The 57671-nt window shown below is 70.5% G+C and carries 47 protein-coding genes and 1 pseudogene; 17 read left to right on the top strand and 31 right to left on the bottom strand.

Annotated elements, in window-relative coordinates; translation table 11 throughout:
- From AB0O48_RS05395 to AB0O48_RS05405, 3 genes are all read left to right on the top strand, one after another.
- Positions 1–881: hypothetical protein (locus tag AB0O48_RS05395; protein WP_365063119.1), on the top strand; the 881-nt coding region annotated here is incomplete at its 5' end.
- A gap of 576 nt (positions 882–1457) precedes the next feature.
- The gene (locus AB0O48_RS05400; RefSeq protein WP_365063122.1) at positions 1458–2489 is read left to right on the top strand and encodes a hypothetical protein; all 1032 of its coding nucleotides are present in this window, start codon (positions 1458–1460) and stop codon (positions 2487–2489) included.
- A gap of 55 nt (positions 2490–2544) precedes the next feature.
- Entirely contained in the window at positions 2545–3585 is a 1041-nt protein-coding gene (locus AB0O48_RS05405; protein ID WP_365063125.1) for a hypothetical protein, read from the top strand.
- A gap of 1154 nt (positions 3586–4739) precedes the next feature.
- Here the strand turns inward: AB0O48_RS05405 and AB0O48_RS05410 are convergent.
- From AB0O48_RS05410 to AB0O48_RS05420, 3 genes and pseudogenes are all read right to left on the bottom strand, one after another.
- Positions 4740–5246 carry a DUF6082 family protein gene (locus AB0O48_RS05410; RefSeq protein WP_365063128.1) on the bottom strand — a complete coding sequence of 169 codons (507 nt, stop codon included), beginning with the start codon at positions 5244–5246 and terminating at the stop codon, positions 4740–4742.
- 343 nt (positions 5247–5589) lie between these two features.
- Positions 5590–5739 (bottom strand): hypothetical protein, encoded by a 150-nt coding sequence (locus tag AB0O48_RS05415; protein WP_365063131.1) that lies wholly within the window; start codon positions 5737–5739, stop codon positions 5590–5592.
- A 27-nt stretch (positions 5740–5766) separates the two neighbouring features.
- Positions 5767–5877 (bottom strand): annotated as a pseudogene (locus tag AB0O48_RS05420) (IS110 family transposase); the annotation flags it as partial.
- A 595-nt stretch (positions 5878–6472) separates the two neighbouring features.
- Here AB0O48_RS05420 and AB0O48_RS05425 point away from each other — a divergent pair.
- The 3 genes from AB0O48_RS05425 to AB0O48_RS05435 all read left to right on the top strand — a co-directional run bounded on the left by AB0O48_RS05425 (position 6473) and on the right by AB0O48_RS05435 (position 8956).
- On the top strand, positions 6473–7261 hold the full coding sequence (locus AB0O48_RS05425; RefSeq protein WP_365063134.1) for a tyrosine-type recombinase/integrase: 789 nt from the start codon (positions 6473–6475) through the stop codon (positions 7259–7261).
- A gap of 170 nt (positions 7262–7431) precedes the next feature.
- A complete protein-coding gene (locus AB0O48_RS05430) occupies positions 7432–8235 on the top strand; it encodes an HAD-IB family hydrolase (RefSeq protein WP_357251584.1) in 804 nt (267 codons plus the stop codon).
- A gap of 88 nt (positions 8236–8323) precedes the next feature.
- Positions 8324–8956, top strand: coding sequence for a TetR/AcrR family transcriptional regulator (locus tag AB0O48_RS05435; protein ID WP_357251581.1), 633 nt, complete (start codon positions 8324–8326; stop codon positions 8954–8956).
- A 7-nt stretch (positions 8957–8963) separates the two neighbouring features.
- Here AB0O48_RS05435 and AB0O48_RS05440 read toward each other — a convergent pair whose 3' ends face one another.
- Complete coding sequence (locus AB0O48_RS05440) at positions 8964–9710, bottom strand: oxidoreductase (protein ID WP_365063138.1); 747 nt, start codon at positions 9708–9710, stop codon at positions 8964–8966.
- Positions 9711–10043: 333 nt separating this feature from the next.
- Between AB0O48_RS05440 and acs the strand changes: the two genes are divergently transcribed.
- The 4 genes from acs (at position 10044) to AB0O48_RS05460 (ending at position 18952) form a co-directional block, all read left to right on the top strand.
- Positions 10044–12008, top strand: a complete 1965-nt coding sequence (gene acs / locus AB0O48_RS05445) for an acetate--CoA ligase (protein ID WP_365063140.1) — start codon at positions 10044–10046, stop codon at positions 12006–12008.
- A gap of 268 nt (positions 12009–12276) precedes the next feature.
- Positions 12277–15072 (top strand): immune inhibitor A domain-containing protein, encoded by a 2796-nt coding sequence (locus AB0O48_RS05450; RefSeq protein WP_357251574.1) that lies wholly within the window; start codon positions 12277–12279, stop codon positions 15070–15072.
- Between the two features lie 343 nt (positions 15073–15415).
- Complete coding sequence (locus AB0O48_RS05455; protein ID WP_357572102.1) at positions 15416–17869, top strand: immune inhibitor A domain-containing protein; 2454 nt, start codon at positions 15416–15418, stop codon at positions 17867–17869.
- Positions 17870–18019: 150 nt separating this feature from the next.
- Complete coding sequence (locus AB0O48_RS05460; RefSeq protein WP_357571921.1) at positions 18020–18952, top strand: alpha/beta hydrolase; 933 nt, start codon at positions 18020–18022, stop codon at positions 18950–18952.
- 4 nt (positions 18953–18956) lie between these two features.
- Here AB0O48_RS05460 and AB0O48_RS05465 read toward each other — a convergent pair whose 3' ends face one another.
- Positions 18957–19322 (bottom strand): hypothetical protein, encoded by a 366-nt coding sequence (locus tag AB0O48_RS05465; RefSeq protein WP_365063145.1) that lies wholly within the window; start codon positions 19320–19322, stop codon positions 18957–18959.
- The gene (locus AB0O48_RS05470) at positions 19319–22222 is read right to left on the bottom strand and encodes an SseB family protein (RefSeq protein WP_365063148.1); all 2904 of its coding nucleotides are present in this window, start codon (positions 22220–22222) and stop codon (positions 19319–19321) included. Before AB0O48_RS05470 ends, AB0O48_RS05465 begins: the two co-directional genes overlap by 4 nt.
- A gap of 152 nt (positions 22223–22374) precedes the next feature.
- On the opposite strand from AB0O48_RS05470, the gene mycP reads away from it, so the two are divergent.
- Positions 22375–23598, top strand: a complete 1224-nt coding sequence (gene mycP, locus AB0O48_RS05475) for a type VII secretion-associated serine protease mycosin (RefSeq protein WP_357251562.1) — start codon at positions 22375–22377, stop codon at positions 23596–23598.
- A gap of 85 nt (positions 23599–23683) precedes the next feature.
- Here the strand turns inward: mycP and AB0O48_RS05480 are convergent, their stop codons facing one another.
- Both AB0O48_RS05480 and AB0O48_RS05485 read right to left on the bottom strand, forming a co-directional pair.
- The gene (locus tag AB0O48_RS05480; protein ID WP_357251558.1) at positions 23684–23977 is read right to left on the bottom strand and encodes a WXG100 family type VII secretion target; all 294 of its coding nucleotides are present in this window, start codon (positions 23975–23977) and stop codon (positions 23684–23686) included.
- A gap of 22 nt (positions 23978–23999) precedes the next feature.
- The gene (locus AB0O48_RS05485; RefSeq protein WP_357251555.1) at positions 24000–24320 is read right to left on the bottom strand and encodes a WXG100 family type VII secretion target; all 321 of its coding nucleotides are present in this window, start codon (positions 24318–24320) and stop codon (positions 24000–24002) included.
- A gap of 444 nt (positions 24321–24764) precedes the next feature.
- Between AB0O48_RS05485 and eccE the strand changes: the two genes are divergently transcribed.
- The 4 genes from eccE to rarD all read left to right on the top strand — a co-directional run bounded on the left by eccE (position 24765) and on the right by rarD (position 28509).
- Entirely contained in the window at positions 24765–26531 is a 1767-nt protein-coding gene (eccE, locus tag AB0O48_RS05490; protein WP_365063294.1) for a type VII secretion protein EccE, read from the top strand.
- 61 nt (positions 26532–26592) lie between these two features.
- Entirely contained in the window at positions 26593–26979 is a 387-nt protein-coding gene (locus tag AB0O48_RS05495) for a phage holin family protein (protein WP_365063153.1), read from the top strand.
- 115 nt (positions 26980–27094) lie between these two features.
- Positions 27095–27592, top strand: coding sequence for a GNAT family N-acetyltransferase (locus AB0O48_RS05500; protein WP_365063156.1), 498 nt, complete (start codon positions 27095–27097; stop codon positions 27590–27592).
- A complete protein-coding gene (gene rarD / locus AB0O48_RS05505; protein ID WP_357571916.1) occupies positions 27589–28509 on the top strand; it encodes an EamA family transporter RarD in 921 nt (306 codons plus the stop codon). The genes AB0O48_RS05500 and rarD overlap by 4 nt, the downstream gene beginning before the upstream one ends.
- Positions 28510–28533: 24 nt before the next feature.
- Here rarD and AB0O48_RS05510 read toward each other — a convergent pair whose 3' ends face one another.
- Both AB0O48_RS05510 and AB0O48_RS05515 read right to left on the bottom strand, forming a co-directional pair.
- On the bottom strand, positions 28534–29253 hold the full coding sequence (locus AB0O48_RS05510) for a zf-HC2 domain-containing protein (RefSeq protein WP_357251541.1): 720 nt from the start codon (positions 29251–29253) through the stop codon (positions 28534–28536).
- A complete protein-coding gene (locus AB0O48_RS05515) occupies positions 29250–29744 on the bottom strand; it encodes a sigma-70 family RNA polymerase sigma factor (RefSeq protein ID WP_357252026.1) in 495 nt (164 codons plus the stop codon). Before AB0O48_RS05515 ends, AB0O48_RS05510 begins: the two co-directional genes overlap by 4 nt.
- Before the next feature lie 248 nt (positions 29745–29992).
- On the opposite strand from AB0O48_RS05515, the gene AB0O48_RS05520 reads away from it, so the two are divergent.
- Positions 29993–32107, top strand: a complete 2115-nt coding sequence (locus AB0O48_RS05520) for a PhoX family phosphatase (RefSeq protein WP_365063161.1) — start codon at positions 29993–29995, stop codon at positions 32105–32107.
- A gap of 111 nt (positions 32108–32218) precedes the next feature.
- On the opposite strand, the gene AB0O48_RS05525 is transcribed toward AB0O48_RS05520, so the two are convergent.
- Positions 32219–33001, bottom strand: a complete 783-nt coding sequence (locus tag AB0O48_RS05525; RefSeq protein ID WP_357571914.1) for an IclR family transcriptional regulator C-terminal domain-containing protein — start codon at positions 32999–33001, stop codon at positions 32219–32221.
- Between the two features lie 154 nt (positions 33002–33155).
- Here AB0O48_RS05525 and AB0O48_RS05530 point away from each other — a divergent pair, with 154 nt between their 5' ends.
- Positions 33156–34346 carry an MFS transporter gene (locus AB0O48_RS05530; protein WP_357251531.1) on the top strand — a complete coding sequence of 397 codons (1191 nt, stop codon included), beginning with the start codon at positions 33156–33158 and terminating at the stop codon, positions 34344–34346.
- 97 nt (positions 34347–34443) lie between these two features.
- On the opposite strand, the gene AB0O48_RS05535 is transcribed toward AB0O48_RS05530, so the two are convergent.
- The 20 genes from AB0O48_RS05535 to mqnC all read right to left on the bottom strand — a co-directional run bounded on the left by AB0O48_RS05535 (position 34444) and on the right by mqnC (position 57657).
- Entirely contained in the window at positions 34444–35529 is a 1086-nt protein-coding gene (locus AB0O48_RS05535) for a polyprenyl synthetase family protein (protein WP_357251529.1), read from the bottom strand.
- 90 nt (positions 35530–35619) lie between these two features.
- The gene (gene nuoN, locus AB0O48_RS05540) at positions 35620–37173 is read right to left on the bottom strand and encodes an NADH-quinone oxidoreductase subunit NuoN (RefSeq protein WP_357251526.1); all 1554 of its coding nucleotides are present in this window, start codon (positions 37171–37173) and stop codon (positions 35620–35622) included.
- On the bottom strand, positions 37170–38702 hold the full coding sequence (locus AB0O48_RS05545) for an NADH-quinone oxidoreductase subunit M (protein ID WP_357251524.1): 1533 nt from the start codon (positions 38700–38702) through the stop codon (positions 37170–37172). Before AB0O48_RS05545 ends, nuoN begins: the two co-directional genes overlap by 4 nt.
- Before the next feature lie 64 nt (positions 38703–38766).
- Positions 38767–40692: an NADH-quinone oxidoreductase subunit L gene (gene nuoL / locus AB0O48_RS05550; RefSeq protein ID WP_365063168.1), complete on the bottom strand. Its 1926-nt coding sequence runs from the start codon at positions 40690–40692 to the stop codon at positions 38767–38769.
- A gap of 12 nt (positions 40693–40704) precedes the next feature.
- Positions 40705–41022, bottom strand: coding sequence for an NADH-quinone oxidoreductase subunit NuoK (gene nuoK / locus AB0O48_RS05555; RefSeq protein ID WP_357251518.1), 318 nt, complete (start codon positions 41020–41022; stop codon positions 40705–40707).
- Positions 41022–41792: an NADH-quinone oxidoreductase subunit J gene (locus AB0O48_RS05560; protein ID WP_357251515.1), complete on the bottom strand. Its 771-nt coding sequence runs from the start codon at positions 41790–41792 to the stop codon at positions 41022–41024. Before AB0O48_RS05560 ends, nuoK begins: the two co-directional genes overlap by 1 nt.
- Positions 41789–42430 (bottom strand): NADH-quinone oxidoreductase subunit NuoI, encoded by a 642-nt coding sequence (gene nuoI, locus AB0O48_RS05565; protein WP_112585694.1) that lies wholly within the window; start codon positions 42428–42430, stop codon positions 41789–41791. Before nuoI ends, AB0O48_RS05560 begins: the two co-directional genes overlap by 4 nt.
- A 1-nt stretch (position 42431) precedes the next feature.
- Complete coding sequence (gene nuoH, locus AB0O48_RS05570) at positions 42432–43784, bottom strand: NADH-quinone oxidoreductase subunit NuoH (RefSeq protein ID WP_357251511.1); 1353 nt, start codon at positions 43782–43784, stop codon at positions 42432–42434.
- On the bottom strand, positions 43781–46282 hold the full coding sequence (locus tag AB0O48_RS05575; protein WP_357571911.1) for an NADH-quinone oxidoreductase subunit G: 2502 nt from the start codon (positions 46280–46282) through the stop codon (positions 43781–43783). The genes nuoH and AB0O48_RS05575 overlap by 4 nt, the downstream gene beginning before the upstream one ends.
- Positions 46282–47598: an NADH-quinone oxidoreductase subunit NuoF gene (gene nuoF, locus AB0O48_RS05580; RefSeq protein WP_357251506.1), complete on the bottom strand. Its 1317-nt coding sequence runs from the start codon at positions 47596–47598 to the stop codon at positions 46282–46284. The genes AB0O48_RS05575 and nuoF overlap by 1 nt, the downstream gene beginning before the upstream one ends.
- A complete protein-coding gene (gene nuoE / locus AB0O48_RS05585) occupies positions 47595–48749 on the bottom strand; it encodes an NADH-quinone oxidoreductase subunit NuoE (protein ID WP_357251503.1) in 1155 nt (384 codons plus the stop codon). The genes nuoF and nuoE overlap by 4 nt, the downstream gene beginning before the upstream one ends.
- 53 nt (positions 48750–48802) lie before the next feature.
- Positions 48803–50128: an NADH-quinone oxidoreductase subunit D gene (locus tag AB0O48_RS05590; protein WP_357251500.1), complete on the bottom strand. Its 1326-nt coding sequence runs from the start codon at positions 50126–50128 to the stop codon at positions 48803–48805.
- The gene (locus AB0O48_RS05595; protein ID WP_357571910.1) at positions 50125–50862 is read right to left on the bottom strand and encodes an NADH-quinone oxidoreductase subunit C; all 738 of its coding nucleotides are present in this window, start codon (positions 50860–50862) and stop codon (positions 50125–50127) included. The genes AB0O48_RS05590 and AB0O48_RS05595 overlap by 4 nt, the downstream gene beginning before the upstream one ends.
- Complete coding sequence (locus AB0O48_RS05600) at positions 50859–51536, bottom strand: NADH-quinone oxidoreductase subunit B (RefSeq protein ID WP_124821345.1); 678 nt, start codon at positions 51534–51536, stop codon at positions 50859–50861. Before AB0O48_RS05600 ends, AB0O48_RS05595 begins: the two co-directional genes overlap by 4 nt.
- Positions 51537–51550: 14 nt before the next feature.
- Positions 51551–51916 carry an NADH-quinone oxidoreductase subunit A gene (locus tag AB0O48_RS05605; protein WP_121655464.1) on the bottom strand — a complete coding sequence of 122 codons (366 nt, stop codon included), beginning with the start codon at positions 51914–51916 and terminating at the stop codon, positions 51551–51553.
- 135 nt (positions 51917–52051) lie between these two features.
- On the bottom strand, positions 52052–53329 hold the full coding sequence (locus AB0O48_RS05610) for a geranylgeranyl reductase family protein (protein ID WP_357251493.1): 1278 nt from the start codon (positions 53327–53329) through the stop codon (positions 52052–52054).
- A gap of 139 nt (positions 53330–53468) precedes the next feature.
- Complete coding sequence (locus AB0O48_RS05615; RefSeq protein ID WP_355027404.1) at positions 53469–53693, bottom strand: hypothetical protein; 225 nt, start codon at positions 53691–53693, stop codon at positions 53469–53471.
- Between the two features lie 127 nt (positions 53694–53820).
- Positions 53821–54531: a demethylmenaquinone methyltransferase gene (locus AB0O48_RS05620; protein WP_357251490.1), complete on the bottom strand. Its 711-nt coding sequence runs from the start codon at positions 54529–54531 to the stop codon at positions 53821–53823.
- Positions 54532–54667: 136 nt separating this feature from the next.
- On the bottom strand, positions 54668–56044 hold the full coding sequence (locus AB0O48_RS05625; RefSeq protein ID WP_365063183.1) for an LPXTG cell wall anchor domain-containing protein: 1377 nt from the start codon (positions 56042–56044) through the stop codon (positions 54668–54670).
- 422 nt (positions 56045–56466) lie between these two features.
- Entirely contained in the window at positions 56467–57657 is a 1191-nt protein-coding gene (gene mqnC / locus AB0O48_RS05630) for a cyclic dehypoxanthinyl futalosine synthase (protein WP_357251484.1), read from the bottom strand.
- Positions 57658–57671: the final 14 nt, after the last annotated feature.

The following is a 57671-nucleotide window of genomic DNA, read 5'->3' on the forward strand; positions in this document are numbered from 1 at the left end:
CCAGCGTCACCCTGCGCGCCCTGAGCACCCGCCGCGCCCTGAACCCCGGCCTCGCCTTGAGCGCCTACGTCGCCTTGAAAACCTTGAGCACCCTGAACACCGACATCGCCCTGAGAACCAGTCGCGCCTTGTGCGCCTTGAGCACCAGCGTCACCCCGCGCGCCCTGGAAACCCTGAGCGCCCTGCACGCCGGCCTCACCCTGAACGCCCGACGCGCCCTGCGCACCTTGGGCGCCCTGAACCCCCGCCTCGCCTTGAGCGCCTGTGTCACCCTGCGAACCCTGGAAACCCTGCGCGCCCTGTACGCCGGCTGCGCCCTGAGCACCCAAAACACCCTGCGCACCCTGAGCGCCCTGAACTCCCGCCTCGCCCTGAGCACCCTGAGCGCCCTGGACCCCGGCCCCACCTTGCGCCCCTTGAGCGCCCGAGTCGCCCTGCGCACCTTGGAAACCTTGAGTTCCCTGCGTACCCGCACTGCCCCGCGCACCTGCGTCGCCCTGCGCTCCTTGAGCACCTGCGTTTCCCTGCGCTCCTTGAGCGCCCTGAACGCCCGCGTCGCCCTCCGCGCCTTGAGTACCTTGCGCACCCTGAACGCCGGCGTCACCTTGAGCGCCGGTATCGCCCCGAGAACCCTGGAAGCCTTGTGCGCCCGCGTCGCCCTGCGCACCCCGAACGCCCGCATCACCCTGCGCACCCTGAGCGCCCGCGTCACCCTGGGGGCCTTGAGCGCCGGTGTCGCCCTGGGGGCCTTGAGCGCCCTTGGCGCCGTGCGAGCCGTGCGGGTAGTCCGACTTGGGCTGCTTGCCCCTGTCGTTTCCACCCCACGGACCCTGCCAGCCCTGCGGGCCACAGTCAGTTGGCGCGTCCGGGTACTGGTCTGACGAATCAGGTCCGTCGCCGTCCTGGCGAACGCTCGACCAGGCCAACGGCCAGCTGCCGTACTGGCCGAGCGGACCGGGCGTACCGATCTGCATGCTCCGAGCAGAGGATGTCGCCTCCTCGGGTTGCGCTGCGGCTGCGGGTCCACCCGTCATCCCGACTACCAGCAGGGCAGAACTCAGCCCTGACGCGGCGCGGCCATGCTTCAGGACGCGCTGCAGCCGTCGGTCGTTGTTCATGACCCCTCCAGAGAGCCACTCCGGACACACCAGAGCTGCTTGGCAGTGACTTGCCGCCACGCCGCAGGCAAAGGCGACGCATCAGACCGATTCAGACCTTACGTACGATTTAGCCGCACATGACGGTTTTGTCGAAGGTGGATGTTCGTCATGATTCGGCGAACAGGCCGCGGGGGAACGTGATGCGCGTGGGCGATCGTCCGTCACCACTCCCGGCCGCCGACGACTGCTGACTCACCCTGGGCCGGGACGTCGACAGTCGACGCTCCCCCGGTGGAGGGACGGTGTTGGCCCCTGCTGGGGAGGAGTGGCGCCCCCGCCGGCGCGGACGATCGACCTATGACTGTCGATGAGGTGTCGCGTGGTCCCGGCGTGGAAGGGCTGGTACTCGACCGCTCGCGGCGTACGCGGATAACCCGAATGGTGATCGGCTATGGGGTGGTCGCCGCTGTGCTGCCGTACCTGCTGCTGAAGATCTTGTGGATCGGCGGGGTGATGGTCGGCGTGCCGGAGGGTTCGCCGGCGCGTGGCGCGGACTTCGTCGCACCGAACATCGTCACCACGGCGATGGATGTCGTGGCGATCCTCGTCGCGGTCGCGTTCACGCACCGCTGGGGACTGCGGCTGCCGGAGTGGCTGGTGCTGGCACCGGTCTGGGTCGGCACCGGGCTGCTGACCCCGGCCGTAATCGAGGTGGTCAACGGAGCGGCGGCCGGCGCGGTGACAGGTGGCCGGGAGGTGAGTCTTTCCGGAGGGCTCGTCGCCCCGTGGACCTATGTGGTCGTCTACACGTCGTTCGCGTTGCAGGGCGTGCTGCTGTCTGCCGCCTTCCTCGGGTACGCGCGGTCGCGCTGGTCGTACCTGTTCGACCGTCCGTCGGCAGCCGAAGTCGGCGCGACCCGCGGCCTGCAGGTGGTGCTCGCCCGCGCGGGTGGCGCGGCCGCTGCGGCGATCGCGGTCGCGCACCTGGTGATGGCGTTCGGCGCGGAGGGCGCATTCCTGGGTGCCTACCAGGAGGGGTGGGAGTACACGGCTCGCTCGGGCGAGGTGGTGAACGCACTGATGGCGGCGTCCGCCGCGGTTGGCGTTCTGCTCATGCTGCGCCAGCCGTACGGCGGCGGCCGCACGGCGGCGCGGGTGGGGCTGGCGCTCACCTGGGTCGGCACGGGCGCGATGTTCGGGTACGCGCTGCTCACCCTCCTGGCGGTGGCCCTCGGCGCGCCGGAGTCGGACAACGTCACCGCCCTGAACGGGCTCACCCAGTTGGGTGCGCTGCTCGCCGGGGCTGCCCTGGCGATCACCGCCGCCCTGCATCTGCTAGAACGTCGACCCGGCCACCAGCACCCCGCGCTCGCCGAGGGCACGCGATGACGGCGGCGAACCGGCCCGACCGGGTCCGGACCCGGACCGGTACGGCTACGCCGCCGTGATCGTCACCGGTGGACTCGCCGTGCTGACGCTCATCTGCGCGGCGACCGGGAAGGGCTACCCGTTCGGACCGAACGATCCGGTTGATGACATGTCGCTGATCCGGGCCGTTCCACCGGGAGTCGGTGCGGCACTACTGGCAGGCGTCCTGCTGGGCGCGATGCTGATCATGCTCGGGACGGCGGGGCGACGTACCGCGCGTCCAGCTGGTGCCGCTCGTGCCGCCGTGCTCGTGGCGGGGTACGCGGCGGTCGTCGTCATGCTGTTCGTGGTGCCCGACATTCGGCTCCTGGCCCTGGTCGCCTACGTGCCGATGCTCGTACTGGGGGCGCCGTTCGGTTGGCCGGACGTGGACTACCGCTCGATCGTGACCGCGGTGATCGCCTGGCAGGTCGTCAGTGTGTCCGTAGGACTGCTGGTGGCCATCCACCTGGTGCGCTGGCAGCGCGCCACTCGGGGCGCCTGCGTCGCGTGCGGTCGGGCGCACACCCGTACCGGATCGTCTTTCCATGCGGCCACCGTGGGTCGATGGGCGACCGGCGTCGCGGTCGCCGTGCCGTTGCTGTTCGCGGTTACCCGGTACGCGTGGATGGCCGGCGTTCCCCTCGGTATCAGTGACACGGCCATGCGGCAACTGCTGGAGACCGACGGACGCTGGCGTGGCGGTGCCCTGGCCACCTTCGCCGTGGTGGGGGCGGGGTTGACGCTGGGACTTGTGCAGCACTGGGGAGAGGTGTTCCCTCGTTGGGTCGTGCGGCTCGGCGGGAGGCGGGTGCCGGTGCGCCTGGCGGTGGTCCCGGCCATGGTGGTTGCCGCGCTGGTCATGTCGGCCGGGCTGGGTCTGGTCAGCAACACCGACATCTTCTTCGGCGAACTCGGGGCGCAACCGTGGTTGGTCGGCATCCACGTGCTGTGGCCGGTGTGGGCCGCGGCGCTCGGTGTCGCGGCCTACGCCTACCACCTTCGCCGCCGCGAACGATGTGTCACCTGCGGCGCCGGCGACCACGAGCGGCAGCCAGAGGATCGGGATCGCGCGTAACAGCGGTCATCGTTGTTCGGGACCGGGTCGGCCGTCCCCATCGACCTCGCGGGTTTGGGTATGTTCCGCAGGTGAACTCCGTGGGAATCCGCGACAGACCTGGGGTGACGTGACGTCGGCACCACGTTGGCCGGTGGTCGCACCCACGGTCGCGGTCGGTCTCTTGGCGCTCAACGGCGCGACGACGATCTACGACCCTGACGTTCGCGACCGTGCTGGCCGTGGCCGCCAGCATGGGCACCGATCGGGCCGCGCGCAGTCGAGTCCTCACGCTGGTGGGAGTGGGCGCGGCCGGGATCGTCGCGATCCACCTGGGCCTGCCACGGCCATTCGGCGTGTGGGACGGGCCAGTGGTGTCGGAACCCGTCCAGGTGACGCTGCGCGTGTTGGAACCCGAGGCACGTCTTCGGCGCTGGCCTGCTGTTGGTGCGGTCCAGCCCTCGCCTGGGCGGGACCGCGTTCGTCCGACCGTGACCCCAGAACGCCTGCGGCCGCTAGCCAACGCGCCGCGCCTCGTGGCCGGTTGTGACTCTCTACCTGGCCGGGAGCGCTCCCCACAAAGGAGACGACCCACGTCGGGGGGAATTGACCTGACGTAGTAGCGAGTGTGATCAAGTGCCGTACCGCGCAGCCAGAAGCACCGGTCAGGTCGCCTGAGCATGATCGAGAGTCGCCACGCGGTACGGCACTTGCTGACGATCTGCTGACTCTCGAATGACGCGCTGCGGGGGCCGAGGACGGCCGGAGGCCGCCGGCAGGGCAGTCCGCATGCGCACACCCACTCCCGACCCTGCTTTGCGAAGATCAATGACTGCTGTCGGCTGACGTCGGTCACTGCCGCTGACGTGCTCGCTGTACCGCCAGCCCTCGATCTCGGCCGCTTCGTCACTGGGGCTTGGCTGTACAGCCACCCTCTGATCCGTAGATACCCATAACCAGGTCCAGGCTATCCGACACCGTCCGCCTACTCCTGGGTCTCAAGCCCTCCGCAACGGATCAGCCCCGTCTCGTCCGTCCAGCCCGGTCCGGTGGCTCCCACGGGTAGCTCCCAGCTCGCCACCTACCGCCCGTAGAGTGCGCCGAGCAATCACCTTGGCGGACTATTCAGCGAAAGTGCAACCCGAGTCTTGCGCGGGGACAGCATGAATAAGGTTCTACTTCTCTTCCTCGGGCAATGGGAGTTGAGGGTCGGACATCTTCGAGCGTTCTTCATCGACAATTCTGAAGAACCCCCGTTGACTCCGGTCGACGGTGGAATCGCGCCACGCTACGTGAGCGTCGAGGTAATGGCGGCCGAGTTCACTGCTGGCCAAGTATGCGACACTCCTCCTAACCTGCTCCTCCGGCATCAACCCTGAGCTGTAGTTATAATTCCACCACCAAAACCACAGGTTTATGTAATACAGCTTCTTTTTTTCATGCCTGGTATCGAAATTCGAGGGCACGCAGTCAGCCAGGCTCGGGTCCTGTATGGCCATCGTCAGCAATTGCATGTGGTAGGTGCGATGATTCTCGCGCCGTTGCGCTCTCGCCTCAACCACTTGCATCCTCAGGGATAGTGCAATCGCAATCAGAGCCAATGCCGATATAATTGTCGCACTGAATCCATACGCTTGTCCGACATTGGCCAGTTGCACCCAGTCAAGTTTTGAGTCACTCACGTACCATGACACTATGGGCGGCGCAAAGAACAACACAAGGGTGAACACCAGGACAAATGCAAAGATATTTATAAGTATCGCTCGATGCTGGTTGCCTTGCACGGTCGTCCTCCAACTTTCACAGGCGGCGAGAGGGGCGTCGAAATCGCCGTACGACTACAGGTTGGCAGAAGGATGCAAATGCCCCCTAGCGCAGAAGGAAGCACGCCGTCGGCGGCCTGGCTTGCCCTCAAGTGGGACCGTCTCGTGGCCCGCGGATGGCCCGCGTAGCAACCGCTGAAGAGGGGTGTCCCGCAGCCGGTCAACCGCCCCCGTCCTGCCATTCCAATGCCCCTATTGGAGGTCAAGGGGCGAGGGCGGCGAAGTCGGCGCGTAGGGCGCTATAGACGTCGCGGACGATGTAGCGCTTGAGGCAGCGAAGGATTTCCTGCTTCCTGAGGCCTTCGGTGATGCGTGGGTGGAGGTAGGCGCGTGTGCGCTGGTCGTAGCGCATGCGGCAGAGCGCGATCGTGTGCAGGGCGTGGTTGGCCCTGCGGCCGCCTCCTCCGTGGAGGCGGTGGCGGTGCACCCGGAGCTGGCGGGGATTGGGTGCGACGCCGCAGAGGTGGGCGAGGGCTGCAACGGAATGCAGCCGGTCGGGTTGTCGCCGGCGGTGGCGAGCAACTGGGCGGCGACGTCAGGGCCGACACTGAATAAGGCCGAGGTGCGGGGCGCCGTTTTCCGGACGATGGATGCCACCTGCCGGTCGAGGGCGGTGATCTCCTCCGTGAGGGCCATCACCCGGCGGGCGACCCGCAGGGCGCGGATTGCCTCGACCGGCCCACCCCGTGCGTGCCTTCGCCGTGCCCGATGCGGTGCCAGCAAGGGCCGCCCGAGCGGCGGCGATCGCGTCAATCGCTGTTCGTCCTGGCGCTGGCGACCGGGCTGCGGCGGGCTGAGCTGCTGGGCCTGCGGTGGTCGGATGTCGAACTGTCGGGGAAGGCGCTGACGGCAATCCGGGCGCGGCTTCTCGCGGTCAACGCAACCCCTGCGATGGTCCGCGTGCCCCACAACCGGGCGGGTGAGGCTCGCGCGGGCACGATCAGCCGAGAGGCGTCCTCGGCCGGCTGCTCCCCGCCATTCCGGCCGAACATCGGGGCATCGTCTGCGCCGCCGCCGGGGAGGGGCTGCGGTGGGGTGAGTGCGCGGGCCTGCCGTGGGAGGCGGTCGACCTTGACAAAGGGCTGTTGCACGTCGCCCAGGTGGCCGTGGAGACCCACGGCGGGGTCGTGCGGCGGGCGTACCCGAAGAGTCGGGCTGGCGTGCGGGCGGTGCCCATGCCGCCGTTCCTTGTCGACGAGCTGCGCCAGCGGCGTGGCGCCGCCTCCCCGGACGGCCAGGCGCTGGTCTTCGCGGACCGGGCCGGAGGGGCGCAGCGGCGGTCGAACTTCCGTCGGCGGGTGTGGCTGCCGCCGTTGGTGCGGGCCGGGTTGCTTGGCCGGGTCACCGAGATGGCGCCGGGCCGATGGCAGGCGGCCTGGCCGGACGGGGACGGCCGGGAGCAGCGGGCGGAGTTTCCGACGGAAGCGGCGGCGGTGACGCACGCGGCAGCCTCGGCGGTCGGCGGGCTGCGCTTCCACGACCTTCGGCACTCGTACATCACCTGGCTGGTGACGGACGGCGTGCCGGTCAACGTCGTGCAGCGGGTGGTCGGCCACGAGAAGGCGTCGACGACGCTGGATCGGTACACGCACACGCCCGACGACCATGCCGACCGGGTCCGGCTGACCTTCGCTGACGATTCGCTGACTTTCCGCCCGTCGCCTCGACCGGCCGACCCGGGAGACACACCTTCACCTGGCCGGGAGCGCTCCCCACAAAGGGACGACCCCCGTCGGGGGGAGACGGGGGTCGTCGAAGGTTCGGCTCCGGGGGGGTCGAGCCGAACCACTCAGCGGCCACGGGGGGTGCAACCGCTGAGGGTCTTTGTCTGTTTCGGGGATGTGAAAGCTCGTCGTACGGACAAGTCTGCCTGAGCGGACCCGTCACGTCGAGTGGTGCCGACCCCACTCAGTGCGAAAATCTCCTTGCGGAGTGTGAGCGTGATCACGCAGAGCGGGATTTGTGGTGTCAGCCCGCAGGTCTGAGGGGTGGCTTGACCCCGGGCACCCGCCGACGATAGACCATCCGGCTAGACTTTCGCGCCGTGGGCCGAAGTGCCGCTTTCTTCGATCTGGACAAGACCGTCATCGCCAAGTCGAGCGCCCTGGCGTTCGGTCGGCCGTTCTACCGGGACGGGCTGATCACCCGGCGTGACGTGGTCAAGTCGGCGTACGCGCAGCTGATGTTCCGGCTGGGCGGCACCGACGAGCAGACCATGGCCCGAACACGGGACTACCTGGCTGCGCTCTGCAAGGGCTGGCAGGTGGAGCAGGTCCGCCAGATCGTCGCGGAGACGCTGCATGAGCTGATCAACCCCTACGTGTACGCCGAAGCCGCTGTCCTGATCGCGGAGCACCAGGCCGCCGGGCGGGACGTGGTGCTGGTGTCGGCGTCGGGCGAGGAGATGGTCCGGCCGATCGGCGAGCTGCTCGGGGTCACCGACGTGATCGCCACCCGGATGACGGTTCGGGACGGCCGGTACAGCGGCGAGGTCGAGTTCTACGCGGCCGGTCCGAGCAAGGTCGAGGCGGTCGGCGAGTTGGCCGCCGCCCGGGGTTACGACCTGGCCGACTCGTACGCCTACTCCGACTCGTACAGCGATCGTCCGCTGTTGGAGTGTGTCGGTCATCCGAGTGTGGTCAACCCGGACCGGCAGCTGCGCAGGCTGGCCGCGGAGAACGCGTGGCCGGTGCTGGAGTTCCGGCACCCGATCCCGCTGGGTCGCCGCCTGCGGGAACGGCCCGCCGTGCCGGTGGCTGCTGCGGCCCTGGGTGTCGGGGTGGGTGTGGCCATCGGTATCGCCTGGTACGGCCGGCATCGCCGGACCCGCGCCGCCGCGACCGCCTGACCGGTCCGGGCTTCGCCACCTGGCTCGGCCGACTGGTCAGCGATGCGATGATCGCACCGCCGCACCCGGCCCGGCCCCGAGGAGAGCCATGTCCGACACCAAACAGCGCCTCCTCGACGGCACCATCGCCGCCATCCGGGAGCACGGCATCGCCGGCGTCTCCGCCCGTACCATCGCCGCCGCCGCCGGGGTGAACCAGGCGCTCGTCTTCTACCACTTCGGCACGGTCGACGTCCTGCTCGCGGCGGCCTGCCGGACCAGCACGGCCGCGCGGGTCCAGCACTGGTCGGCACGGTTGGCCTCGGCCGGTTCGCTGCGCGAGCTGCTCGCCGTCGGGCGGGCGCTGCACGACGAGGAACGCCAGCTCGGCAACGTCACCTTCCTGGCCCAGATGCTGGCCGGGGCACAGGCGGACCAGCGGATGGCCGCGCCGACGGCTGCGGCGCTCCAGCTCTGGGTGGACGAGATCGAGGCGGTCCTGCGCAGGCTGCTCGCCGGGTCACCGTTCGTCGAGGTGGCCGACGTGCCCGGCCTGGCCCGCGCGGTGTCGGCCGCGTTCATCGGGCTGGAGCTCTACGAGGGGGTGGACCGGGCGGGCGCCGACCAGGCGTTGGCCGCGCTCGACCAGCTCGCGCTGCTGCTGGAGATCGTCGACGACCTCGGGCCGATCGCCCGCCGAGCGCTGCAAACCAAGGTCAACCGCGCGGTACGGCGGGAGTGACCGCCACTCAGGCGGCGGCGAGGATCTCGTCGCCGATGACGGTGAGCTGGTCGGCGCCGACCTCGACCGCCGCCAGGTAGTGGCGCAGCCACGAGCGCAGCCCGTCCGGGGTGCCGGTGGCGAAGGCGCCGGCCGAACCGACGTACTCGGGCTCCCGCTCGCGGTGACCGACGTCGACGGCGAGCAGCCCACGTGGGTCGAGGCCGCTGGCGAGCAGCACCAGTCGGGCGGCGCCCCGGGCCACCACGCCGGACGGCCCGGCGAACGGGCGCAGGTTCAGCAACTCGCCGTGGACCACGGCGGCGAGCACCAGCGGTGAGACGGTGCTGCCGCCGGCGACCAGCCCGGCCAGCCCGTCCAGCCGGGCGGCGACCACGGGGTCGGCCACCGGCCGGCCCAGCTCGGCCTCCGGCACGATGTCCCGGGCGGCGAGCACGTGCAGTTTCGCGAGAGCCTGCCGCGGGGCCTTCGGCCAGAGCTCACTCAGGCCGGGCAGTGCCCCGGCGACCCGCAGCGCCCCCTGGAGCACGGGATCGGTGACGGTGCCGGCGCGGACCGCCTCGCGTTCGTGCCCGGCCCCCTCCAGGGCGGCGCTGGCCACCGCCGAACGGAGGCTCACCTCGGCGGCGACCTGCCCGCCGTGCCGGCGCAGCGCGCGATGCCCGAGCGCCTGGTCGAACCGCTCGCGGGCACGCTCGACGGCGGCGGCGATGTCGGCGAGCGCGAGCAGGGGTGCGAGCGGGTCGGTGGTCACCCCGCCACGCTAGCGACCCGGGCCGGCCCGGCGGGGCGCACCCGGCCGTAGCGCGACCCGGACCACCCGCCGCCCCGGTGCCCCGGTCAGGACGACACCCGCCGCGGGCAAGGTCAACACGGGTTCGTTGAAGTCGGGGTGTCCGCCTGGCCTGGACACCGCGACGTCAAGAAACCGGTGTCGATCAAGTGCCTCGTGTGGCGACGGGCCGTCGGGCGCGCGGCGGGAGCCGCTCGGCGCGACCGGGGCGGGCAGCGGTCGCCGGCCGGAGGACCCGGGACTACCCTCGTGCCCAGCGAGACGCAGGTCACCCGAGGACGAAGGAGTCACGGCATGAGCGAGGCATTGGCAAATCTGCTGAACGAGACGCGCCAGTTCCCCCCGCCGGCCGAACTCGCCGCGCACGCCAACGTCACCATCGACGCGTACGCGGAGGCCGACACCGACCGCCTCGCCTTCTGGGCGAAGCAGGCCGACCGACTGGCCTGGTCGAAGAAGTGGGACGAGGTGCTCGACTGGTCGAACCCGCCGTTCGCGAAGTGGTTCGTCGGTGGGCAGCTCAACGTGGCGTACAACTGCCTGGACCGGCACGTCGAGGCGGGTCGGGGCGACAAGGTCGCCATCCACTGGGAGGGCGAGCCGGGCGACACCCGGACCCTCACGTACGCCGACCTGCACGAGCTGACCTGCCGGGCGGCGAACACGCTCACCGAGCTGGGTGTGACGGCCGGCGACCGGGTGGCGATCTACCTGCCGATGATCCCGGAGGCGGCGGTCGCGATGCTGGCCTGCGCCCGGATCGGCGCGGCACACAGTGTGGTCTTCGGCGGCTTCTCCGCCGACTCGCTGAGCAACCGGATCCAGGACGCCAGCGCCAAGGTGGTGATCACCGCGGACGGCGGCTACCGGCGGGGGAAGCCGTCGGCGCTGAAGCCGACCGTGGACGAGGCGGTGGCGAGCTGCCCGTCGGTGGAGCACGTGCTGGTGGTCCGCCGTACCGGCGAGGACGTGGCCTGGTCGGAGCGGGACCACTGGTGGCACGAGACGGTGGAGACCGCGTCGGCCGAGCACACCGCGCAGCCGTTCGACGCCGAGCACCCGCTGTTCATCCTCTACACCAGCGGCACCACGGCCCGCCCGAAGGGCATCCTGCACACCACCGGCGGCTACCTGACCCAGGCGTCGTACACGACGCACGCCGTCTTCGACCTCAAGCCGGAGACGGACGTCTACTGGTGCACCGCCGACATCGGTTGGGTCACCGGCCACTCATACATCGTGTACGGCCCGCTCTCGAACGGCGCCACGCAGGTGATGTACGAGGGCACCCCGGACACCCCGCACAAGGGCCGGTTCTGGGACATCGTGGAGAAGTACAAGGTCAGCATCCTCTACACCGCTCCGACGCTGATCCGCACGATGATGAAGTGGGGCGAGGACATCCCGGCCGGGCACGACCTGTCGTCGCTGCGGCTGCTCGGCAGCGTCGGCGAGCCGATCAACCCTGAGGCCTGGATGTGGTACAGGGAGTTCATCGGCGGCGGAGCGCTGCCCATCGTCGACACCTGGTGGCAGACCGAGACGGGCGCCATCATGATCTCCCCGTTGCCGGGGGTGACCGCGACCAAGCCGGGATCGGCGATGGCCCCGCTGCCGGGCATCGTGGCCGACGTGGTCGACGACCAGGGCCAGTCGGTGCCGAACGGTGGCGGCGGTTACCTGGTGCTGCGCGAGCCGTGGCCGTCGATGCTGCGCACCATCTGGGGTGACGACAACCGGTTCATCGAGACCTACTGGAGCCGGTTCGAGGGCATGTACTTCGCCGGTGACGGTGCCAAGAAGGATGACGACGGGCACATCTGGCTGCTCGGCCGGGTCGACGACGTGATGCTGGTGTCCGGGCACAACATCTCGACCACCGAGGTGGAGTCGGCACTGGTGTCGCACCCGTCGGTGGCCGAGGCGGCGGTGGTGGGCGCGACCGACCCGACCACCGGGCAGGCCATCGTCGCGTTCGCCATTCCGCGCGGCAGCACCGACATCGCCGGCGACGCCGGTGAGCAGCTCATCGCCGAGCTGCGCAACCACGTGTCGAAGACGCTCGGGCCGATCGCCAAGCCGCGGCAGATCATGCTGGTGGCGGAGCTGCCGAAGACCCGCTCCGGCAAGATCATGCGGCGGTTGCTGCGCGACGTCGCGGAGAACCGGTCGCTCGGTGACGTGACCACGTTGCAGGACTCCTCGGTCATGGAGTTGATCTCCTCGGGGATGAGCGGGGCCAAGTCCGACGAGGACTGACGACAGGCGTACACACCGGAGGGTGGCGGTCCGTGCGGACCGCCACCCTCCGTCGTTTCTTACGGGTACGACTCACACCGGCGCGCGACTGTCACATCGGTCGGTCGGCTGACCCGATAGCGGCTAAACGGCCACAGACGGTGGGCCACCTCTGTCCTTTCGGCCAGTTGTGACTTAGGTTCACGCAGGTTGGCAGAGTTCGACACTCGTCACATCGACGGTCGAGCAACCCCACGTCCTCCTCCCCATGCCCGAGAAACGGAGCGGCATGAACCACAAAACCCAGTCCGGGTCGCGGCGACGACTACTCGTCGCACTGCCCGCCATCGCCCTCGCGGCCACGTCACTGACCGTGACCGGCAGCGCGGCAGCCCAGTCGGCGTCCCCGACGCCCCGGGCGGTGATCGGCGCGGATGAGCACTACATCAACTACGCCGAGCCCGAGGTGCAGCCGGACACCACCGGCCGCGAGGTGAAGGGCAAGGGTGGCGTCTACACCCCTGCCATGCAGTCCGCGCGCGAGTTCGACCAGAAGCACGCTCGGGGCAACCCGGTGACCGCGCGGCAGCTGGCCAAGGACGAGGCCAAGTCGCTGAAGACCGGCCAGAACCCCCGCAAGTTCAAGAAGGCGCCGACCACGCAGACGGCGAAGCTGTTGACGCTGCTTGTCGAGTTCAACGACAAGGCCAACGACGACTTCACCGACGTGATGGTGCCGAAGACGGTGTTCGAGGACCGCACCTGCGTGCCCGGCACCGTGCAGAACGGCCCGAAGCACAACAAGATCCCGGACCCGTCGCGGCTGCCGCACGAGGACAACAACTCGATGTGGGTGCCGGACTTCTCGCCGTCGCACTACAACAAGATGCTCTACAGCAAGAAGGGCATCACCGAGCGGGTCCGCACGGACCTGCGGGGCCCGGACGGCAAGAAGGGCATCGACCTGTCCGGCCGCACCATGCACAACATGTACCTGGAGATGTCCAAGAACGCGTACACGGTGGACGGGCAGTCCAGCCCGTGGATCACCGTGCCGCACTCGGAGGGCTGGTACGCGGCCAACCGCTGCTTCCAGGACGAGACCGGCGCGTGGGTTCCCGGCCGTGAGCAGTCGATGAACGGCCACCCGGACAACCCGGCCGGCGCGGGCCGCCTGGCGACCGACGCGATCGACGCGCTCGTCGCGAAGGACCCGACCTTCCCGTGGGCCGACTACGACATCGAGGACCAGGCCGACCGCGACGGTGACGGCAACGTCTACGAGCCGGACGGCGTGATCGACCACCTCGTGCTGGTGCACGCCGGGCAGGGCAAGTCCCGCGGTGGCGGCGACCAGGGCGTGTACGCCGTGTGGGCGCACTCCTCCACGGTCGCCGGTGGTTACACCATCCCGGGCACCAACCTGAAGGCGTCGAACTACATCGTGCAGCCGGAGGACGCCGGCGTCGGCGTCTTCGCCCACGAGTTCGGCCACGACCTGGGCCTGCCGGACCTCTACGACACGTCCGGCAACGCCGACTCCGACGTGGACTTCTGGGACCTGATGGCCTCGGGCTCGCACTCGGGTGAGATCTTCCAGGCGCTGCCCACGCACATGGGCATCTGGGACAAGTGGGTGCTCGGCTGGGCCGACCCGCTGACCATCCGCCCCGGGTCGAACCCGCGTGAGGTGAAGCTCGGCCAGACCTCGCGTACGCCGATCGACTCCGAGGACGGCATCAAGGTCGACCTGCCGGACAAGGTGACGACGCTGGCCACCCCGCACAGCGGCACCAAGATGTGGCACAGCAACAACGACCAGGAGTGGGCCGACGTCAAGCTGAGCCGCTCGGTCGACGTGCCGGCGGCAGCCGACTCGAAGTTCTGGATGTGGAACAACTACATCATCGAGGAGGACTGGGACTACGGCTTCGTCGAGCTCTCCACCGACGGCGGTACGACCTGGACCGAGCAGAAGGTGTACGACGAGGCCGGCACGGCGGTCACCACGCCGGACGGCTACGCCGACCCGAACGGCCGGATGACCGACTTCGGCGGCAAGAAGTACGGCCTGACCGGCAGCACCGACGGCTGGCGGCACGACTACGTCGACCTGTCGGCGTACGCCGGGACGACCGTGCAGCTGCGACTGCGTCAGGCCACCGACGAGGCGTTCCAGGAGCGCAACTGGTTCGTCGACGACTTCTCGGTCACCGGCGGCGGCGCCACCACCTGGAGTGACGACGTCGAGGGCGGCGCCAACGGCTGGACGGCCACCGTCGGCACCTTCGTCGACACCACCGGCGGGGGCTGGAAGGTCTCCAGCGGCACCGAGGTCCACGCGCAGTTCTACCTCGCCGAGTGGCGCAACTTCGACGGCTTCGACAAGGGCCTGAAGTACGCGTACGACACGATCTACTCGCACGAGGCGTGGAAGGTCGACCGGATCTCGTACAACGCGCCGGGCATGCTCGTGTGGTACCGGGACAGCGCGCTCGGCGACGTCAACCACGTCACCGGGCAGATGACCGCGCTGCCCAGCTACGGCGCGAAGGGCGGGTTGCTCATCGTCGACTCGCACTTCGACCCGTACCGCCGTACCGGCGTGGCGGCCGAGAAGGACCCGTCGGTGACGGACAACCTGCCCAGCCGCCCGCAGTCGGCCAACGCGGCCTTCACGCTCCAGAAGACGTACCCCTTCACGGAGTGCCTGGAGGCGGCGGACGAGCCGTACAGCGAGTACTGCACCAAGTTCAAGGCGCAGGCGCCGGTGAAGTCCTTCACCGATGCCAAGACCTGGTACCCGGGCATCGAGATGCGTGACGGGGCCGCGTACGCCCGGGACAACGACGCGTCGGTTGTCGTTCCGTCGCGCAACAACGCGCCGTACACCACCCGGGTCACCCACCCGGACGGCAGCCCGGCGCCGGAGTTCTACGGCGTCACCCTGGGCGGCGGCGCGATCGTGCTGGGCACCGGCAACCCCGGTGACGCGGGCGTGAACTACGGCGTGTCGCTCACCATCAAGAAGGCCGCGAAGGACAACTCGTCCGCGACGATCTTCGTCACGCCGGCGAAGAAGTGACGATCTGCTGAGCGGTAACCGATAACAGCGGTGTGGTGGGGCCGGTGGCGGAGACGCCTCCGGCCCCACTGTCGTACATCGATCACATAGATCGAGATATGTTGTTGCGTGTCGGCACGATCAGCCCGCCGCAGGTCAATGTGGCTGGTGAAACGCTGGGGGTGTGACGGCGGAACGCATTCCCCACAAAATCTTGCAACAAATCGACGCGTTCGTCTTCCCAGGTGTCCCAGCAGTAACTATGTTCACCCTTGGTCCCACTCGTGGGATCGATCTCCCACCGGCCCGTACCCCCGTGGGGCCGGTTCCCTCACACCGGAGGTACCACGTGCGCAAAGTCGCAGTGGGTCTGCTCGGGCTCTCACTGACGGCGACAGGCCTGGCTTTCGGCCCGTCCGCCTCGGCGGCGCCTCAGCCCAAACTGCCGGTAGCAGCACCCGCCGCTGCCGAACCGCAGGCACTGAAGGATGAGCTCCCCGACACGCTCGAGGACAAGCGCCGTGCCCTGCGCGAGCAGGGTCTCAGCGACGTGCTGAGCGGTCGTAGCAAGCCGATCGAGCGCAACGGCAGCACGGTCGTCAAGGTCGGCGAGGTCGGCAAGGCGGCCACCACCACGGCCAACGCCCGCTCCGCCGCCACCGATCCGCCCACCCAGGATCAGTACGTCGAGCTTGAGCGTGAGCAGACCGACAAGATCTTCGTGATCCTTGCCGAGTTCGGTGACGAGCGGCACCCGTCCTACCCCGACAAGGACATCGAACCGGAGATCGCCGGACCGACGACGTTCGAGGGGCCGCTGCACAACAAGATTCCCGAGCCCAACCGGGCCGTGGACAACTCCACCATCTGGCAGCCGGACTTCAGCCCGGAGCACTTCCGCCAGATCTACTTCGGCACCAACCCGGGCGACGAGTCGCTCAAGCAGTACTACGAGGCGCAGTCCTCGGGTCGCTACAGCGTCGAGGGTGAGGTGACCGACTGGGTAAAGGTCCGGTACAACGAGGCCCGTTACGGTCGCTCCGACGACCCGATCCCGGACCCGCTGCCCGGCCAGCCGATCGACCCGCGGGACGACCGGGCCGTCTGCGCCGACAACGTCTGCTCGAACACCTGGAACCTGATCGCCGACGCCGCCAACCAGTGGGTCGTCGACCAGAAGGCCAAGGGCCGGACCGACGCGCAGATCGCCACCGAGATGAAGTCCTTCGACCAGTGGGACCGGTTCGACTTCGACCACGACGGCAACTTCAACGAGTCCGACGGCTACATCGACCACTTCCAGATCGTCCACTCCGGCGGCGACCAGGCCGACGGTGACCCGCAGCAGGGTGAGGACGCCATCTGGAGCCACCGCTGGTCGGCCTTCAACAGCTCGCCCGTCGGCCCGGCGAACAACCGGGCTGGTGGCACCCAGATCGGCAACACCGGCATCTGGATCCGCGACTACACGATCCAGCCGGAGAACGGCGGCCGCAGCGTCTTCTACCACGAGTACGGCCACGATCTGGGCCTGCCGGACGACTACGGACCCGCGGACAACAACAACGAGCACTGGACCCTGATGGCGCAGAGCCGGCTAGGTGCCAAGAACGACGCCGGCATCGGCGACCGGGGCGGCGACCTCGGTGCGTGGAACAAGTTCCAGCTCGGCTGGCTCGACTACGAGGTGGTCGTCGCAGGCCAGGACAAGAAGGTGGAGCTCGGTCCACAGGAGTACAACTCGAAGGAAGCACAGGCTGTCGTGGTGGTGCTGCCCAAGCGGGAGTACACCTTCAACTACGGCGCACCCGTCGAGGGCTCCAAGCAGTACTTCTCCGGTAATGACGACAACCTCGACAGCAGTATGACGAGGACGTTCGACCTCACCGGCAAGTCCTCCGCGGCACTGTCACTCAAGGGCAAGTACAGCATCGAATCCAACTACGACTACCTCTACTTCGAGGCGTCGACCGATGGCGGCCAGACCTGGATCGACCTGAACGGCACCGCCAACGGCCAGCCGATCGGCGTCGACGGCGCCGGCCGCCCGGCCCTCTCCGGCAGCAGCAACGGCACCTGGGTCGACATCAACATCCCGCTGACGGCGGTCGCCGGCAAGGCGGCGCAGGTTCGCCTGCACTACGTCACCGACGGTGGTGTCTCCGAGGGTGGTTTCTTCGGTGACGCGATCACCGTGACCGCCGACGGTCAGACCGTGTTCAGTGACGGCGCCGAGACCGACGCCGGCTGGGCCCTGGAGGACTTCCAGGTGGTCGGCGCGACCTACACCCGGCTGTTCGACAACTTCTACATCGCCGGCAACCGGTCGTACGTCTCGTACGACAAGTACCTGAAGACCGGCCCGTACTTCTTCGGCTACGCGAACACCCGCCCGGACTGGGTGGACCACTACGCGTACCAGGAGGGCCTGCTCATCTCGTACTGGAACACCCGCTGGTCGGACAACAACACCGCGCCGGCGTCCGAGTCCAACCCGGGTGGTCACCCCGGTGAGGGTCGCAACCTGTACATCGACGCGCACCCGGAGCCGATCTACAACCTGACCGGTGCTCCGTGGCGGGCCCGGATCCAGGTCTACGACGCGCCGTTCAGCCTCAAGAAGGCCGACTCGTTCACCCTGCGCCTCAACAGCCAGCCGCAGTACATCCGTGGTAAGGCTGCGCAGCCCCTGTTCGACGACACCAAGAAGTACTTCTACGAGGAGCTGCCGAACCACGGCGTCAAGCTCCCCGCGACCGGTGTCAAGATCAAGGTTCTGGAGCAGGACGGCACCTCGATGAAGATCCGGATCTTCTGACCGACGATCCCGCACCACCCAGCGGCGCCCGGGCAGCTCGTCTGCCCGGGCGCCGCCCTTTGTCCTCCCGGTAGGGGACAACCCGGGCTTCTCCCTGTTCAACGCGACCGCCGGGGCCGCCTGCGACAACCGGGTCCTAGGCTGTCTGCCATGACCGACCAGCGCGGCGGAGTCGTCGACGAGTCCTGTGTCCTCACCGAGGGGCCGTGGACGCACCGATTCGTCGGCGCCAACGGCACCCGGTTCCATGTGGTCGAGGCCGGCACCGGGCCGATGGTGCTCTTCCTGCACGGCTTCCCGGAGCACTGGTGGGCGTGGCACCAGATGCTGCCGGCGGTCGCCGACGCCGGCTTCCGGGCGGTCGCCGTCGACCTGCGCGGCTACGGCGCCAGCGACAAACCACCCCGGGGGTACGACGGTTACACCCTCGCGGCCGACATCGCCGGGTTGATCCGTGCGCTCGGTGAACGGTCGGCGACGATCGTCGGCAGCGGCGTCGGCGGCATGGTGGGCTGGACGGTGGCCTCCTTCCATCCGCCCCTGGTCCGCCGCCTCGTGGTGTTGGGGGCACCACATCCGCTGCGACTGCGCGCCGGCATCTTCGCCGACCCGCGCGGGCAGTTCGCCGCCTCCACACCCGCGCTGAAGTTTCAGCTACCCCGCTACGAGCACGTACTGACCCGGGACGGCGCGGCGGCCATCGCGGAGATCCTGCGTCGCTGGGGTGGGTCACGTTGGGTCGCCGGGCCGGACTTCGAGGCGTACGCCGAGCGGTGCCGGGAGGCGATGTGCATCCCGCAGGCCGCGTTCTGCGCGCTCGAGGGTTACCGCTGGGCGTTCCGCTCGCTGCTGCGGCTGCACGGCTACCGGTTCGTCCGCCTCATGCAGAAGCCGCTGGCCACCCCGACCCTGCAACTGCACGGCGCACTGGACACCGCCTCCCTGCCGCGTACCGCCCTGGGCTCCGGCCGCTACGTCGTCGCCCCCTACGAGTGGCGGCTGCTGGACGGGGTGGGGCACTTTCCGCACCTGGAGGCACCGGAGTTGGTGCTCGGCGAAATCCTGCGCTGGGCCAAGAGCTGACCGCTCAGACCCGCTGCTCCCGGAGGTCGGTGACCTCGGAGGCCGGCGCCCAACCCTGGTAGACGCCGAAGTCGAAGACCTCCAGCCGCATCGCCTCGGCCACCGGCCAGCGGCCACCCGTGTATTCGACCCGCAACCAGGCGTCGTGCTCGCCAAGCACGATGAATGGCTGCCCCTGCCAGGTGCAGGTGGTCCGGACGTACGCCAGGTCCTCGACCTCGCTTGCCGGCAGCACCCGGACGTACCGGCCGGCGCGGACCTCCTCGAAGCCCTCGCCCGGCTCTCGTTGGTAGAGGCGGATGCTGTCGCCATCGGGGCTGGCCTGGTATTCCCGGCCCTGCCACCGGGCCACGTAACCGTCGCGCATCACGCCTCACCGACCCGTCGCCAGACCACCGTGTCGGTGTCCAGTTCGGCGATCACCCGCTCGGTGCTGTCCGCGCCGATCCGCCAGAGCTGTGCGCCGTGCGGAAGGCGCGCGCTGTCCACCTTGAACTCGGCCACCACGTCGCTGCTCTCCCCCGGGGCGAAGCCGTTGCCCCGGAAGGGGGGACGCTCGATGACCCACCCCTCCATGGCCCGCATCGCCGGCTCGTTCTGACCGCCGTAGGGGATCCGGTAGAGGCTCGGCCGGTGCGCCGGCCAGCGCAGCACGTAGATCTCCTCGGCGTCCCGGGCGAACGGCGAACCGGGGTAGCTGAGGCCGAGCGCGTCGTGCACCTGCGCGGGCGTGGTCAGGTGGGCCAGCTCACCGGCCCGGTGCACGAAGCCGGAGACCCGGTCGTACCCGCGATCCAGGTAGTAGGCGAGTTGGCTGGGCGCGACCGCCTTCTGCATGACCGTCGGTCGGGTCGGGTCGACCGCCGTGGGGGCGTACCGGGGGCGGGCGGTGGGCTCCGCCACGGCCGGCGCTTCCTCCGGGTCCACCTCCAGGTCGTCGCCGAGCCCCACCTCGGCGGCCCAGTTGGCCAACGCGACGATCTGCTCACCGGGCAGCTTGGCACCGACCGGCGTGCCCGGGTTCACCGCGAACGACCAGTCCTCGTCGGGCCACCGCCGGATCAGTTGGGCGAACTTCACGCGGACGGTGACCACGTCGCCCTCGACGTGGTCGGCGAGGCGTTCCGGTGACGTGTAGACCACCACGTACGTCTCACCGTCGAGCTGCGCCGTCCGCCAGACGAAGCCCGAATCACCGGGACGGCTGCCCGGCAGCGAATCCGGGGCGGCCGGTAGCAGCACCCGGGCCAGCAGCAGGGTGGACAGGAACGTGTCGGTGCTGCCGGCACCTGCGGCACCGAGGAGGTCCTCCTCGACGGTGTTGGCCGGCTCGAACTCGACCGGGGCCGGCTCGTCGACGGGCGGCGGCTGTCCGGCGGCGTCCACGGTCGCGTGCTCGCCGCCGACCCGATCCGCGCCGGTCACGCCGACCGACGAGCCGTCGACGTCGGTGCGATCGCCACCGACCGCGACGCCGCCGCGGTCGTCGGTGTGCCCACTGCCGACGCCGCCGAGGTCGTCCGGGGTGTGGCCCCCGTCCGACGGGCCGCTGGAGGGCGGCGCCGATGGACTCGGACCGGGGTCGAACGACGCGGGACCGGACGGGCTGGGGCTGAAGGACGACGGCCGGAACAGGTCCGGACCGGAGGGCGCCGGCACGTACGGCGGCGGGGCGGCCTGGGCCGGGCGGGACGGCCGGGCCGCGTCGAACAGACCGCTGGTCTCGACCGGCTCGGTGAGGTCGCGGGACTCGATGATGGTGCCCTCGATGACGATGGGCGTGAAGCCGCGGCGCGGCGCGGGCGGGCTGGAGACCGGTTCCGCGACGGACGCCGACAACTCCTCCACCGGCCCGAATCGGCTCGGCCGGTCGTGCGGGATCGCCTGGGTCTCGTCCGCCGACGGGCTGGGCCGCTCCGACACCCGGCTCAGCGGCTGCTCACCTGTCATCCGGAAGGCGCGGGTCGGCTCCTCGGCCATCGGGGCTGGTCGGCGCGGTGGCAGGGGCTGGGTGATCTCCTCGCCGGGCGCGGGTGCGCGTACCCCTCGGAACGCGCCGAGGTCGCCGGCCGGCGGTCGCAGCGGCCTGGTGGCGTCCGGGTCCGCCATCGGGAAGGCCCGGGTAGCGGCCTCCTCGGCCGGCGCATCGGCCGGACGGCGACGGGGGAAGGGTTGGCTGCCGCGCCCGAAGCGGGTCGGCGGGGCCGCCCGGTCAGCGGAGCGCCCCCCGCCCAGCGGCGGGTCGGACGCCCGCTCCCGGGCGGTGGTGGGTTCGAAGAAGGAGCGCCGCGCGGGCTGGGGGCCGCCGTTGCCGTTGGCCGCTGCCGGGCCGTCGGCGTCGCTGGGCCGGTTCGCTGCCGGCCAGCCCACGCCCGGCCCGGGGGCGTCGGCCGGACCGGACCCGGAACGATCGGCGGGCTTCAACGGCGTGAACCGGGATGGCCGACCGCTGCGGGGCAGCGCGCCGATGCCCGGCGCTCCGGGTTGGGGCGGATCGCTCGGGTGTCGCTGACCGGCGGCGGGCAGATCCTCCTCGTAGGGTCGGCGCGACGGCGCGACGGGGCCGGGCGTCCGCGACGTCGGGCCGGGCACCGGCGGGGCGCCGGCGGCCCGGGACGCCGGACCCCACGCGGCCCTCCGAGGCGGAACCGGAGCCGGCGGCACCGGGGCAGGGGGGACCGGGGCAGGGGGGACCGGAGCAGCGGGAACCGGGGCAGGCGGGACCAGAGCAGGCGGGACCGGAGTGGGGCCGGACGGTGTCGCAGCCGTCGTGGGAGGCGATCCAGCAGCCGGCGCGGTGTCCCGACCGGGCGTGCCGGTGCGGGTACGGGCCAGGGTCTCCGCCCGCTCCAACCGGGCGCGGGCACCCATGGCACGGCCGGGTAGGCGCACGTCGCCCCGGGAGAGCTGCGACACGAACCACGCCGGCAGGTAGCCCTCGACCGGCAGACCCGGGTTGACCGCGAGCCACCACTCCTGGTTGGGCCAGCCGACCGCGAGGTCGGCGAAGGGAACGCGTCGGTTGGTGCCGGGGTGCTCACCGAGGCAGACCCGCAGGGCGGCGGCGGATGTGAAGGCCAGCACGTGCGTCCGGCCACCGGTGGTCCAGGTGCCCCACCCGGGCGGGGCCTGGCCGGGCTGCGCCGGCGCGGAGACCGGCAGCAACAGGTCGGTGCGGGACAGGAGTCGGAAGTAGAGCTCCTGATCGTTGGCGCTCAGCGCGTCGCGCATCGCCACCTCGGCCTCCGTGGCCGGCTCCCATGCGGTCACGGCCACCTCCCCTTCCGAGAACAGGCCACAGGTATCGCGTACAACCTACAAGGTGGTACCAAGATCACAATGGCTGGCCGTCGGCGGCCCGCCGGGGCGCGGGCGAGCCGATAACATCCCGTTCCGGAGCCGACACGATACGGAGGCTGTCGATGTCCCGATCGATCACGCGCCCGGTCCTCGCAGGTCTGGCCGTCAGCGTGCTGACCGTACCGGTCCTCCCGACCGTCGCCGCCACCGCCAGGCTCCGGACGGCACCGGCGTGCGCGACCCCACTCGCCCCCGTCCAGCCGGTCACGGCCACACCGTGGCCACAGCAGCGGTACGACCCGACCCGGCTCGCGCCGCTGGCCACCGGCGCCGGGGTGACCGTCGCGGTGGTCGACTCGGGGGTGGACCGGGTGCACCCCCAACTGGCGGGGCGCGTGCTGGCCGGCACCGATCTGCTCGACCCCGGCGGTGACGGCAGTCGGGACTGCGCCGGGCACGGCACCGGTGTGGCGAGCATCATCGCGGCCGCGCCCCAGCCCGGAGTCGCCTTCCGCGGCCTGGCGCCGGATGCCCGGATCATGCCGGTGCGGGTGAGTGAGCAGCAGGTGGTGCAGGGGCGCGAGTCGGGGCGCACGGTCAGCGCCGACGAGTTCGCCCAGGCCATCCGGTGGGCCGTCGACCACGACGCCGACGTGGTGAACCTGTCGGTCGTGTTGTACGCGGACGACCCGGAAGTAAGTTCGGCCGTGCGGTACGCCGTCGACCGGGACGTGGTGCTGGTGGCCGCCGCCGGCAACCTGCACGACGGCGGGGATCCCCGACCGTTTCCTGCCGGCTACGACGGGGTGCTCGGCGTGGGGGCGATCGGCGCGGACGGTGGACGGGCGGCCTTTTCGCAGACCGGTTCGTACGTCGACCTGGTCGCGCCGGGCAGCGACGTGCTGACCGCCGCGCCCGGGTCGGGCCATCATCAGGTCGAGGGCACCAGCTACGCCGCGCCGTTCGTGGCCGCCACCGCCGCGTTGCTGCGCGAGTACCGGCCCGAGTTGACCGCAGCCCAGATCGCGGAACGGATCGTCGCCACCGCCGATCCGGCTCCCGACGCGGGCCACGGCGGCGGGTACGGTGCCGGCGTGCTGAACCCGTACCGGGCGGTCACCGAGACCAGCGGTGGCCGCGCGGCCGATCCTCGACCGGTGGCCGTGCTCGCCGACGACCGGGCCGACCCGGCACTGCTGGCCCGCCAGGCCCGCCGGGCGACCGCGCAGAGGCGCGCCCTGCTGGTCGCCGCGGTAGTCGGCACGGTGGCGGCCAGCGTGGCGCTGCTCGCTCTGGTGGTGCCCCACGGAGCCCGGCGACGCTGGCGCCCGGCCGACCCGGCCTGACCCCGACAGCCGACCGCCCGGACCGACGACCTCCGGCGGGCGGGTGGCTGACCGGGACACGGTCAGCGCTCCCGACCCACCGCGTTCACTGGAACAGCCCGGTGTTCTTCTTTTCGGTGTCCAGGTAGTCGGTGGCCGAGTCGTGCACCGCCACCTTGATGTCCCGCAACATCGCCTGGAGATCCTGCGAGGCGGACCGCCACCGTGCCTGCCGCTGCTCGTAGGCCTGACGGGCCTCACCCGTCCAACTCGCCACCAGCGGGGCGGCGTCTCGTTCGAGTTGACCGAGCTGCGAGTCGAGCGTGTTCAGCGCCTTTTGAATGTCCGCGCCGGCCTGCTGAAGCGCGGCGAAGTTGACGACCAGCACACCATGGTCCATCGGATTTCCCTCCCGAGCGGGATCAGAGCGGCAGCTGGATGCCGCCGCGATTGGTGCCGGCAACCCGGCTGGCCACCTCGTCGTCGGAGACGTCGTACTGCCGGCCGGCGGTGCGGATCGCCCCGGCGGTCTCCCGCAGCGCCCGGTGCAGCGCCACCTGGTCCTGGGACCACTGCTGTTTGACCTGCTCGAACGACCGGCCGCCAGCACCACGCCAGGCCTGCTGCAACACCTGCAGCTCGGCCAGCAGGCCGGTCAACATGGACTGCAACGACTGGTCGATCTGCTCGAACTTCGCGGCGGTCTGCTGCATCACCGCGGCTTCTGCCTGGGTCTGGGACACCCGGACGTCACCTCGTCTCCCTGATCGCGCCTTGGCCGTCGACGCGCCCGCCCTGTGAACGCGTCGTTCGCTTGGCCCGGTCGTCGAGCACTGAGACGCGGGTCAGCGATGACTTCGTGGCTGACGGTAGCGGCCTCGTTGCGGTTCTGCTACCCCTGACGTCTCCCCTGTGGACAACCACATGAGCCATCGGTCGCTTACGATGTGCCGCAGCCACGTCGCGGCGAGTGACGGGCCGTCGGAGGGCGGGCCGGTCGCCGGGACCCCGGTCCCACTGGTCGAGGAGGCACGGTGCCGGCGATCACCACCGGAGGGCCGCACCCGGCGACCCCGGTCGGGTCCGGGCCGAGTGCCAGCCCGCGAGCGATCGGGCCGGATGAGCCGGCCGGCACCGAGGTCAGCCTGCACCCCACCGGTCCGCACACCGCCCGCCGCCGGTCACCCCTGGACCGCCGGGCCTGGTCCGAGCGGCGGGCCGGCACCGGGGTACGGGCCGGTCAACTGGTCACCGCGCAGGTTGCGGCAGCGCTCGTCCTTACCGCCGTGGGCCGGCCCGCGCCGATCGTCGTCACTGCCGCACTGGTGGCCGCGCTGCTGCTGGCGGTCGCCGGGGTCCGGTTCCGGGGTCGGTGGCTCTTCGAGTGGCTGGGCACCGCGGTCGGGCACCTGACCCGCCGCCGGGCGCTCGCCGGCCCGACGGGGGCGGCCGAACTGCTCGACCTGGTCGCTCCCGGCACCGTCGTCCGCTCGACGGAGCTGACCGGCGGTCCGGCCGCCGTCCTGGTGGACACCGCGGGCCTGGTGGCGCTACTGGAGCTCGGCGACCCCGGTGACCTGCTCGGTGACGTGTCCCGGGTGATCCCCGCACCGGCCGCGTTGCTGCCCCCGGCCGGTCCGGACGTGCCCCCGCTGCGGGTCCAACTGCTGCTCGCCGGGTCGCCCGCGCCGGTGCCGGCCGTGGGTGGCACGGCCGGCACGTCGTACCGGCAGCTCACCGACGGGCGGCTCGCCGGGCGGGAGCGGGCGGTGGTGGCGATCCGGGTGCCGCGGGTGGACGGGTGGTCCGAGGACGACCTGCGCCGGGTGCTCGCCGGCACGGTACGTCGCGTCGTCCGCCGGCTCGGACCGCTGACCGCGCGGCCACTCGGCGTACCCGCGGCCCTGCGCGTCCTGGCCGAGCTGGCTCACCACGACGGCCATCCGGTACGGGAGTCCTGGCCGGCCCTGCGCACCGGCGCCCTGGTGCAGGCCACCTTCCGGCTGGTCCGGTGGCCGGAGTCGGGCGCTCCGGGTGGGCCGCGGCTGGTGCCCCGGATGCTCGCGCTGCCGGCGACCGCGACGACCGTGTCGATCACCGCGGGCCCGTCGCCGAGCACCGGTGCCGGCCCGGCGCCGACCGAGCTGACCGTACGGCTGACCGCCACGACGGCGACCGAGCTGACCGCCGCCACCGACGCGCTGCAACGGCTGGTGACCGACCTGGGCGGGGAACTGCGACGTCTCGACGGTGCACACCTGCCCGGGTTGGCCGCCACGCTGCCGCTGGCGCTGACCACACCCGGGGCGTGGCCACGCATCGCGATGGACGACTGGGAGCTGACCCTGGGCGACGCGGGCATGATGGTCGGCACGAATCGGCATGGCCGGGCCGTCACCGTGCGACTCTTCCGGCCGGAGAGCACCCGGGTGCTGCTGGTCGGCGGGGTGCGCGCGGCGCAGTTGGTGGCCCTGCGCGCACTGGCACTCGGGGCGCTGGTGGTGGTGCAGACCGCGCGGCCACGCACCTGGGAGCCGTTCGTCCGGGGGGTGGGCGCACCGGGCGGGACGATCCCGCTGCTCCCGCCCGGTCGACGGGTCGCCGACGGAGTGGGCACCGCCCTGCGTCCGTTGCTGCTGGTCGTCGACGCCGGGCCGGTGCCGGCGGAGGCCGAGCCGGATCCGCCGTGGCGGGCCACGCTTGTCGTACGGGACGAGTTGACCCCCGCCGACGTCGACGCGTTGAGCCGGGCCGACCTCGCGTTGCTGCAACCGCTTGACGACGGCGAGGCCGCGCTGGCCGGCGCCGCCCTGGGGCTGGGCGGCTCGGCCGAGTGGCTGACCCGGATCCGGGACGACATGGTCGCCGTGGTCAACCGGCGGGCGCTGCGCTGGGCGCTGCTCTCCCCCACGCCGATCGAGGCACAACTGATCGGTCGGCCGGGCCGCGGCTGACCCACCGGCATGGTCAACTGGCGGGTTACGCCGGTGCGAGGTCCGTGGCACGATCCCCGCCATGGGTTTTCTGAAAGGTCTGCTGATTCGGCTGGCCAGCACAGCGCTGGCATTCTGGCTGGCCACACTCCTCATTCCGGGCATCTCGTTGGAGTCGGACTCCGCCGTCGAGACGGTCATCGCGCTGCTCCTGGTAGCGGTGATCTTCGGCGTGGTCAACGCGGTCCTCCAGCCGGTCATCAAGACCGTCGGCTGTGGCTTCTACCTGTTGACCCTGGGTCTCATCGCGCTTGTGGTGAACGGGCTGCTGTTCCTGCTCACCAGTTGGATCGCCGACCAGGCGGGGCTGCCGTTCACGGTGGACGGTTTCTGGCCGGCCGCGGTGCTCGGTGCCCTGTTCGTGAGCATCGTGACCTGGATCCTCGGCGCCGTCCTCGACCGGGACTGACCGTCCACGGGCCGGCGTCGATCCGGCCCACCGAGGCTGTGACCACGACCGGCCAATGACCAGGATCTGGGAATTGGCCGGTCTGGCCGCCCATCGGGGCGGCTAGCGTCGATGCGTGTTCTCGTTGACTCGCACCGACGGTTACCTGCTCAGCACCGACCCCGACCGACTCGATCTGGCCCGCGTGCATCTCTGGTTGTCCACCGACGCGTACTGGGCGCTCGGTCGGGACCGGGAGACCACGGCACGGGCGTTCGCCGGCTCGCTGCCGTTCGGCGTCTACCGACCCGAGGACGGCCAGCAGGTGGCGGTGGCCCGGGTGGTCACCGACGGCGCCACCTTCGCGTGGCTCTGCGACGTGTACGTCGACCGCGCCGCCCGCGGCCGCGGGCTGGGCGGCTGGCTGGCCGGCGCGATCCGCGACCACCTGGACGATCTCGGCGTGCGCCGGATCCTGCTGATCACGAACGACGCGCACGGGGTGTACGCGCGGGCGGGTTTCACGCCGTTGGACGTGCCGGAGCGGTGGATGCAGCTCGACCGGCGTACGCCGGTGACCCCGGTCACCAGAAAGGAGCAAACTGACAGTACGCCCCTTACGGTGGAGGGGTGACGCCACTCCGCCTGGGATACCTCTACGGCTTCGGCGCGTACCTGCTCTGGGGCTTCTTTCCGTTGTATCTCAGGCTGTTGCGGCCGGCCGGGCCGCTGGAGGTGCTGGCCCACCGGATCGTCTGGTCGGTGGTCTTCGTGGCCCTGCTGCTGGCGGCGCTGCGCAACATCGGCTTCCTGCGGGCGCTGGTCCGACGTCCCTGGGCGATGGCCGGGATCGTCGCCGCCGCCATGCTGATCGCCATCAACTGGGGCACCTACATCTACGGGGTCAATTCCAACCGGGTGGTCGAGACGGCGCTCGGCTACTTCATCAATCCGCTGGTCGTGGTGCTGCTCGGCGTGACCGTGCTGCGGGAGCGGCTACGTCCGGCGCAGTGGCTGGCGCTGGGAATCGGCGCGTCGGCGGTCGTGGTGCTCACCGTGGACTACGGCCGGGTGCCCTGGTTGGCGTTGACGCTGGCGTTCAGTTTCGCCGGCTACGGCCTGGTCAAGAAGCGGCTCGGGCTGCCGCCGGCGGAGGGTCTCTTCGTCGAGTCGGCGGTGCTGGCACTGCCGGCGTTGGGCTACCTGGCCTGGCTCACCAGCCGCGGGCAGTCCACTTTCGGCCACGTCTCGGCCGGGCACACCGCGCTGCTGGTGCTTGCCGGCGCGGCCACGGCGATCCCGCTGCTCCTGTTCGCCGGGGCGACCAACCGGCTACCCCTGAGCGGCCTCGGCATGATCCAGTATCTGGCGCCGATCCTCCAGCTCGGCTGCGGCGTGCTGATCTTCCATGAGCCGATGCCGCCAGCCCGCCTCGCCGGGTTCGCGCTGGTGTGGCTGGCCCTGATCGTCTTCACCGCCGACGCCGTCCGAAGCTCCCGCCGGTCCCACCGCACCCGTGCCGCGGCCGAGACACCCGTCCCAGCCCTCTGACCCACCCCTCAGGGCCTGGGCAGGTCAGGGGACCGCGTACGTCAGCAGGGGCGTGCCGTCGGATCGTTGGAGTTCCACGCTGACCAGCTCGGCGTCGGTGAAGCGGGTGAGGCCGGAGAAGCTGAGGTCGTCGCCGGGGGCCGCGAGCCAGGAGCCGATCTGCTCGCTGCTGCCGTTCGGACCGTGCGCCACCAGCCGGAACGGGTACGCCTTGCCGTAGCTCGTCCGCGCGTCGTACCCGCAGTGCATGGTCACCCGGGTGCCCCACTTGGTGCCGATCAGCCCGATGTCGGCGTGCACCGGCCCGGTGCTGGCCACCGGACGCATGGCGACCATCGACACCTGCGGTGCCGGTGTGCTGCCCTGGGCGACCGGCGGGCCGGGCGTGCTGGCGGGCCGGGGCAGCACCACGGCGGTGCCCACACCGACGAGCACGGCCAGCCCGGCGGCGGCCAGGGTGGTCAGCGCGAACCGTCGCCGGTCCGTGGCGCGTTCCCGACGCCGACGACGCCGGGCCTCCTCCAACAGCGCGGGCACCCGGGGCGGGGCCGGCGGCGGCAGGATCTGCTCCAACCCCACCGGGTCGAGCCGTCCGAGCAACCCGGGCAGGACGGCGATCTCGGCGACCGCCTCCCGGCAGGACGCGCAGCCGCCAAGGTGCCGCTCGTAGGCCGCCCGCTCGGCGGGGGCCAGGGCACCCAGCACGTACGCGCCGTCGTCGTGCGCGAACTCGCACCGGGTCATCCCGTCACTCCCATCTCAGCCAGGACCAACCGTAGGGACCGCAGCGCGTAGTGGGTGCGGGACTTCACGGTCCCCGGTGGCACGCCCAGGCGGGATGCCGCCTCGGCCACCGACCGTCCCTGGTAGAAGCACTCGACGAGCACTTCCCGGTGGGTCGGGCTGAGCCGGTTGAGCGCCTCGGCGACGGTCCACGCCTCCACCGCCCGCTCGGCCTCGTCGATCACCTCGGGCGGTTCGGGAAGGTCGTCGGTGAAGACCTCACCGACCCGGGTGGAACGCCGCCGCCAGGCGTCGATGGCCAGGTTCCGGGCGGTGGTGAAGAGCCAGGACCGCACCGAGCCGCGTTGCGGGTCGAGCGACTCCGGATGTCGCCAGGCCCGCAGCAGCGTCTCCTGCACCAGGTCCTCGGCTCGCTGCCGGTCGCCGTTGACCAGCCGCAGGGCGTGCGCGTACAGCGCCTCCGCGTGCTCGTCGTGCAGCGCGCGCAGCAGTTGGGCGTCGTGGTCGCTGATGGCGGTCTCCCTCGCTTCCGGCGCGCGTCCGGCGTTGCGTTCGCTCGGGAATACGTGCGGTCACGCCGATCGGTTCAGCCCGAGGTCAGACCGGTTACGTGCGGTAGCCGCCCGCACAGGTGTTCACGGCCGGTTCACATCCTGGCCGACGGGTGCTCACCACGTCCTCCTAGCGTCCGCCTGGTACGCCGCCTGCCGTGCCACCGACTTCTCTGGAGGCTTCCCCCATGAGCGACCGCCCCCGGCTGCTCCCCCTGTTGACCGGCACCCGCCATGGCACCCGTGACGCCATGACCTGTCTGTACCGCTGCGGAAACGCCTGTGACCACCCGGTACCGAACACCTCCGACAACGCGTACTTCGGAGACGTGGTGAACGCGGAGGTCTCGCGGCGCGGCGTGGTCCGGGCCGGCGCGGTCGGCGCGCTGGTCCTGGGCTTCGGCGGCGCGGCTGCCGGTGCGGCCCCGGCCCTGGCTGCCCCCGCCACCCCGGACGTCCCGGAGTCCTTCGGTTTCGGCCGGCCCAGCACCGGGGTCGGCAACGGCGCGCTGACCTTCAAGCCGATTCCACCGAACAAGTTGGACACCCTGGTCGTCCCGAACGGCTACGACCACGCCGTGGTGATCAAGTGGGGTGACCCGGTGCTGCCGGGTGCGCCCGAGTTCGACCTGCACCACCAGACCGCCGCGGCGCAGTCCAAGCAGTTCGGTTACAACAACGACTTCGTGGGCGTGCTGCCGCTGGACAAGCAGGGCAAGCGGGCGCTGCTCGTGGTCAACCACGAGTACACCAACGAGGACCTGATGTTCCCGGGCTTCCCCGGCCTGGACGGGCTCTCCGTCGAGCAGCTCCGCACCGCCATGGCCGCGCACGGCATGTCGGTGGTGGAGTTGGAGCGGGTCGCGGGCACCGGGCAGTGGAAGCCTGTCGACTCCGGTCGGAGGCCGTACAACCGGCGGGTCACCGCGCTCAGCACCAGGTTCGACCTGACCGGCCCGGCCGCCGGTTCGGCCTGGCTGCGGACCGCCGCCGACCCCAAGGGTCGTACGGTCGTCGGCACGCTCAACAACTGCGCCGGTGGCGTGACCCCGTGGGGCACGGTGCTCTCCGGTGAGGAGAACTTCAACCAGTACTTCGTGGGCGCCGACGCCGCGCCGGCCGAGCTGAAGCCGAAGCTGGACCGCTACGGCATCGGCACCGCGAGCCGCTATCCCAGCGGCAGCCGCAAGTGGGAGCGCGCCGACGAGCGCTTCGACCTGGCCAAGCACCCCAACGAGGCGCACCGGTTCGGCTGGGTCGTGGAGATCGACCCGTTCGACCCGGAGAGCCGCCCCCGCAAGCACACCGCGATGGGCCGGTTCAAGCACGAGGGCGCGAACGTGATCGTCGCGAAGGACGGCCACGTGGTCGCGTACATGGGCGACGACGAGCGTTTCGACTACCTCTACAAGTTCGTCTCGGACCAGAAGTTCCTCAAGGGCAACTCCTGGGCCGCCCGCAAGCACAACCTGACCCTGCTGGAGTCCGGCACGCTCTACGTGGCGAAGCTCGACCAGACCAGCGCCGCCGAGATCGACGGCTCGGGCCAACTCCCCACCGACGGCGCGTTCAACGGCCGGGGGCGCTGGATCAAGCTGGTCAGCGGCAACCGGTCGTTCGTCGACGGAATGACCGCCGCGGACGTGCTCACCTTCACCCGGCTGGCCGGCGACAAGGTCGGCGCGACCAAGATGGACCGCCCCGAGGACGTGGAGCCGAGTCAGCTCACCGGCAAGGTGTACGTGGCGCTCACCAACAACACCGACCGCGGTAAGGCCGGCAAGGCCGCGGCGGACGAGGCCAACCCGCGCAACGCCAACAAGCACGGGCAGATCCTGGAGCTGGTCGAGGACCGCAACGACAACACCGCGGAGACCTTCGCCTGGTCGCTGCCGATCGTCTGCGGCGACCCGACCGACCCGTCGACCTTCTTCGCCGGGTACGACAAGACCAGGGTCTCCCCGATCTCCTGCCCGGACAACGTCGCCTTCGACGCCACCGGCAACCTGTGGATCTCCACCGACGGTAACGCGCTGGGCAGCAACGACGGCCTCTTCGCCACCGCCGTCGAGGGCCCGGAGCGGGGTCACCTCAAGCAGTTCCTGACCGTGCCGCTCGGCGCGGAGACCTGCGGCCCGTTCATCACCGGCGACAACCGCTCGGTCTTCGTCGCCGTGCAGCACCCGGGCGAGATCACCGGCGCCTCGGTGGAGAACCCGGCCTCGAACTGGCCCGACGGCGACTACGCCAAGCCGGGCGTGGTGGTCACCTGGCGTCTCGACGGCGGCCCGGTGGGCAGCTGACGGTGCCGCCACGGTCGGTGGATCGCTGAACGTCACTCACGGCGGGTCCGGCGCTGGACCGCCACGAGAGGCCCTCTCCCAGCCCGGGAGAGGGCCTCTCGCCGTCGGGGGTCAGGTGTCGCCGGCGATGCCGTCGGCGACGCTGCGGGCGACGGTGAGCAGTTTGGCGCGGACCACCCGGGCGGAGGTCATCATCTCGCTGGCCGGCAACGCGCAGGCCAGCACGACCCGGCGTTCCATGTCCTTGTCCGGCGCGACGAGCACCGCCGCACACGCCACCCCCTGGCGGAACTGCCCCATCTCCAGTTGCATGCCACGCCGGTCGCCGGCGGCCAGGTCGGCCTCGAACGCCTCGCTGGTGGTCAGCGTGGCGCTGGTGAACGGGCGCATGCCGTACTCCCGCAGATAGCGGTAGCGCTGATCGACGGTCAGGGTGGCGAGCAGTGACTTGCCGAGAGCCGTCGCGTGCGCCCCCTCGTCGAAGCCGGGGACCAGATCCTCCAGATAGGGCGAGCGGTGCCCCTCGGCGACCGCCGTGAGGGCCACCTGTCCGCCGACGAAGCGACCCAGGAAGTGGCTGTAGCCGGTGTCCAGAGCGGCCCGCCGCAGCGTCTCACCGACCACCGGCGGGCCGCGGAACGCCGTGACCAACTCCCGGTACCGGTCGGCCACCTCCAACCCCACGATGTACGTGCCGTCCTCGCGACGAATCACGTAACCCTCGTAGGCGAGCGTGCGGACCAGGTGGTAGGTGGTGGCCACCGTCAGCTCACACCGCCGGGCGATCTGCTTGACGGTCAGGCCTTTCGGGGCACGACCTACCGACTCCAACACCCGCAGCGCTCGGGACACGCTGCGGATCAGATCCGAAGGTTCTGCCAAGGGGTCGCGCACAACCACCTCCGCCGCCGGGGACTTACACCATATGAAAAACAGGCCCAGTGCGAAATGCCTGTTCGGGTGGAGGATGCCAGATCATCACCAACAGCGTGTACCCCGGTGGTCACCATGAGTTGCTTGAGTAGGGTTCACGTAGCTTTGCCGGACGATGACCAACACCGTCTCCACCTCCGACCCGACCATCGCCCGACCCCGCCCGGTCCGGGCCAGCGCCGGCGCAGTCGTCACCACCGTGGCCTGCGTACTGCCCGTGTTCCTGCTCGGTGGTCTCGCCGTGCAGATGGGCGCGGACCTCGGCTTCTCCCCCGCCGGCCTCGGCCTGGCCGTGGCCGTCTACTTCGGGGTCAGCGCGCTGACCTCGGTACCCTCCGGCCGGCTGGTCGAGCGGTACGGGCCGGCCCTGGTGGCCCGCTGCGGCATCCTGCTGGCCGCCGGGTCGATGCTGGCCGTGGCCGCCCTCGCCCGGTCGTACCCGACGCTCGTCGGCCTGCTGGCGCTCAGCGCCGCCGCGAACGCGCTCGGCCAGTTGGCCAGCAACGCGGCGTTGGCCCAGCACGTGCCGGCCCGACGTCAAGGGCTGTCGTTCGGCGTCAAACAGGCCGCCATCCCCGCCTCCACCCTGCTGGCCGGAGCGGCGGTGCCGGCCTTCGCGCTCACCGTGGGCTGGCGCTGGGCGTTCGTGGCGGCCGCCGTGGCCGCGCTGACGACGCTGCCCGCCGTACCCCGGCAGTTGCCCGGACCGGCGCGGCGGGCCGACGCGGCACGCGCGGGTCGGGCGACGGTGGCGCTCGTGGTGATCGGCGCGGCGGCGACGTTGGCCGCGGCCGCCGCCAACACGCTGGGCACCTTCCTGGTGGACTCCGCTGCGGCTCGGGGCCTCTCGCCCGGCATCGCCGGCCTCACCCTGACCCTGGGCGGCACGGTCTGCATGGTGGCCCGGGTGGGTGCCGGCTGGTTTGCCGATCGGCGCGACACCGGTCACGTCGCCCTCATCGCCGCGATGCTGGTCGTCGGCGCGGCCGGGTTGGCCCTGCTCGCGGCGACCGGCTCGGTGCCGCTGGTGGCCGGCGTGGTGCTCGGCTTCGGCCTGGGTTGGGCCTGGCCCGGCCTGATGAACTTCGCGGTGGTCCGGCTCCACCCGCAGTCACCGGCCACCGCCACCTCGATCACCCAGACCGGGGTGTACGCGGGCGGCTGTCTCGGCCCGCTGAGCCTCGGCCCACTCGCCGCCCACCTCGGCTACTCCGCGATGTGGACAACGGCGTCCGTGGCGATGCTGCTCGCCGCCGCTCTCATGCTCGTCGGCGGTCGCCTGTTGGCCCGCCCCACCCCGCCGTGATCATGACGTTGTCGTCGGATCACACGGGGGCGTGTTGCGGCGGTAACCTCATGATCACCGCCGAGCGGCGGAGGTGCTGGGGTGCGGACCGCAGGGGTCAGCTGGTGCGGTCGGCGATGTAGTCGCAGAGCGATTCGAGGGCCTGCCGGGACGGACCCTGCGGAAGCGGGTCCAGACGCGCGCGGGCGTCCTCGGCGTAGCTGCGAACGGTCTCCCGGGCGCGCTTGAGCGCCGGGCTCTCCCGCAGGAGCCCCAACGCCTCCGCGTGCAGCGCGTCGTCGGTCAGCGGGCCGGTCGCCAGGATCTCCCGCAGCCGCACCGAGGACGCGTCGGCGTCGTCCGCTGCGCGCGCGTAGAGCACCGGCAACGTCGGGACGCCCTCGCGCAGGTCCGTGCCGGGCGTCTTGCCCGACTGACCCGACTCGGAGGCGATGTCCAGCAGGTCGTCGGAGAGCTGGAAGGCGACGCCGATCGTCTCGCCGTACCCGGCGAGCGCCTCCACGTGCTCCGCGGGGGCGCCACCGAACATCCCGCCGAACCGGGCCGACGTGGCGATGAGCGAGCCGGTCTTCTCGGCGATCACGTGCAGGTAGTGGGTCACCGGATCGTCGTCGACGCGCGGACCGACGGTCTCCGCGATCTGACCGTGCACGAGCCGGGCGAAGGTGCGCGCCTGCAACCGGACCGCCTCCGGGCCCAGATCGGCGGCGATGTCCGCCGCCCGGGCGAAGAGGTAGTCGCCGACCAGGATGGCGACGGAGTTGGTCCAGCGGGAGTTCGCACTCGGCGCGCCCCGACGGACGGCAGCCTCGTCCATCACGTCGTCGTGGTAGAGGGTGGCGAGGTGCGTGAGCTCCATCACCACGGCGGCCGGGACGACCTGCGCGCCGCTGGGGTCGCCGAACTGGGCGCCGAGGGCCACCAGCAGCGGCCGGAAGCGCTTCCCGCCGGCTTCCAGCAGGTGCCGGGCAGCCTCGGTGACGAACGGGTCGGTGCTCGCCACACTGGCCCGCAACTCGACCTCGACCATGTCCAGCACACCGAGCACGGACGCCTCGACGTGGGGATCGGCGAGATGGAGGCCGAGCGCGCCGAACTGACTCGTGCTCGCCCGACCCCGCCGACCGCCGGAGCCGGAGGAACCTGAACGCTCGCCCGCCGGATTCACCACGCTATCAACCATGCCACACCCGTTCTACCTGCTCCGGGCCGGGGATACGCACCGGGGGCCGGCCCGTGAACACGCGCCAACCCCCGGTGATCGTTCCCTCGGTCATCGAACGAATTCGGCAGCTCCGGTGGCCAGTTCGAGCAGCGGCGCCGGGGCGACGCCCAACACCAGGGTCGCCAGTACCCCGATCATCAACGCGGCGGAGGTGAGCCCACCGGGCACGGTGACGGTCGGGGTGGACTCGCCCGGTTCGGACAGCCACATCATCACCACGACCCGCAGGTACGGGAACGCCAGCACCATGCTGGTCAGCACACCGGCGATCACCAGCCAGGTCTGACCACCCTCCAGCGCCGGCCCGAAGACCGCGAACTTGCTCATGAAGCCGCTGGTCAGCGGGATACCGGCGAAGGCCAGCAGGATGAAGGTGAACAGGGCGGCGAAGAACGGCGAGCGGCGGCCCAACCCGGCCCACCGGGACAGGTGGGTGGCCTCCCCGTCGGCGTCGCGCACCAGGGTCACCACCGCGAACGCGGCCAGCACCGAGAAACCGTACGCGACCAGGTAGAACATCGTGCCGGCCAGCCCGTCGCGGCTCGGCGCCAGCACACCGACCAGCAGGTAGCCGGCGTTGGCGATCGAGGAGTACGCGAGCAGCCGCTTGATGTCGGTCTGGGTGACCGCGAGGACCGCGCCGATCAGCATGGTCAGCACCGCCACCACACCGAGGACCGGGGTGAAGTCCCAGTTGGCGTCGGCGAACGCGACGTGGAAGACACGCAGCAGGGCACCGAACGCGGCGACCTTGGTGCAGGCCGCCATGAAACCGGTGACCGGCGTCGGGGCGCCCTGGTAGACGTCCGGGGTCCAGACGTGGAACGGTGCCGCCGCGGCCTTGAAGAGCAGGCCGATGGCGAGCAGCGCCATGCCGGCGAAGAGCAGCACCTGGCTGGACGGCGACTCGCTCACCGCCGCGTTGATGGTGGCGAAGTCGACGCCGGCCACCCGGCCCGGCGTACCGGCGGTGAAGCCGTAGATCAGGGCCACCCCGAACAGGAAGAAGGCGGAGGCGTACGCGCCGAGCAGGAAGTACTTCATCGCGGCCTCCTGACTCAGCAGGCGGCGACGACGGGCCAGCGCGCAGAGCAGGTAGAGCGGCAGCGAGAACACTTCCAGCGCGATGAACATGGTCAGCAGGTCGTTCGCCGCCACGAAGATCAGCATGCCGCCGATCGCGAACGTGGTCAGCGGGTAGACCTCGGTCAGACCGTTGCGCCCCTCGGCCTGCCGCCGGTCGTCGGCCGACTCGGCGGTCACCGCGGCCTGGGCGACGAACGCCCCACCCAACTCGACCGAGCGGTCACCGATCAGCAGCAGCGCCATCGCGGCCAGCACCAGGATCGCGCCCTGGAGGAACAGCGTCGGACCGTCGATCGCGAGGGCCTGGCCGGCGGTGATCATCCGCTCGTCGGCGTTGAGTACCACCATGGTCAGCGCCGCGAGCACCGCCACCAGCGCCACCGTCAACTGCACGACGTGCCGCCAGCGTCGGGGCACGAAGGCCTCGACGAGCACGCCGAGCAGGGCCGTGCCCAGCATGATCAGGATCGGGGAGAGCGCCGCGTAGTCGATCGACGGCAGTTTGAAATCGGTCACTTTGCCGCCTCCTGGACGGTGCCGACCGACGGGGCCGGGTCGGTTCTGCCGATGTCGTCCATGGTCGCCTGGACGGCCGGGTTGATCACGTCAGTGACCGGCTTGGGGAAGAAGCCGAGCAGCACGATCAGGGCGATCAGTGGAGCGACCACGACCTTCTCGCGCAGGTTGAGGTCCCGGCGCATGCCGTCGACCTCGGTGAGCGTCGGGTTGAGAGTGCCCTGGGTGGTGCGCTGCACCATCCACAGCACGTACGCGGCGGCCAGGATGATGCCGAGCGTCGCGATGATCGCGACCGGCTTGTTCACCGTGAAGGTGCCGATCAGCACCAGGAACTCGGAGATGAACGGCGCCGTACCGGGCAGCGCGAGCGAGGCGAGACCGGCGAAGAAGAGCACCCCGGCGAGCACCGGGACCAGCTTGCCGGCACCACCGAAGTCACTGATCAGCGCGGAACCCCGCCGGGAGATCAACATGCCCACCACCAGGAACAGCAGGCCGGTGGCCAGGCCGTGGTTGAGCATGTAGAGCACGGCGCCGGTGCCGGCCTGGGTGGTGAAGGCGAAGATACCCACCCCGATGAACCCGAAGTGCGCGATCGAGGTGTACGACACCAGCCGCTTGAGGTCGTTCTGACCGACCGCCAGCAACGCGGCGTAGACGATGCCGATCACGCCCAACGCCAGCGCCCACGGCGCGAACCACTTCGACGCCTCCGGGAACAGCGGCAGGCAGTAGCGCAGGATGCCGAACGTGCCGACCTTGTCCAGCACGCCGACGAGCAGGGCCGCGGCACCAGCCGGGGCCGCCCCACCGGCGTCGGGCAACCAGGTGTGGAACGGGAAGAACGGCGCCTTGATGGCGAACGCGAGGAAGAAGCCGAGGAACAGCCACCGCCCGGTGCCGGTGCTGATGTCGACCTCCGACAGCTTCTGCCAGTCGAAGGTCTTGCCACCGGCCACCCACAAGCCGATCACGGCGGCCAGCATGAACAGACCGCCGACGAGCGAGTAGAGGAAGAACTTCACCGCCGCGTACTGCCGCTGGTGGCCGCCGTAGCTGCCGATCAGGAAGTACATCGGCACCAGCATGACCTCGAAGAACACGTAGAACAGGAAGACGTCGGCGGCCGCGAAGACACCGATCATCGTGCACTCGAGGACCAGCAGCAGCGCGAAGTAGACAGGCACCGACCGCTTCGACGACTCCGCGTCGTGCCAGGAGGCCAGGATCACCAGCGGCACCAGCACCGCGATCAGCATCAGCATCACCAACGCGATGCCGTCGGCGGCGAACGTGAAGCTGACGCCCCAGTCCGGGATCCACGAGTACGACTCGCGGAACTGGAACCGCTGACCGTCGGCCTTGAAGCTGACCCACATCACCACGGAGAGCACCAGCACCAGCAGTGACCAGACGAACGCCACCTGCTTGGCCAGCTCCGGCCGATGGCGCGGCAGGAAGGCCACCACCAGGGCGCCCACCAGTGGCGCCACGGTGAGCACCGAGAGGAACGGGAAGTTGGACATTATGCGGCCTTACCTCCGTCGTCACTGCGTGGTCCGCCGGCGGGGGCGGCCGGGAACAGGTCGATCACGCCAGCCACCCCGCCTGGACCGCCAGGAACGCCGCCATCACCAGCAGCGCACCGGCCAGGATCGAGGTGGCGTACGAGCGGACGAAGCCGGTCTGCATCCGCCGGAGCCGACCCGAGCCACCGCCGACCGCGGCGGCGAGCCCGTTGACCAGCCCGTCGATACCCCGGTTGTCGAGGTAGACGAGCGCCCGGGTGAGGAAGATGCCCGGCTTCTCGAAGACCGCCTCGTTCACCGCGTCCGCGTACAGGTTGCGCCGGGCGGCGGTGACCAGCACCCCGGCCGGCTGCGGTGCGGTGGCCGTACCGGCCCGGAACAGGAACCAGGCCAGCCCCGCGCCGAGCACGGTCACCAGCAGCGACAGCGTGGTGATCACGGCGTGCGAGAGGACCGCCTCGTGCTCCGCGTGCTCGCCGCCCAGGCCGGCGGTCGCCGTCAGCCAGTCCGGCACCGACGTGGACAGCAGGAAACCAGCGCCGACCGAACCGGCTGCCAGCAGGATCAGCGGAATGGTCATCAGCCTCGGCGACTCGTGCGGGTGCTCGATGTCGTCGGTCCAGCGCTTCGGGCCGTGGAACGTGAGCACGAACAGCCGGGTCATGTAGAACGCGGTGAGCCCCGCGCCGAGCAGCGCCGCACCGCCGAAGAGCCAGGCGGTCCAGTCCTCCCGCTCGAAGGCGGCCACGATGATCGGCTCCTTGGAGAAGAAGCCGGAGAACGGGAACATGCCGATGATGGCCAGCCAGCCCATCATGAACGTCAACCAGGTGACCTTCATGTACGTCGACAACCCGCCGAAGCGGCGGATGTCGACCTGGTCCTTCATCCCGTGCATGACCGAGCCGGCGCCCAGGAACATGTTGGCCTTGAAGAACCCGTGCGCCAGCAGGTGCACGATGGCCAGCGCGTACGCGCCGCCACCCAGGCCGACGCCGAGGAACATGTAGCCGATCTGGCTCACCGTCGACCAGGCGAGCACCCGCTTGATGTCGTCCTTGGCCGCGCCGATGATGCAGCCCATCAGCAGGGTGAGCGCGCCGACGCTGACCACCACGAGCTGGAGCGTCGAGTTGGCGGAGAAGATCGGGTTGGACCGGGCGATCAGGTAGACGCCCGCGGTGACCATGGTGGCGGCGTGGATGAGCGCCGACACCGGGGTGGGGCCCTCCATCGCGTCCGGCAACCACGCCTGGAGCGGGAACTGACCGGACTTGCCGGCCGCACCGAGCAGCAGCAGCAGACCGAGGACCAGCACGGTCGCACCGGTCAGCGCGCCGACACCGTTGAACACCTCGTCGTACTGGGTGGTGCCCAGCGTGGCGAACATGATGAAGATGCCGATGGCCAGGCCGGCGTCGCCGACCCGGTTCATCAGGAACGCCTTCTTGCCGGCGGTGGCCGCGCTCGGCCGCTCGGTCCAGAAGGAGATCAGCAGGTACGACGCCAGACCGACGCCCTCCCAGCCGAAGTACAACATCACGTAGTTGTTGCCGAGCACCAGCAGCAGCATCGCCGCGACGAACAGGTTGAAGTACGCGAAGAACCGGCGACGGCCCGCGTCGTGTGCCATGTACTCCACCGCGTACAGGTGGATCAGGAAGCCCACCCCGGTGATCAGCAGCACGAAGACCGCGGCCAGCGGGTCGAACAGCAGGCCGAAGTCGACCCGCAGATCACCGACCGCGATGAAGTCCCAGAGGCTCAGCTCGACCGACTTGTTCTCCAGGCCGCGAAGCTGGACGAAGAACGTCAGGCCGAGCACGAACGCGGCACCGATGGCGGTGACGCCCAACCAGTGCCCCCAGCGGTCGGCCCGGCGGCCGAGCAGCAGCAGGATGGCCGCGCTGAGCAGCGGGATCGCCACCAGCAGCCAGACGCCCCCGAGCAGCCCCGTGGCCTGGGCGTATTCCACAGTCTCTTCCACCGGTGGACCCCTCTAGTACTTGAGCAGGTTGGCGTCGTCGACACTCGCCGAGCGTCGCGTCCGGAAGATGGACATGATGATCGCGAGCCCGACCACGACCTCGGCCGCCGCCACCACCATCACGAAGAACGCCATGATCTGACCGTTGAGATCACCGTTGATCCGGCTGAAGGTGACCAGCGTCAGGTTGGCCGCGTTGAGCATCAGCTCCACGCACATGAACAGCACGATCGCGTTGCGCCGGATCAGCACCCCGGAGGCGCCGATGGTGAACAACACCGCGGCGAGGACGAGGTAGTAGGTCGGCTCGACCGAGAAGAACGATCCCATTACTTGTCCGTGCCCTTCAGCGAGGTCTCCTCGGCGGTCAGCTCGCGCTGCGGGAGGATCGCCGGGGTGCTGCGGTCGGTCAGGCGGCCGTCGGGGAGCCGGGCCGGGGTGGCCACCGACGAGGAGGTCGCGAAGACGCCGGGGCCGGGCTTCGGACCGGGGTAGTTGCCCGGGGCGAAGCGCGCCCGCATGGTCGACACCTGGTCGACCTTGTCCTGCTTCCGCCGCTCGACGTGGGCCAGCACCATCGCACCGACCGCCGCGGTGATCAGCAGTGCCGAGGTCAGCTCGAACGCGAAGACGTACTTGGTGAACAGCAGTCGGGCGATGCCCTGCACGTTCCCCTCCGTGTTGGCCTGCTCCAGGCCGACCGCGGTGGTCCCGTCCAGCGCCTGGTAGAGGCCGGTGGCGACCAGGCCGGCGAAGCCCAGGCCGAGCACGATCGCGGCGACCCGCTGGCCCCGCAGCGTCTCGATCAGCGAGTCCGTCGAGTCCCGACCGACGAGCATCAGCACGAAGAGGAACAGCATCATGATCGCGCCGGTGTAGACGATGATCTGCACCATGCCGATGAACGGACCGGCCTGGAGCACGTAGAACACGCCCAGACAGAGCATGGTCAGCACCAGCCACAGCGCCGAGTGCACGGCGTTGCGCGCGGCCACCATCCCGATCGCGCCGATCAGCGCGAGCGGGGCGAGGATCCAGAAGGTGACCGCCTCGCCGCCGGACACCGTACCGGCGGCGGCGAGCACCGTAGACGTGGTCATGCTTCCTCTCCCTTGCCGGCCGCGACGCGCTGGGCGGCCTGCTCGGCGCCCGGGAACGTCACGCCGGGGTGCTCCTCGACCTGGTAGCGGCCCGGACCCATCGGGGACGTCTCCGCACCGGCGGAGGTGCCCGGGTTGTCCAACGCGCCGACGTAGTAGTCCTTCTCGCTGTCACCGAGGCGCATCGGGTGCGGAGGCTGCTCCATGCCCTCCAGCAACGGCGCGAGCAACTGCTCCTTGGTGAAGATCAGGTCCTGCCGGTTGTCCCGGGCCAGCTCGTACTCGTTGCTCATGGTGAGCGACCGGGTCGGGCAGGCCTCGATGCACAGTCCGCAGAAGATGCACCGGGCGTAGTTGATCTGGTAGATGCTGGCGTACCGCTCACCCGGCGAGAAGCGCTGCTCGTCGGTGTTGTCGCCACCCTCGACGTAGATCGCGTCCGCCGGGCAGGCCCACGCGCACAGCTCGCAGCCGATGCACTTCTCCAGGCCGTCCGGGTGCCGGTTGAGGATGTGCCGCCCGTGGTAGCGCGGCGCCGACACCGGCGGCTTGAACGGGTAGTCGGTCGTGACGACCTTCCTGAACATGTGCGAGAAGGTGACACCGAATCCCTTGAACGTTCCGGTGATCGCGCCCACGTCACACCTCCCTGGAGTCCGAGCCGGCAACGATGTTGGCCGGCTCCCGCTCGGCGACCACGCGCGTGATACGCGGGCTCGGTGGTACCTGAAGATCCATCGGTGGCAGCGGGAAGCTCCCGTACGGCCGGTTGTCGACCTGTTCCTGCGTCGTCGGCTTCGGCTTCGGACGCCGGCTGGGCCAGAAGATCGTGACGATCAGCAGGATGCCGGCCGGGATGCCGACCGCGATCACCTTGCCGCGCGAGTCCCAGTCCTCGATGGACCGCAGGCCCGACAGGACCAGGATCCAGACCAGGTTGATCGGCAGCAGCACCTTCCAACCGAGGCGCATGAACTGGTCGTAGCGCAGGCGGGGCAGCGTGCCGCGCAGCCACACGAACACGAAGACCAGCGCGATCACCTTGCCGAAGAACCAGAGCATCGGCCACCAACCGGAGTTGGCGCCCTCCCACAGCGTGATCGGCCAGGGTGCACGCCAACCGCCGAGGAACAGCGTGGTGGTGACCGCGGACATGGTCACCATCGCGACGTACTCACTGAGCATGAAGAGCGCGAACTTCAGCGAGCTGTATTCCGTCATGAATCCCGCGACCAGCTCGGACTCGGCCTCGGGCAGGTCGAACGGCGCCCGGTTGGTCTCACCCACGGTGGCGATGAAGAAGATGACGAAGCTGGGCAGCAACAGGATCGCGTACCAGCCCGGCGCCGGGATCGTCTGACCGAAGACACTCAGCTCGGTGCCGTCGCCCTGTGCGGCGACGATCCCGCTGGTGCTCATCGTGCCGGCGGTCATGAAGACCGCCACGATGCTCAGGCCCATGGCGACCTCGTAGGAGATCATCTGGGCGCTCGACCGCAGCCCACCGAGCAGCGGGTACGTCGAACCGGAGGCCCAGCCGCCGAGCACGATGCCGTAGACGCCCATCGACGAGCAGGCCAGCAGCAGCAGCACCGCCACCGGCACGTCGGTGACCTGCAACGGCGTGTGGTGGCCGAAGATGCTCACCATCGGGCCGAACGGCACCACCGACAGGGCGGTGACCGCGCAGATCACCGAGATGGTCGGGGCGAAGAAGTAGACGACCTTGTCGGCCGCCTTCGGCAGGATGTCCTCCTTGAAGGCCATCTTCAGGCCGTCGGCGAGGGTCTGCAGCAGGCCGAACGGACCGACCTGGTTGGGGCCGGGCCGCACCTGCATGTAACCGACGACGCGCCGCTCGAACCAGACACCGAGCAGGGTGGCCAGCAGACCGAAGGCGAACGCGAAGACGATCTTGCCGAGAACCAGCCACCACGGATCCCGGCCGAAATCGGCAAGCGTCGGATCCTGGGCCAGGATTGACGGAGTCACTGGTTACCCCCGGAGTTGAGGAGCGGGAGACCGGTCTCGTCGGCCGCCACGCGTCCGGCCGGGATGGCCGTTCCCGTCGCGGGGACGGAGATCCGGACGACCGCGCCGGACGTCGCCCCGAGGCTGCGCCGCACGGTCGAGCCGGGTGAGTTGGTCGGCAGCCAGACCACGCCGTCCGGCATCTCGGTGAGCTCGGCCGGCAGGGTCAGCGCCCCCCGGTCGGTGCCGACCGTGACCGCGTCACCGTCGACCACACCGAGCGCCTCGGCGGTGCCCTTGCCCAACCGGACCACCGGCGGGCGAGCGGTGCCGGCGAGGTTCTCGTCGCCCTCGGTCAGGCTGCCGAGGTCCACCAGTTGGTGCCAGGTGGCCAGCACGGCCTCCCCGTCGCCCGGGTGCGGCACCCGGCCCGGCGCCACCGACGGCGCGGACGGTCGCGACGTACGCGTCGCCGGCAGCGCACCCAACTCGCGACGCACGCTCGGCACGTCAGCGGTGCCGAGCCGCACGTCGAGCAACGCGGCCAGCGCGTCGAGCACCCGACCGTCGGTCATCGCCGCAGTCGTCAGCACCGCCTCGAACGGGCGCAGCCGACCCTCCCAGTCCAGGAAGCTGCCGGCCTTCTCGGCCACCGGGGCGACCGGCAGCACCACGTTCGCCCGCCGGGTCACCGCGGTGGGGCGCAGCTCCAGGCTGACCAGGAACGGCACCGTGTCCAGAGCGGCCTCGGCCAGTCGCGGGTCGGCCAGATCGGCCGGGTCGACCCCGCCGACGACAAGCGCACCTAGCTGCCCGTTGGCGGCGGCGTTGAGGATGCCGTCGGTGTCCCGACCGGGCTGGCTCGGGATCACCCCGGCCGGGATGTCCCACGCCTCACCCAGCTCGGCGCGGGCGGCCGGTTCGTTGACCAGCCGTCCACCGGGGAGCAGGTTGGGCAGGCAGCCCGCGTCGACGGCGCCGCGGTCACCCGCGCGCCGCGGCACCCAGGCCAGCTTCGCACCGGTACGCCGGGCCACGTCCGCCGCGGCGGAGAGCCCGCCCGGCACACTTGCCAGCCGCTCGCCGACGATCAGGATCGCGCCCGGTGCGCTCAGCGCCTCGTCGACCGTGGCGTGCTCGGCGAGCACGCTGGCCTCCTCGCCCGGCACGACCCGGGCCAGCTTCGCGCCGAGCTTCTCCAGGCCGCGGGTGGCGAACGGTGCCAGCGCGTACACCGTCAGGGTCTTCTTCAGGTACGCCTTGCGCAGCCGCAGGAAGAGGATCGGGCACTCCTCCTCCGGCTCCAGGCCGACGAGCACCACCGCCGGCGCGTTCTCCACGTCGGTGTAGGTGACGTCGGTGACCCCGGCGACCGAGCTGGCCAGGAAGTCGGCCTCCTCGCGGGAGACCGGCCGGGCCCGGAAGTCGATGTCGTTGGTGTTCAGGGCGACCCGGGCGAACTTCGCGTACGCGTACGCGTCCTCGACGGTCAGCCGGCCGCCGGTGAGAACCGCCGTGCCCTGGCCACCCTCGCGAGCGGCGTGCAGCCCCTCGGCGGCCACGGTGAGCGCCTCGCTCCAGGACGCCTCGCGCAGCTCACCGGTGCGCTCGTCGCGAACCAGCGGGGTGGTCAGCCGATCGGTGGCGCGGGTGTACTGGAAGCCCCACCGACCCTTGTCGCAGTTCCACTCCTCGTTGACCTGCGGCTCGTCGCCGGCCAGCCGGCGCAGCACCTTGCCGCGTCGCCAGTCGGTGCGCTGCCCGCAGCCGGCCGAGCAGTGTTCGCAGACGCTCGGGCTGGAGACCAGGTCGAACGGGCGGGCCCGGAACCGGTACTGGGCACCGGTCAGCGCCCCCACCGGGCAGATCTGCACGGTGTTGCCGGAGAAGTAGGAGTTGAACGGAACGTCGCCCTCGTCGCCCTCCTCGCCGTACGCGTCGTCCCGGTAGATGTTGATCTCTTCGGCGGACGACCGGCCCATCAGGTCGATGAACTTGTCGCCGGCGATCTCCTCGGAGAACCGGGTGCACCGCTGGCAGAGGACACAACGCTCGCGGTCCAGCAGCACCTGGCTGCTGATCGCCATCGGCTTCTCGTACTCCCGCTTGTGCTCGTGGAAGCGCGAGTCGGTGCGACCGGTGGACATCGCCTGGTTCTGGAGCGGGCACTCGCCGCCCTTGTCACACATCGGGCAGTCCAGCGGGTGGTTGAGCAGCAGCAGCTCCATCACCCCCTCCTGCGCCTTCTTGGCGACCGGCGAGGTGAGCTGGGTCCGGACGACCATGCCGTCGGCGACGGTCTGGGTGCAGGAAGCCACCGGCTTGCGCTGGCCCTCCACCTCGACCAGGCACTGCCGGCACGCGCCGGCCGGGGCCAGCAGCGGGTGGTCGCAGAACCGGGGGATCTCGGTGCCCATCTGCTCGGCGGCCCGGATCAGCAGCGTCCCCTTGGGGGCGGTGACCTCGACGCCGTCGATGGTGAGGGTGACGGTCTCGGTCTTCTTTGCTACATCAGTCATCAGTGCGCCCCTACCAGGGTCTTCTCTGACAGCTTCGGTGCGGTCCGTCCCTCGATGTAGTCGAGGTAGTCCTGCTTGAAGTACTTCAGTGAGGAGGTCACCGAGCTGGTGGCGCCGTCACCCAGGCCGCAGAACGAGCGGCCGAGGATGTTGTCGCAGGTGTCCAGCAGGGTGTCCAGGTCCTCGTGGGTGCCCTGACCGGCGAGGATCCGCCGGTAGACCCGGACCATCCAGTAGTTGCCCTCCCGGCACGGGGTGCACTTGCCGCACGACTCGTGGTGGTAGAACTCCAGCCACCGGTACGTCGCGTAGACCGGGCAGTCCTGGTCGGAGAAGATCTGGGTGGCCGTGGTGCCGAGGATCGAGCCGGCCGCCGCCACGCCCTCGAAGTCCAGTGGCACGTCCAGGTGCTCGGCGGCGAGCAGCGGGGTGGACGAGCCGCCCGGGGTCCAGAACCGCAGGTTGTGACCGGGCTGCATACCACCGGCCAGTTCCAGCAGGTCGCGCAGCGTGACGCCCATCGAGCACTCGTACTGACCCGGGTTGACGATCCGGCCGGACAGCGAGTAGATCATCGGCCCGGAGGACTTCTCGGTGCCCATGGACTTCCACCAGTCGGCCCCACCGAGCACGATCGGCGGCACGCTGGCGATGGTGCCGACGTTGTTCACCACCGTCGGGCTCGCGTACAGGCCGTGGGTGGCCGGGAACGGCGGGCGCAGCCGGGGCTGCCCCCGGAAACCCTCAAGCGAGTCCAGCAGCGCCGTCTCCTCGCCGCAGATGTACGCCCCGGCGCCGGAGTGCACCACCAGCTCCAGGTCGTAGCCGCTGCGCAGGATGTTGCGGCCCAGGTAGCCCTTGTCGTACGCCTCCTGGACGGCGTTGCGCAGCCGACGCGCGGCGTGCACCGCCTCGCCCCGGATGTAGATGTAGGCGCGGCTGGCCCGGATCGCGTACGACGCGATGATCACGCCCTCGACCAGCGCGTGCGGGTCGTGGGTCATCAGCGGCAGGTCCTTGCAGGTGCCCGGCTCGCCCTCGTCGGCGTTGACCACCAGGTAGTGCGGCTTGCCGTCGCCCTGGGGGATGAAGCCCCACTTGAGGCCGGTCGGGAAGCCGGCGCCACCGCGCCCGCGCAGCCCGGAATCCTTGATCAGCTGGATCAGGTCGTCCGGGTGGGCCTTGAGCGCCTTACGCAGGGCGGCGTAGCCGTCGAGCTGCTCGTACGTGCCGATGCGCCACGCATCCGGCGACAGCCAGCGCTTGGTCAGCACCGGCGTCAGCTTGGCCACGGTCTCCGGGCGGGGAGTGGTCACTTCTGTGCCCCCGTTTCGTTCGCGTCCGCCGGTCCGGCGCCGTCGGCGTCCGTACCAGCCTTCGCTTCGGTGAGGTTGCGCTCCTGCGCCCCGGCCTCGTCGCCGGCGGGCTTGCCGTCGCCGGCCGGCGGGTTGGCCGCCACACCGGCGGCCTCGGCCGACCGTGCGTCGCGCGGCTCGGACGCGGTGCTGTCCGCCGGGACCTTGGTGCCCGGGGCGTCCGGCACCGCCGTGCCCGCGTCCGGCTGCCGGGTCTCGGCGGTACGCACCTGCGGCGACTTGTCGTCCGGTGCCTTCACGTCCCGCGTGGTGCTGCCGGTGGCATCCGCGGGCTTGGCCGGCTCGGCCGCCCCGGTCGGGGCGGAAGCCCCGTCGCCACCCTTGACCGGCGCCGCGCTGGCCTCGACGGGCGCCGGCTTGGCGGCCTCCGCCTTCGCCTTCGCCTCGGCGGCGGCCTTGTCCGCCTCCGCCTTGCTCCGGATCGGGGTGTTCGGGTCGAAGCCCGGCACCGAGACGCCGTGCTCCTGCGCCAGCCGCAGCCCGCGCAGGGTCGGCTCGCCCGGCCCGCCGTCGGCGACCGCGCCGTCCCGCTCGTCGGCGAAACCGGCGAGCTGCACCGCCATCTCCTTGAGGGTGCAGAGCCGGGCACCCCGGGTCGGCATCGGCCGCCCACCCGCCCGCAGCTCGTCGACGACACCGACCGCGGTCGACGGGTCCACGCCGTCGAAGAAGTCGTAGTTGACGGTCATCACCGGGCCGTAGTCGCACGCCGCCAGGCACTCGGCGTGCTCCAGCGTGATCGTGCCGTCGCCGGTGGTCTCGTCGTGCCCGACGCCCAGGTGCTCGGACAGGGTGTCGTAGACCTCCTGACCACCGAGCACGTTGCACATGGTGTTGGTGCAGACGCTGACCAGGAAGTCACCCGTCGGCTTGCGCTTGTACATCGTGTAGAAGGTGGCCACCGCGCCGACCTGGGCCTTGTTCAACCCCAGCACCTCGGCGCAGAACGTGACCCCGGCCGGGGAGACGTAACCTTCCTCGGCCTGCACCAGGTGCAGCAGCGGCAGCAACGCCGAGCGGGACCGGTCCGCCGGGTAACGGGCGATGATCTCGCGCGCCCGCTCCCGGGTCTCGTCAGTGAAAACACTCATCGGCGTCGCCTTCCCGTTCGCGACTGCGGGGCTCGCAAGCTCACTCCTCGCACTCACCTGTCACAACCCCCCATGACCGGGTCCAACGAGGCGCCGCCGGCGATCACGTCGGCGATCAGGCCACCCTCGGCCATCGCCGGGAGAGCCTGGAGGTTGACGAAGCTCGGCTCCCGGTAGTGCACCCGGTACGGCCGGGTGCCACCGTCGGAGACCGCGTGCACGCCCAGCTCGCCGCGGGGCGCCTCGATGGCGACGTACACCTGGCCGGGCGGAACCCGGAAGCCCTCGGTCACCAGCTTGAAGTGGTGGATCAGCGACTCCATCGACTGACCCATGATCTTCGCGACGTGCTCCAGCGAGTTGCCCATGCCGTCCACGCCGATGGCGAGCTGCGCCGGCCAGGCGATCTTGCGGTCGGCGACCATCACCGGTCCCGGACGGAGCCGGTCCAGGGCCTGCTCGACAAGCTTCATCGACTCCCGGATCTCGGCGAGCCGGACCTGGTAGCGGCCCCACACGTCACCGTCGGGGTGGGTCGGCACGTCGAACTCGTAGTTCTCGTAACCGCAGTACGGCATGGTCTTGCGCAGGTCCCAGGCGAGGCCGGCGGAGCGCAGCACCGGACCGGTGATGCCGAGCGCGACACAGCCGGTCACGTCCAGCACCGCGACGTTCTTCGTCCGCTCGGTCCAGATCGGCTGGCCGGAGAGCAGGTCCTCGTACTCCTTGAGCTTCTTCGGCATCATCTTGAGGAACTCGCGGATCTTGACGATCGCGTCGTCCGGCACGTCCTGCGCCACGCCGCCCGGCCGGACGTACGCGTGGTTCATCCGCAGGCCGGTGATGGTCTCGAAGATGTCGAGGATGTACTCCCGCTCGCGGAAGCCGTACAGCATGATCGAGATCGCGCCCAGCTCCATGCCGGTGGTGGCCAGCCAGACCAGGTGCGACGAGATCCGGTTGAGCTCCATCATCAGCACGCGGATGGTGGTGGCCCGCTCGGTGATGTCGTCGGTGATGCCGAGCAGCTTCTCGACCGCGAGCGCGTACGCCGTCTCGTTGAAGATCGGGGCGAGGTAGTCCATCCGGGTCACGAACGTCGAGCCCTGAACCCAGTTGCGGTATTCGAGGTTCTTCTCGATGCCGGTGTGCAGGTAGCCGATGACGGATCGGGCCTCGCGGACCGTCTCGCCCTCCAGCTCCAGGATCAGCCGCAGCACCCCGTGCGTGGACGGGTGCTGCGGACCCATGTTGACGACGATCCGCTCGTCGTTGATCGGGTCGGTGCCCGAGACGATGGTGTCCCAGTCCCCACCGGTGACGGTGAAGACCCGACCCTCGTCGGTCTCGCGCTCACTCGCGTAGTTCGACGTCGTCACTGGTACGACCTCCGCTCGTTCGGCGGCTGGATCTCCGCGCCCTTGTACTCGACGGGGACACCGCCGAGCGGGTAGTCCTTGCGCTGCGGGTGGCCCTCCCAGTCGTCCGGCATGAGGATCCGGGTCAGGTTGGGGTGGCCGTCGAAGACGATGCCGAACATGTCGTACGCCTCCCGCTCCTGCCAGTCCGCCGTCGGGTAGACCGCGGTCACGCTGGGCAGGTGCGGGGCCGCCACGGAGACCGCGGCCTCCAACCGGACCCGACGCCGGTACGTCATCGACGTGAGCAGGTAGACCACGTGCAGCCGGCGCTCGTCGGCGCCCAGGTAGTCCACGCCGGACACCGAGGAGCACAGCTCGAACCGCAGCGCCAGGTCGTCACGCAGCACCTGGCAGACCTCGGCGATCCGCTCCGGGCGGACGTGCAGGGTCAGCTCGCCCCGGTCGACCACGACCTTCTCGATCGCGTCGGCGAAGGCCGGGTACGCCTCCTCCAACGCGTCGCGGACCTCGTCGAAGTAGCCCCCGTACGGCCGGGCCGCCTCCTCGATGGGCTGGCGCTGGCGGACCAGGCCGCCGTAGCCGGACACGTCGCCGGTGCCCTGGTTGCCGAACATCCCGCGACCGGCCGGGCTGGCCGGCGGGAGCTCGGCGGGGGCACCGCTGGTGGCGCCGGCCGGCGTGACCGGCACCGGCACCCCGCCGTCGTTGGGCTTGTCCGTGGGTGACGTCATTTGGGGCCTGCCTGCGGGTGGAGGTGGTTCTGAGCGTTCATCCAGTTCTCGATCCGCAACTGCTCCTCGCGGCCCTCGCGGACCGCCCGGGTCCACTCGGCACGGCGGGCCTTGTCGCTGCGGTACGAGGAGGGCATGGAGCCGTAGGGCACGATCGGAACGTCGCCGCGCTCCTGGCGGGCGGCCAGCATCTTGCGACCGTTCGGGCCGAGCGGCTCATACATGATCTTCTCGCGGAGCTTGAGGATCGCGTCGATGAGCATCTCCGGCCGGGGCGGGCAGCCGGGGAGGTACATGTCGACCGGCACCACGTGGTCGACGCCCTGCACGATCGCGTAGTTGTTGAACATGCCGCCGCTGCTGGCGCAGACGCCCATGGAGAGCACCCAGCGGGGCTCGGCCATCTGGTCGTAGATCTGGCGCAGCACCGGAGCCATCTTCTGACTCACCCGGCCGGCCACGATCATCAGGTCGGCCTGCCGGGGGGACGCCCGGAAGACCTCCATGCCCCAGCGGCCCATGTCGTAGTGCGGACCACCGGCGGCCATCATCTCGATGGCGCAGCAGGCCAGGCCGAAGGTGGCGCCCCACACGGACGACTTCCGGGACCAGTTGACCAGCTTCTCCACCGAGGTGAGCAGGACGCCGGCGGGAAGCTTCTCCTCGATGCCCATCTGACGTTCCTTCCTCAGTCCCAGTCCAGGCCGCCGCGCCGCCACACGTAGGCGTACGCAACGAAGACCGCGACGATGAACAGGACCATCTCCACGAAGCCGAAGATCGGCAGGGCGTCGAACGAGACCGCCCAGGGGTAGAGGAAGATGATCTCGATGTCGAAGACGATGAAGAGCATCGCCGTCAGGTAGAACTTGATCGGGAACCGGCCGCCGCCGACCGGCTGCGGGCTGGGCTCGATGCCGCACTCGTAAGCCTCGAGTTTGGCCTTGTTGTAGCGGTGGGGACCGGCGAAGCGGGCGGCGCCGACGGAAAACAGCGAGAACGCCGCGGCGAGGGCGAACAGCCCGATGATCGGTGCGTAAGGCGAGAGCGACATCGTTTTCTCCTGCTCGTCCTTCCCTGCCCTCGGTGCTTGACGAAAATCACACTATTCACGTCCCTCGCAGTGGCAGTCGGCGGGGGTCGATCTTTGTCAGCGTCGGGGCCGTGACCAGCACCGATGCCGTCCTACTCAGACAGCTGGCGCGGCCTTCGTCATCGCGTTGATGACCCGGTCCATCGCGTCCCCGCCACGCGGGTCGGTCAGGTTGGCCAACAGCTTGAGCACGAAACGCATCAGCGTCGGGTGCGGCATGCCGTGTTTGGTGGCGATCCGCATGATCTCCGGGCGGCCGATCAGTTTCACGAAGATGCCGCCCAGCCGGTAGTAGCCGCCGAGGCGGGCCTTCAGCTCGTTCGGGTACGCCAGCAGCGCCCGCTCCCGCTCCGGCCCGGCCGGCCGGGCGAGGGCCTGGACCATGACCTCCGCGGCCAGTTCGCCGGACTCCATCGCGTACGCGATGCCCTCGCCGTTGAACGGGTTGACCATGCCGCCCGAGTCGCCGACCAGCAGCACCCCTCGGGTGTAGTGGGGCACCCGGTTGAAGCCCATCGGCAGCGCGGCGCCGAGGATCGGGCCGTCGGCGTTCGTCTCGTCGGTCATCCCCCAGTCTTCCGGGGTGTTGGCGAGCCAGTCGGTGAGCAGCCGGCGGTAGTTGGTCTTGCCGAACGCGGAGGACGAGTTGAGCACCCCGAGGCCGACGTTGACCCGGCCGTCGCCCAGGCCGAAGATCCAGCCGTACCCGGGCAGCAGGTTGTCGCCGCTGTCCTTGCTGCGCAGCTCCAGCCAGGACTCCAGGTAGTTGTCCTCGTGCTTGGCCGGCGAGCGGTAGTAGCGGCGGACGGCCACGCCGATCGGCCGGTCCTCCCGCTTGGCCAGCCCGAGCGCGAGCGGGAACCGGCCGGAGACGCCGTCCGCGGCGACGACGAGCGGGGCGTGGAACGTGGCCGGTTCCTTGCCCGGCCCGACCTCCGCCTCGACGCCGGTGACCCGGCCGTCACCGTCGAGCACCGGACCCAGCACGTTGACGTTGGTCCGGAGCTTGGCGCCGGCGGCCACCGCCCGCTGGGCGAGCAGGTCGTCGAAGTCCAGCCTCGTGCGCACCAGGCCGTAGTTGGGGAAACTGGCCAGCTCGGGCCAGTCCAGCTCCAGGCGCACGCCGCCGCCGATGACCCGCAGGCCGCGGTTGTGCAGCCAGCCGGCCTCGGGCGAGGTGTCCACACCCATCCGGACGAGCTGGCGCACCGCGCGCGGGGTCAACCCGTCGCCGCAGACCTTCTCCCGCGGGAACTCGGTCTTCTCCAACAACAGCACCCGTACGCCGTGCCGAGCCAGGTGGTACGCAGTAGCTGACCCACCGGGACCGGCGCCCACGACAATGACGTCGGCGTCATGTTCCACCGCGGTCATTCGCGCCTCCTCCCGCACGCTCGTGAAATGCTTCACAAGCCAGACGGGACGAGTGTATGACCGGCGTCATACCTGCGCAGGATCAGGGGTACCTAACTCGCCGATGTGACAGCCCTCGACCGTCCACAGCGGCCGAGTGTCAGGCCGGGCTGGGGGCGTCCAGACCCGCATCGACCCGGATGGCCTCCGGCAGATGCTCCCGGAGCGCACCGCCCGCCGCCCGGTCCAGCGCCGCCAACACCTCGGCGACCACCTGTCGGACCTCCACCGGATCGGCTCCGGCCAACGCGCGCAGTTGCGCGACGAGTTCGGCAGCGTCGTCGTCGGTGGCGGCCACCGGGTCCGCCGGGTCTGCTCCGGTCATGCGGACGAGCGTACGGGGCAAAGTGGACTAAAGACCGACATTCACGAAACCTGAGCAATGTCCGCGTAAGTGGCCGTCCGGCCCGCCGGCTCGGTGATCGTCGTGCGGCCGGCGTCGGTCGCGGCGACTACTCGCGGATCCCCCGGTGCAGGGCGACCACACCACCGGTCAGGTTGCGCCAGGCCACCCGGCCCCACCCGGCCGCGGCGACCCGGCCGGCAAGCGCCTCCTGCGCCGGCCAGGCCCGCACCGACTCGGCGAGATAGACGTACGCGTCGGGGTTGCTCGACACCGTTCGGGCGACCACCGGCAGCGACCGCATCAGGTACGACAGGTAGACCGTTCGGAAGACCGGGTTGACCGGGGTGCTGAACTCACAGATCGCCAACCGCCCACCCGGCCGGGTGACCCGGGCCAGCTCGCGCAGGGCCGCGTCGGTGTCGTTGACGTTGCGCAGCGCGAAGGAGATGGTCACCGCGTCGAAACTGGCGTCGGCGAACGGCAGCCGCAGCGCGTCGCCGGCCAGCAGCGGCACCTCGGGACGGACCCGCTTGCCGGCGTACAGCATGCCCAACGACAGGTCAGCCCCCACCGCGTACGCCCCGGACTGCGCCAACTCCCGGGTCGAGACGCCGGTGCCCGCGCCCACGTCCAGCACCCGCTCGCCCGGCCGCAGCCCGAGCGCCGCCCGGGTGGCCCGACGCCAGGACCGGTCCTGGCCGAAGGAGATCACCGTGTTGGTGAGGTCGTAGCGCTCCGCCACGCCGTCGAACATCGCGGCGACCTCGTGCGGCTGCTTGTCCAGACTGGCGCGCTGGCCCTGCGGGGAACGGCTCACCCCTCCACTCTGCCAGTCGTCCGCCAGGCGGTGCCCGTGGGGTGGTGCGGCACCCCCGGTACGCGAAGGGCGGGGTGGTCGCCCACCCCGCCCTCGCGTCGTTCCGGCGTTCGGACGCCGGCTGCCAGTACCGCTGTCAGTCGGTGGGCTTCTCGTCGCTCGGGGCGACCAGGACGACCTTGCGCCGGCGGGAGAGCACCAGCAGCGCACCGCCCAGCAGCAGGATGAGGCCGCCGATGCCACCGATCAGACCGACCTGCACACCCGTCACCGGCAGGCCACCACCACCGGAGCCGCCACCACCGGCAGCCGGCGACGTGCTCGCGCCCGGCGTTGGCGTGCCACCCGGGCTGGGCGTACCACCCGGGCTGGTCGTACCACCCGGCGTCGGGGTGGCGGTCCCACCCGGCGTCGACGTGGCCGTGGGCGTCGGGGTGGCCGTGGGCGTCGACGTGGCGGTGGGCGTCGGGGTGGCCGTGGACGTCGGGGTGGCCGTGGGAGTCGGGGTCGGGGTCGGGGTCGGCTGCGCGGTCAGGTCGACGAAGACGTCGAAGATCGCCTGGTTGTCGCTCTCGTCGACCTCGGTGAAGGCCTTGCGCTGGGCGCTGGTCGCCGGCTCGGGCTGCTCCTCGGCCTGACCCGTGGCACCGTCGAGACCCTGCGCGACCAGCTCACCGACCCGCAGCACCGACTCGGTGACGTTCGCGCCGACCGTCACCTTGACGTCCGCCGTGTAGTACTCGCCGGGCTTGATCACCGCACCGTCGTCCTCGCAGAGGGCCTGGGCGACACCGCCCAAGGTCTGCGACGTGCAGGCGTCCGGCAGCGTGGCGAAGGTGACGCCGGCCGGGAGGGTGAGCACGTAGGACAGGCCGGTGGCCTTGCGGCTGCCGTCGTTGTAGACCGCCCAGTCCAGCGGCACCGTCTCGCCGCGCTTGACCGGCCGGAGGTTGGGGTCGTCGCCCTGGACGCCGTTCACCACGACGTTCGCGTAGACGTCCTGCACCCAGCTGGTCAGGTCGTAGCCGCGCTTGCCGACGGTGATGTCGTGCTCGACCCTGTTGTCCTTCTTCTTGGGGTCGGCGGTGGCCGAGGTGATGGTGACCACCAGCGTCCCGGCCTCGCCGCGCGCACCCGTGGAGAAGAGCGGAATGCCGAAGTCCTCGCTGGTACCGGCCGGCACGTCGCCGAGCGGGCAGGTGAACGTCTTGCCCTTCACCTGGCAGCCGTTGGGCACGACGACCCCGACCACGCTCTTCAGCAAACTGCTGGTGTCCACGGTGTAGCTGACGCCCTTGGCGGCGACCGTGCTCCGGGTGTTGTCGACCAGAAACTTGAACGGCTTGGCCTTGGCCGCCTTGACGCCCTTGGCCAGCTCGGAGCTGAGCGGCACCAGGGCCAGATCGGCCTGGTCGGCGGCCTGCGCCGGGGCGGCCACGGCGGCCAGGCCAGCGGCCGCGAGCAGGGCCACCACGCCAGCGCGGGCCAGGGCCGAGCGGTGGAACGCTGTCATCGGTCCCCCGGGGGGTAGGGAAGAAAGATTGATTGCGGAACGAGCGGACGTTATCGGAGGTCGATCACGCACGCCAGCGTGCGCGGCCCAATTCATCCGTCCGGCCCGGGGTCCGGAGACGGTACGGGCGGGATGGTCACCCATCCCGCCCGTACCGCCGTGCGTTATATGAACGACCCGCCACGGGCCGATGGAGGACAGCCCACGAACGACCATCAAACCATCCGTCACCAGCGCGATCGCGGTGATTCGCGCTCGCCGGTGGCGACGGATACGAGCCGGGACGCTAGCGGCCGCCGATCACCTTCACCACCCCGCGGCGGACAGCCTGACGCTGCGGCGGCCCGGACCACCCGTACCGCCGAGGCGAGCCGGCGGGAGCATGAGCATCGGTCAGCCGAACGGCCGGGCGACGCGCAGCGTCAGTTGACCTCGACGAGCGGCAGGGACCGGCCCGCGCCGCCGCCGGGAAGCGCGATCGAGGAGAAGTGCGACACCACCCGCTCGTCGGTCGGGTCGTCGGCAGGCGTGTGGTGCACCGCGAGCCGGTGGTAGAGGGTGTCGCGCTGCGCGGGGATCCGGTCCGCCGAGCGGATCATGCCGATCAGCTCGTGCAGGTTGGAGCGGTGCCGCGCACCGGCGGAGGAGATCACGTTCTCCTCCAGCATGATCGAGCCGAGGTCGTCCACGCCCATGTGCAGCGAGAGCTGACCGACGTCCTTGCCGGTGGTCAGCCAGGACGCCTGCAGGTGCGGCACGGTCTCGAAGAAGAGCCGGGCCACCGCGACGAGGCGCAGGTATTCCAGGGTGGTGGCCTGGGTGCGGCCCTTGAGGTGGTTGTTCTCCGGCTGGTACGTCCACGGGATGAAGGACCGGAATCCGCGGGTGCGGTCCTGCACGTCCCGGATCATGCGCAGGTGCTCGATGCGCTCGGCGTGCGTCTCGCCGGTGCCCATCATCATGGTGGCGGTCGACTCGATGCCCTGCCGGTGCGCCAGCTCCATGACCTCCAGCCAGCGCTCGCCCGACTCCTTGAGCGGCGCGATCGCCTTGCGCGGACGCTCCGGCAGCATCTCCGCGCCGGCGCCCGCGATCGAGTCCAGACCGGCGGTCTTGATCCGCGCGATGGCCTCGTCCAGGCTCACCCCGGAGACCTTCGCCATGTGCAGGATCTCGCTGGGGCCGATCGAGTGGATGACCAGCTGCGGGTACGCCTGCTTGACCGAGGAGAACAGCTCCTCGTAGTACTCCACGCCGTAGTCCGGGTGGTGCCCGCCCTGGAGCATCACCTGGGTGGCGCCCAGCTCGACCGCCTCGCCGCAGCGGCGCAGGATCTCCTCGGTCGGGTGGGTCCACCCTTCCGTGTGCTTCGGCGCGCGGTAGAACGCGCAGAACTTGCACGCCGTCACGCAGACGTTCGTGTAGTTGATGTTGCGATCGATCAGGTACGTGACGACGTTGTCCGGGTAGCGCCGCCGACGCACCGCGTCCGCCGCCTCGCCCAACGCGTGGAAGGGCGCCTCGGTGTAGAGCAGCAACGCCTCCTCGGGCGTGATCCGCCCGCCGTCCGCGCCCCGCTGCAGGATGTCGTCGATCTCCCGGCTCACCGTCACGCCCCCGAGCCTAC

The organism is Micromonospora sp. NPDC085948, assembly GCF_040686315.1.
GTDB lineage: Bacteria > Actinomycetota > Actinomycetes > Mycobacteriales > Micromonosporaceae > Micromonospora.

Excerpts from the sequence above, each read along its gene's own strand:
- AB0O48_RS05605 (WP_121655464.1), bottom strand. The coding sequence starts at position 51,916 with ATGTCGCTCTCGCCTTACGCACCGATCATCGGGCTGTTCGCCCTCGCC.
- AB0O48_RS05435 (WP_357251581.1), top strand. The coding sequence starts at position 8,324 with ATGTCCGACACCAAACAGCGCCTCCTCGACGGCACCATCGCCGCCATC.
- AB0O48_RS05575 (WP_357571911.1), bottom strand. The coding sequence starts at position 46,282 with ATGACTGATGTAGCAAAGAAGACCGAGACCGTCACCCTCACCATCGAC.
- AB0O48_RS05495 (WP_365063153.1), top strand. The coding sequence starts at position 26,593 with ATGGGTTTTCTGAAAGGTCTGCTGATTCGGCTGGCCAGCACAGCGCTG.
- AB0O48_RS05560 (WP_357251515.1), bottom strand. The coding sequence starts at position 41,792 with ATGACCACGTCTACGGTGCTCGCCGCCGCCGGTACGGTGTCCGGCGGC.
- AB0O48_RS05535 (WP_357251529.1), bottom strand. The coding sequence starts at position 35,529 with ATGGTTGATAGCGTGGTGAATCCGGCGGGCGAGCGTTCAGGTTCCTCC.
- AB0O48_RS05600 (WP_124821345.1), bottom strand. The coding sequence starts at position 51,536 with ATGGGCATCGAGGAGAAGCTTCCCGCCGGCGTCCTGCTCACCTCGGTG.
- AB0O48_RS05460 (WP_357571921.1), top strand. The coding sequence starts at position 18,020 with ATGACCGACCAGCGCGGCGGAGTCGTCGACGAGTCCTGTGTCCTCACC.
- nuoK (WP_357251518.1), bottom strand. The coding sequence starts at position 41,022 with ATGGGATCGTTCTTCTCGGTCGAGCCGACCTACTACCTCGTCCTCGCC.
- AB0O48_RS05530 (WP_357251531.1), top strand. The coding sequence starts at position 33,156 with ATGACCAACACCGTCTCCACCTCCGACCCGACCATCGCCCGACCCCGC.
- mycP (WP_357251562.1), top strand. The coding sequence starts at position 22,375 with ATGTCCCGATCGATCACGCGCCCGGTCCTCGCAGGTCTGGCCGTCAGC.
- acs (WP_365063140.1), top strand. The coding sequence starts at position 10,044 with ATGAGCGAGGCATTGGCAAATCTGCTGAACGAGACGCGCCAGTTCCCC.
- AB0O48_RS05615 (WP_355027404.1), bottom strand. The coding sequence starts at position 53,693 with ATGACCGGAGCAGACCCGGCGGACCCGGTGGCCGCCACCGACGACGAC.
- AB0O48_RS05480 (WP_357251558.1), bottom strand. The coding sequence starts at position 23,977 with ATGGACCATGGTGTGCTGGTCGTCAACTTCGCCGCGCTTCAGCAGGCC.
- AB0O48_RS05400 (WP_365063122.1), top strand. The coding sequence starts at position 1,458 with ATGACTGTCGATGAGGTGTCGCGTGGTCCCGGCGTGGAAGGGCTGGTA.
- AB0O48_RS05610 (WP_357251493.1), bottom strand. The coding sequence starts at position 53,329 with ATGACCGCGGTGGAACATGACGCCGACGTCATTGTCGTGGGCGCCGGT.
- AB0O48_RS05450 (WP_357251574.1), top strand. The coding sequence starts at position 12,277 with ATGAACCACAAAACCCAGTCCGGGTCGCGGCGACGACTACTCGTCGCA.
- AB0O48_RS05415 (WP_365063131.1), bottom strand. The coding sequence starts at position 5,739 with ATGCGCTACGACCAGCGCACACGCGCCTACCTCCACCCACGCATCACC.
- AB0O48_RS05545 (WP_357251524.1), bottom strand. The coding sequence starts at position 38,702 with ATGTCCAACTTCCCGTTCCTCTCGGTGCTCACCGTGGCGCCACTGGTG.
- AB0O48_RS05520 (WP_365063161.1), top strand. The coding sequence starts at position 29,993 with ATGAGCGACCGCCCCCGGCTGCTCCCCCTGTTGACCGGCACCCGCCAT.
- nuoE (WP_357251503.1), bottom strand. The coding sequence starts at position 48,749 with ATGAGTGTTTTCACTGACGAGACCCGGGAGCGGGCGCGCGAGATCATC.
- AB0O48_RS05625 (WP_365063183.1), bottom strand. The coding sequence starts at position 56,044 with ATGACAGCGTTCCACCGCTCGGCCCTGGCCCGCGCTGGCGTGGTGGCC.
- AB0O48_RS05510 (WP_357251541.1), bottom strand. The coding sequence starts at position 29,253 with ATGACCCGGTGCGAGTTCGCGCACGACGACGGCGCGTACGTGCTGGGT.
- AB0O48_RS05595 (WP_357571910.1), bottom strand. The coding sequence starts at position 50,862 with ATGACGTCACCCACGGACAAGCCCAACGACGGCGGGGTGCCGGTGCCG.